The 57,671-nt window shown below is 53.5% G+C and carries 51 protein-coding genes and 1 riboswitch; of the genes, 25 read left to right on the top strand and 26 right to left on the bottom strand.

The window, feature by feature from the left end:
* The first annotated feature begins 141 nt into the window (after positions 1–141).
* A complete protein-coding gene (locus LZ463_RS27240; RefSeq protein WP_241459475.1) occupies positions 142–1,881 on the top strand; it encodes a DUF4214 domain-containing protein in 1,740 nt (579 codons plus the stop codon).
* 200 nt (positions 1,882–2,081) lie between these two features.
* Here LZ463_RS27240 and LZ463_RS27235 read toward each other — a convergent pair whose 3' ends face one another.
* Positions 2,082–2,660, bottom strand: a complete 579-nt coding sequence (locus LZ463_RS27235; protein WP_241459474.1) for an RDD family protein — start codon at positions 2,658–2,660, stop codon at positions 2,082–2,084.
* Between the two features lie 394 nt (positions 2,661–3,054).
* Here LZ463_RS27235 and LZ463_RS27230 point away from each other — a divergent pair, with 394 nt between their 5' ends.
* Entirely contained in the window at positions 3,055–5,007 is a 1,953-nt protein-coding gene (locus LZ463_RS27230) for a methyl-accepting chemotaxis protein (RefSeq protein ID WP_241459473.1), read from the top strand.
* 137 nt (positions 5,008–5,144) lie between these two features.
* On the opposite strand, the gene LZ463_RS27225 is transcribed toward LZ463_RS27230, so the two are convergent.
* Both LZ463_RS27225 and LZ463_RS27220 read right to left on the bottom strand, forming a co-directional pair.
* Positions 5,145–8,669, bottom strand: coding sequence for a patatin-like phospholipase family protein (locus LZ463_RS27225; RefSeq protein WP_241459472.1), 3,525 nt, complete (start codon positions 8,667–8,669; stop codon positions 5,145–5,147).
* Positions 8,670–9,011: 342 nt separating this feature from the next.
* Positions 9,012–9,821, bottom strand: coding sequence for an alpha/beta fold hydrolase (locus LZ463_RS27220; RefSeq protein ID WP_489686156.1), 810 nt, complete (start codon positions 9,819–9,821; stop codon positions 9,012–9,014).
* 143 nt (positions 9,822–9,964) lie between these two features.
* On the opposite strand from LZ463_RS27220, the gene LZ463_RS27215 reads away from it, so the two are divergent.
* Entirely contained in the window at positions 9,965–10,288 is a 324-nt protein-coding gene (locus LZ463_RS27215; protein WP_241459470.1) for a hypothetical protein, read from the top strand.
* Here LZ463_RS27215 and LZ463_RS27210 read toward each other — a convergent pair.
* From LZ463_RS27210 to LZ463_RS27175, 8 genes are all read right to left on the bottom strand, one after another.
* A complete protein-coding gene (locus tag LZ463_RS27210; RefSeq protein WP_241459469.1) occupies positions 10,272–10,724 on the bottom strand; it encodes a hypothetical protein in 453 nt (150 codons plus the stop codon). The two genes, LZ463_RS27215 and LZ463_RS27210, sit on opposite strands and share 17 nt — an antisense overlap.
* 149 nt (positions 10,725–10,873) lie before the next feature.
* Positions 10,874–11,191 (bottom strand): hypothetical protein, encoded by a 318-nt coding sequence (locus tag LZ463_RS27205; RefSeq protein ID WP_241459468.1) that lies wholly within the window; start codon positions 11,189–11,191, stop codon positions 10,874–10,876.
* Positions 11,178–11,573 (bottom strand): lysozyme inhibitor LprI family protein, encoded by a 396-nt coding sequence (locus LZ463_RS27200; RefSeq protein WP_241459467.1) that lies wholly within the window; start codon positions 11,571–11,573, stop codon positions 11,178–11,180. The genes LZ463_RS27205 and LZ463_RS27200 overlap by 14 nt, the downstream gene beginning before the upstream one ends.
* Positions 11,574–11,648: 75 nt before the next feature.
* Positions 11,649–12,134: an arsinothricin resistance N-acetyltransferase ArsN1 family B gene (locus LZ463_RS27195; RefSeq protein ID WP_241459466.1), complete on the bottom strand. Its 486-nt coding sequence runs from the start codon at positions 12,132–12,134 to the stop codon at positions 11,649–11,651.
* A gap of 18 nt (positions 12,135–12,152) precedes the next feature.
* Complete coding sequence (locus LZ463_RS27190; protein WP_241459465.1) at positions 12,153–13,367, bottom strand: MFS transporter; 1,215 nt, start codon at positions 13,365–13,367, stop codon at positions 12,153–12,155.
* Between the two features lie 36 nt (positions 13,368–13,403).
* Positions 13,404–14,285, bottom strand: a complete 882-nt coding sequence (locus tag LZ463_RS27185; protein ID WP_241459464.1) for a sterol desaturase family protein — start codon at positions 14,283–14,285, stop codon at positions 13,404–13,406.
* 48 nt (positions 14,286–14,333) lie between these two features.
* Positions 14,334–15,794: an FAD-dependent oxidoreductase gene (locus tag LZ463_RS27180; protein WP_241459463.1), complete on the bottom strand. Its 1,461-nt coding sequence runs from the start codon at positions 15,792–15,794 to the stop codon at positions 14,334–14,336.
* A 173-nt stretch (positions 15,795–15,967) separates the two neighbouring features.
* Positions 15,968–16,282 carry an ArsR/SmtB family transcription factor gene (locus LZ463_RS27175; protein ID WP_241459462.1) on the bottom strand — a complete coding sequence of 105 codons (315 nt, stop codon included), beginning with the start codon at positions 16,280–16,282 and terminating at the stop codon, positions 15,968–15,970.
* A gap of 516 nt (positions 16,283–16,798) precedes the next feature.
* Between LZ463_RS27175 and LZ463_RS27170 the strand changes: the two genes are divergently transcribed.
* From LZ463_RS27170 to LZ463_RS27145, 6 genes are all read left to right on the top strand, one after another.
* Entirely contained in the window at positions 16,799–18,775 is a 1,977-nt protein-coding gene (locus tag LZ463_RS27170) for a coiled-coil domain-containing protein (protein WP_241459461.1), read from the top strand.
* Positions 18,776–18,903: 128 nt separating this feature from the next.
* Positions 18,904–19,956, top strand: a complete 1,053-nt coding sequence (locus LZ463_RS27165; RefSeq protein WP_241459460.1) for a coiled-coil domain-containing protein — start codon at positions 18,904–18,906, stop codon at positions 19,954–19,956.
* A 186-nt stretch (positions 19,957–20,142) separates the two neighbouring features.
* Complete coding sequence (locus LZ463_RS27160) at positions 20,143–20,529, top strand: hypothetical protein (RefSeq protein ID WP_241459459.1); 387 nt, start codon at positions 20,143–20,145, stop codon at positions 20,527–20,529.
* A gap of 425 nt (positions 20,530–20,954) precedes the next feature.
* A complete protein-coding gene (locus tag LZ463_RS27155) occupies positions 20,955–21,305 on the top strand; it encodes an ArsR/SmtB family transcription factor (RefSeq protein WP_241459458.1) in 351 nt (116 codons plus the stop codon).
* 191 nt (positions 21,306–21,496) lie between these two features.
* Positions 21,497–21,973: an arsenate reductase ArsC gene (locus LZ463_RS27150; RefSeq protein ID WP_241459457.1), complete on the top strand. Its 477-nt coding sequence runs from the start codon at positions 21,497–21,499 to the stop codon at positions 21,971–21,973.
* Positions 21,970–22,647, top strand: a complete 678-nt coding sequence (locus LZ463_RS27145; RefSeq protein WP_241459456.1) for an MIP/aquaporin family protein — start codon at positions 21,970–21,972, stop codon at positions 22,645–22,647. Before LZ463_RS27150 ends, LZ463_RS27145 begins: the two co-directional genes overlap by 4 nt.
* A gap of 47 nt (positions 22,648–22,694) precedes the next feature.
* Here LZ463_RS27145 and LZ463_RS27140 read toward each other — a convergent pair whose 3' ends face one another.
* Both LZ463_RS27140 and LZ463_RS27135 read right to left on the bottom strand, forming a co-directional pair.
* Positions 22,695–23,213, bottom strand: a complete 519-nt coding sequence (locus LZ463_RS27140; RefSeq protein WP_241459455.1) for an O-acetyl-ADP-ribose deacetylase — start codon at positions 23,211–23,213, stop codon at positions 22,695–22,697.
* Positions 23,214–23,221: 8 nt separating this feature from the next.
* Positions 23,222–23,701 carry an HAD family hydrolase gene (locus LZ463_RS27135; protein ID WP_241459454.1) on the bottom strand — a complete coding sequence of 160 codons (480 nt, stop codon included), beginning with the start codon at positions 23,699–23,701 and terminating at the stop codon, positions 23,222–23,224.
* A gap of 128 nt (positions 23,702–23,829) precedes the next feature.
* Here LZ463_RS27135 and LZ463_RS27130 point away from each other — a divergent pair, with 128 nt between their 5' ends.
* From LZ463_RS27130 to LZ463_RS27115, 4 genes are all read left to right on the top strand, one after another.
* Complete coding sequence (locus tag LZ463_RS27130; RefSeq protein ID WP_241459453.1) at positions 23,830–24,816, top strand: chromate resistance protein ChrB domain-containing protein; 987 nt, start codon at positions 23,830–23,832, stop codon at positions 24,814–24,816.
* A 94-nt stretch (positions 24,817–24,910) separates the two neighbouring features.
* Positions 24,911–26,044 carry a chromate transporter gene (locus tag LZ463_RS27125; RefSeq protein WP_489686157.1) on the top strand — a complete coding sequence of 378 codons (1,134 nt, stop codon included), beginning with the start codon at positions 24,911–24,913 and terminating at the stop codon, positions 26,042–26,044.
* 10 nt (positions 26,045–26,054) lie between these two features.
* Positions 26,055–26,462, top strand: a complete 408-nt coding sequence (locus LZ463_RS27120) for a rhodanese-like domain-containing protein (RefSeq protein ID WP_241459451.1) — start codon at positions 26,055–26,057, stop codon at positions 26,460–26,462.
* A gap of 91 nt (positions 26,463–26,553) precedes the next feature.
* Entirely contained in the window at positions 26,554–27,045 is a 492-nt protein-coding gene (locus LZ463_RS27115) for a chromate resistance protein ChrB domain-containing protein (RefSeq protein WP_241459450.1), read from the top strand.
* Positions 27,046–27,163: 118 nt separating this feature from the next.
* Here the strand turns inward: LZ463_RS27115 and LZ463_RS27110 are convergent, their stop codons facing one another.
* A complete protein-coding gene (locus LZ463_RS27110) occupies positions 27,164–27,472 on the bottom strand; it encodes a YgdI/YgdR family lipoprotein (RefSeq protein ID WP_241459449.1) in 309 nt (102 codons plus the stop codon).
* Positions 27,473–27,919: 447 nt separating this feature from the next.
* Between LZ463_RS27110 and LZ463_RS27105 the strand changes: the two genes are divergently transcribed.
* On the top strand, positions 27,920–29,410 hold the full coding sequence (locus LZ463_RS27105; protein ID WP_241459448.1) for a DUF4214 domain-containing protein: 1,491 nt from the start codon (positions 27,920–27,922) through the stop codon (positions 29,408–29,410).
* Positions 29,411–29,572: 162 nt separating this feature from the next.
* On the opposite strand, the gene LZ463_RS27100 is transcribed toward LZ463_RS27105, so the two are convergent.
* Both LZ463_RS27100 and LZ463_RS27095 read right to left on the bottom strand, forming a co-directional pair.
* Positions 29,573–29,785, bottom strand: coding sequence for a DUF6434 domain-containing protein (locus LZ463_RS27100; protein WP_241459447.1), 213 nt, complete (start codon positions 29,783–29,785; stop codon positions 29,573–29,575).
* A 137-nt stretch (positions 29,786–29,922) separates the two neighbouring features.
* Positions 29,923–30,702, bottom strand: a complete 780-nt coding sequence (locus LZ463_RS27095) for a metallophosphoesterase (RefSeq protein ID WP_241459446.1) — start codon at positions 30,700–30,702, stop codon at positions 29,923–29,925.
* 356 nt (positions 30,703–31,058) lie between these two features.
* Here LZ463_RS27095 and LZ463_RS27090 point away from each other — a divergent pair, with 356 nt between their 5' ends.
* Positions 31,059–32,294: a hypothetical protein gene (locus LZ463_RS27090; RefSeq protein ID WP_241459445.1), complete on the top strand. Its 1,236-nt coding sequence runs from the start codon at positions 31,059–31,061 to the stop codon at positions 32,292–32,294.
* 437 nt (positions 32,295–32,731) lie between these two features.
* On the opposite strand, the gene LZ463_RS27085 is transcribed toward LZ463_RS27090, so the two are convergent.
* From LZ463_RS27085 to LZ463_RS27075, 3 genes are all read right to left on the bottom strand, one after another.
* The gene (locus tag LZ463_RS27085) at positions 32,732–35,098 is read right to left on the bottom strand and encodes an Ig-like domain-containing protein (RefSeq protein ID WP_241459444.1); all 2,367 of its coding nucleotides are present in this window, start codon (positions 35,096–35,098) and stop codon (positions 32,732–32,734) included.
* Between the two features lie 101 nt (positions 35,099–35,199).
* On the bottom strand, positions 35,200–36,609 hold the full coding sequence (locus tag LZ463_RS27080; RefSeq protein WP_241459443.1) for an RHS repeat domain-containing protein: 1,410 nt from the start codon (positions 36,607–36,609) through the stop codon (positions 35,200–35,202).
* Positions 36,610–36,617: 8 nt separating this feature from the next.
* Complete coding sequence (locus tag LZ463_RS27075; RefSeq protein WP_241459442.1) at positions 36,618–38,495, bottom strand: DUF6531 domain-containing protein; 1,878 nt, start codon at positions 38,493–38,495, stop codon at positions 36,618–36,620.
* A 664-nt stretch (positions 38,496–39,159) separates the two neighbouring features.
* Here LZ463_RS27075 and LZ463_RS27070 point away from each other — a divergent pair.
* Together LZ463_RS27070 and LZ463_RS27065 are read left to right on the top strand one after the other, a co-directional pair.
* Positions 39,160–39,747, top strand: coding sequence for a hypothetical protein (locus tag LZ463_RS27070; protein ID WP_241459441.1), 588 nt, complete (start codon positions 39,160–39,162; stop codon positions 39,745–39,747).
* Positions 39,748–40,295: 548 nt separating this feature from the next.
* Positions 40,296–41,015, top strand: a complete 720-nt coding sequence (locus LZ463_RS27065; protein WP_241459440.1) for a hypothetical protein — start codon at positions 40,296–40,298, stop codon at positions 41,013–41,015.
* Here LZ463_RS27065 and LZ463_RS27060 read toward each other — a convergent pair.
* Positions 41,012–41,233, bottom strand: coding sequence for a hypothetical protein (locus LZ463_RS27060; RefSeq protein WP_241459439.1), 222 nt, complete (start codon positions 41,231–41,233; stop codon positions 41,012–41,014). The two genes, LZ463_RS27065 and LZ463_RS27060, sit on opposite strands and share 4 nt — an antisense overlap.
* Positions 41,234–41,255: 22 nt before the next feature.
* Between LZ463_RS27060 and LZ463_RS27055 the strand changes: the two genes are divergently transcribed.
* From LZ463_RS27055 to LZ463_RS27035, 5 genes are all read left to right on the top strand, one after another.
* Positions 41,256–41,768 (top strand): hypothetical protein, encoded by a 513-nt coding sequence (locus LZ463_RS27055; protein ID WP_241459438.1) that lies wholly within the window; start codon positions 41,256–41,258, stop codon positions 41,766–41,768.
* A 12-nt stretch (positions 41,769–41,780) separates the two neighbouring features.
* Positions 41,781–43,118 (top strand): hypothetical protein, encoded by a 1,338-nt coding sequence (locus tag LZ463_RS27050; protein ID WP_241459437.1) that lies wholly within the window; start codon positions 41,781–41,783, stop codon positions 43,116–43,118.
* A gap of 465 nt (positions 43,119–43,583) precedes the next feature.
* Entirely contained in the window at positions 43,584–44,525 is a 942-nt protein-coding gene (locus LZ463_RS27045; protein ID WP_241459436.1) for a glycosyltransferase, read from the top strand.
* The gene (locus LZ463_RS27040) at positions 44,518–45,393 is read left to right on the top strand and encodes a hypothetical protein (RefSeq protein ID WP_241459435.1); all 876 of its coding nucleotides are present in this window, start codon (positions 44,518–44,520) and stop codon (positions 45,391–45,393) included. Before LZ463_RS27045 ends, LZ463_RS27040 begins: the two co-directional genes overlap by 8 nt.
* Positions 45,394–46,005: 612 nt before the next feature.
* Positions 46,006–48,729, top strand: a complete 2,724-nt coding sequence (locus LZ463_RS27035; RefSeq protein WP_241459434.1) for a sensor domain-containing diguanylate cyclase — start codon at positions 46,006–46,008, stop codon at positions 48,727–48,729.
* 60 nt (positions 48,730–48,789) lie between these two features.
* Here LZ463_RS27035 and mmsB read toward each other — a convergent pair whose 3' ends face one another.
* From mmsB to LZ463_RS27005, 6 genes are all read right to left on the bottom strand, one after another.
* Positions 48,790–49,689: a 3-hydroxyisobutyrate dehydrogenase gene (gene mmsB, locus LZ463_RS27030; protein WP_241459433.1), complete on the bottom strand. Its 900-nt coding sequence runs from the start codon at positions 49,687–49,689 to the stop codon at positions 48,790–48,792.
* A gap of 232 nt (positions 49,690–49,921) precedes the next feature.
* The gene (locus LZ463_RS27025) at positions 49,922–51,115 is read right to left on the bottom strand and encodes an enoyl-CoA hydratase/isomerase family protein (protein ID WP_241459432.1); all 1,194 of its coding nucleotides are present in this window, start codon (positions 51,113–51,115) and stop codon (positions 49,922–49,924) included.
* Complete coding sequence (locus LZ463_RS27020; RefSeq protein ID WP_241459431.1) at positions 51,112–51,903, bottom strand: enoyl-CoA hydratase; 792 nt, start codon at positions 51,901–51,903, stop codon at positions 51,112–51,114. The genes LZ463_RS27025 and LZ463_RS27020 overlap by 4 nt, the downstream gene beginning before the upstream one ends.
* On the bottom strand, positions 51,900–53,060 hold the full coding sequence (locus tag LZ463_RS27015; RefSeq protein WP_241459430.1) for an acyl-CoA dehydrogenase family protein: 1,161 nt from the start codon (positions 53,058–53,060) through the stop codon (positions 51,900–51,902). Before LZ463_RS27015 ends, LZ463_RS27020 begins: the two co-directional genes overlap by 4 nt.
* A 246-nt stretch (positions 53,061–53,306) precedes the next feature.
* A complete protein-coding gene (locus tag LZ463_RS27010) occupies positions 53,307–54,818 on the bottom strand; it encodes a CoA-acylating methylmalonate-semialdehyde dehydrogenase (RefSeq protein ID WP_241459429.1) in 1,512 nt (503 codons plus the stop codon).
* Positions 54,815–55,072 carry a hypothetical protein gene (locus LZ463_RS27005; protein WP_241459428.1) on the bottom strand — a complete coding sequence of 86 codons (258 nt, stop codon included), beginning with the start codon at positions 55,070–55,072 and terminating at the stop codon, positions 54,815–54,817. The genes LZ463_RS27010 and LZ463_RS27005 overlap by 4 nt, the downstream gene beginning before the upstream one ends.
* 31 nt (positions 55,073–55,103) lie before the next feature.
* A riboswitch (cobalamin riboswitch) is annotated at positions 55,104–55,343 on the bottom strand.
* Positions 55,344–55,570: 227 nt separating this feature from the next.
* On the opposite strand from LZ463_RS27005, the gene LZ463_RS27000 reads away from it, so the two are divergent.
* The 3 genes from LZ463_RS27000 to LZ463_RS26990 all read left to right on the top strand — a co-directional run bounded on the left by LZ463_RS27000 (position 55,571) and on the right by LZ463_RS26990 (position 57,553).
* The gene (locus LZ463_RS27000) at positions 55,571–55,840 is read left to right on the top strand and encodes a helix-turn-helix domain-containing protein (protein WP_241459427.1); all 270 of its coding nucleotides are present in this window, start codon (positions 55,571–55,573) and stop codon (positions 55,838–55,840) included.
* Positions 55,841–55,842: 2 nt separating this feature from the next.
* Complete coding sequence (locus LZ463_RS26995) at positions 55,843–57,180, top strand: type II toxin-antitoxin system HipA family toxin (RefSeq protein ID WP_241459426.1); 1,338 nt, start codon at positions 55,843–55,845, stop codon at positions 57,178–57,180.
* Positions 57,181–57,241: 61 nt separating this feature from the next.
* Positions 57,242–57,553: a DUF6086 family protein gene (locus tag LZ463_RS26990; RefSeq protein ID WP_277624187.1), complete on the top strand. Its 312-nt coding sequence runs from the start codon at positions 57,242–57,244 to the stop codon at positions 57,551–57,553.
* Positions 57,554–57,671: the final 118 nt, after the last annotated feature.

Below are 57,671 nucleotides of genomic sequence, written 5' to 3'. Positions count from 1 at the left end.
GCTTATCAAGGCATATTGGCAGCTAATTGGTCGCCGTGAGACTGAAACTTTGAGAAAATTTGCCGTAAACCAAGGCAGGCTTGATGTTTCCTCTATGAACATTTGCTGCAATGTGTGCCGCAAACCAGCGCAGGTGTAATAATGGCTAAAACGAACAAGGAATTTGTCACTGGCCTGTTCCAGATATTATGGGACAGGCAACCCGACCAGCAGTTGGTGGACCAGTATGCGTCCCGCATCGACTCTGGTCTGCTGACACGCGCTGGTGTCGAATACAGTTTTCTGATTGCCCCTGAATACAGCCCGGTGGCAGAGCAGATTGTGCGCCTCTACTTGGCTGCCTTTAACCGCATCCCCGACACCGACGGCTTCACCTTCTGGATGGGCGTGCACAGGAACGGTGGCAGCAACAGCCAGATTGCCCAGGTGTTTGCCCAGTCGGAGGAATTTGTCTCCAAGTATGGGGCCAATCTCAGCAATACCCAGTTTCTGGACCTGATCTATAAAAACGTGCTTGGCCGTGCTGCTGACACAGCGGGCCGTGATTACTGGGTAGAGCAGATGAACAACGGCATGGCGCGCGGCGAGATCGTCAACCAGTTTGCCCAGTCGCCGGAATTCAAGATATCTGCTTCCACCAAGGTCTATGCCAGCGTGGTCTATACCACGCTGCTGGGGCGCATGCCCACCGCCGCCGAAGCAGCGGCAGCGCCCACCAATGTCGAGCAACTGGTGCTCAAGGTGGCGGCAGCGTCAGAAGTGACCCAGACCTTTGGCAACATTTCTTATTCAGCGCCGTCCTTCAATGAAAAGCAGTTGAACGACGGCACCATCGCCAACAACATCGTGCTGACCCTGACTGGCGACACCTTCAAGGGCAATGTCGGTGCGACCCTGGGCAAGATCACCAATACCCCCACCGGTCTGACCGCCAGCCTGACCAAGACTACCGATACGACGGCGACGCTGACACTGATCGGCACCGCCACGGCCCATGCCAGCGCCAACAATGTCAGCAACCTGACGGTGACGCTGGACAACACGGCCTTTACCGGCGGCAAGGCGGCCAATATTCTCAATGCCACCAAATCAGACTTGCAGATCAACTATATTGACATCCCCCTCAATGAAACCGGCCATGTGCTGGGCGGCAAGGGCGCACTGACCACACCGCTGCTGGTGGACCTGAACAGTGATTTGCTGACCCTGGACAGCAAGCCGCTGGCCCTGCTCAGTGGCGACATCAAGCAGGTGGACCATGTGGACCTGAGCTCGGTCGCACCGGCGACGACATCGACCACCACAACCGGCGGCAGCAAGGTGACGGTGACGACCACCATCAAGGGCGATGCGGCCAACAATATGCTGATCGGTTCGTCCTACCCGAATTTTTTTGATGGCGGTGGCGGCAACGATACCATGCAGGGCGGCAGCGCCGTCGATACCTTTGTCTTTGGCATGACGCCGGTAGCCAACGGCCTCGACACCATCTATGGCTACACCATAGGCAAGGGCGGCGACGTGCTGAATTTTTCTGCCTTTCTGAACAAGACCGGCACGACCCATATCGCCGCCGTCAATGCCGCTGCCACGACGCCCAAGGCCTGGACCAATGGCGACGTGCTGACCGTGCAGGGCAATAACCTGGACACGACCAAGATCGCGGCGCTGTTTGGCGCGGGCAAGGCGTTTGCTGCGCCCACGGTGGCCAGCAAGATGGTGGTGATCACGGCGGACATCATCGGTGACGCCAGCATCTGGTATGTCATCAATCAGTTGGACGTGACCAACATCACGCCCGATGAAGTGGTGCTGGTGGGGACACTCAAAAACGTCAACAACCTGAGCCTCGTTGGCTTTGATGCGACCAATTTCCTGTAACAGTGGCGGCGGGCAGGCCCCGGTAATACCCATGCAGGAGCGGCTTTAGCCGCGAAGGCTTGCGCAATAAGGATTCAATCGTACAATGATGTGGATGCGCCTGCGCCTGCGCCTGGGGTTGGGCTGATAAAGCTTTAGCCCAAGCTACGAGATGATAATGAACGGGGTGATGATGAATGGCGGTGGGATTGCGCTTAACCTTACATCACCCGCACGACCTTGGTCTTGGCCAGCATGTCGCCCATGCGCAGCTGGCTGCGACCGAGGAGGAAGATCCAGTCTATCATCGTCAGCACCATCAGATTGCGCAACAGTGATTGCGGCAGGTTGCATGGCTGTTCGGTCTGGGCGTCCACCACGCGGATATGCATGATGTGCTTGCCCAGGCTCTGGCCGCTAAAGCCATCCTTGAGCAGGAGGTAAGTGAAGAGCAGGATGACCAGCACGCGATTGGTCTGCTTGAACAGAGTGGGCATGAACACCGTGATCACCAGGGCCGACACCGCCAGGATGACGGCAATGCCGATGGTGTCAATCAGCGCCGCCATGGCGCGGCGGTACAGGCCGGCCCTGGCCTTGTCGACGCCATGAGCAAGCAGCTTCGCATACTGCTCACGTTGCGCCCGCAAGGCGGTCAGGTCGACGCCGCGTCGGGACAGGATGTCCTCGATCTCGGCATAGTCCTCATCACCCAGGGTTGGCTGTATGCCTATACGGAGCAGTTCCGCTGTCTCTTTGGCGAGATAGCTTTGCGGCATGGGGGCAGTCAGTGCATTCATGGTTCGATGATTTAATGGTTCGAGGGTTCGGTGGTTCGACGGTTCAAGTCATTGATAGATAAGGATAATTTTAATCATAGTGCACGAGCGAACCAAATTCTTGTAAGGATGTTTCAACATTTTACAAATGCCCGCACTTGCCTGGTGGCATCATGGCGCAGGGGTAGATTTTTTTGGGTGACAGCACAGTCATCAGGCAGAATGGTGCAAGCGTAATCGCCAAACAACGAAAATGCGCGCAGTAACGCAAAAGGGAAGGGGAAATTGTGGCTAATTTGCAACTCCTGGCCTGATTTCTCGCCCGTATAATGATTTTGCCGTTGTTTGCTGTCGTCCGCCGTTCCAGACTTTACTGCTACATTTTCCACCTTTGACCAAGCATGGGAGAACTGGTATGTTTTTTTCGTCGCTACGCAGGAAGCTGATCAGTATTTGTGTCTCCATCGTCGTGATCGCCATGCTGGCCATGGTGGTGGCGAACTTCTTTACTACCCGCTCGCGCACCATGGAGGCGCTCAACAGCCAGTTGTTCCAGCTGTCTGAAAGCCATGCCAGCGCGATTACCGAGTGGGTCAAGTCCAAGCAGGCGGCGGTGGCTTCGTTAAAGCTGGCGGCAGAATTGCCAGAGCCGCTGGGCGCCATCAAGGCCGGTGAAGTGGCTGGCAGCTTTGACATGGCCTATATCGGGTTTGCCGACAAGCATGCAGTCTTTTCACAAGACCGCAAACGGGCGGCAGACTATGACCCGACCGCCAGGCCCTGGTATATCAAGGCCAGCGAAGCGGGCGGCCCCATCATCACCGCACCGTATATCGGCGCCAGCACCGGCAAGCTGGTGGTCACCTTTGCTGACCCCATCGGCGCCAAGGGCAGCATCAGCGCCGTAGCGGCGGCCGACGTCATGCTTGATGCGGTTACCAGCAATGTCGCCTCGATCAAGCCGACCCCGGCCAGTTATGCCTTTTTGCTCGATGGCAGCGGCAAGATCATCGCCCACCCTGACCAAAAGTTGACTCTGAAACCCCTGAGTGACCTCGACGCCAGCCTGACCACGCAGTTGCTGAGTAGCACAGAAGCATCCAAGCAAAGCAGCACCGTGCACCTGGGCGGGCGCGAAGGCATGCTGTTCGTCACCAAAATCAGCGGCACTGACTGGCTGCTCGCCACCGTGCTTGACAGGGCAGAAGCCACCCAGGCGCTGACGGCCATGCTGACCGCATCCGCCGTCACCGCCATCCTGGTGGTGGCCCTGGCCGCTGTTGTACTGACCGCACTGGTGTCGCAGGCACTCAAGCGGCTGCAACTGGTGCGCGACGCCATGGCCGATATCGCCACCGGCGAAGGCGACCTGACGCGCCGCCTGGCCGGTGACGGCAGTGACGAACTGGCGCAGATCAGCGCCGCCTTCAACCGCTTTGTCGACAAGATCGCCTCGGTGCTGGTCGATATACGCGCCACCAGCGGTTCTGTCAGGCTGGCATCAGGCGAGATTGCCGCCGGCAATGCCGACCTCTCTGCTCGCACCGAGAGCCAGGCCAGCTCACTGGAAGAAACCGCCAGCTCGATGGAAGAACTGACCTCTACCGTCAGGCAAAATGCTGACAATGCACGCCAGGCCAACCAGCTTGCGGCCTCTGCCGCCACCGTGGCGGGCAAGGGTGGCGAAGTGGTGTCGCAGGTCGTCACCACCATGGATTCGATCAAGGATAGTTCACGCAAGATCGTCGACATCATCAGCGTCATCGACGGTATCGCCTTCCAGACCAATATCCTGGCCCTGAATGCCGCCGTCGAAGCTGCCAGGGCTGGTGAGCAGGGGCGCGGCTTTGCCGTCGTCGCCAGCGAAGTACGCAACCTGGCGCAACGCTCGGCCACGGCCGCCAAAGAAATCAAGGCGCTGATTGATGATTCCGTCGTCAAGGTCGATTCCGGCGCCAGACTGGTTGACGATGCCGGGCAGACCATGGACCAGATCGTCACCTCGGTCAAACAGGTGGCCGACATCATGAGCGAAATCACCGCCGCCAGCCAGGAACAAAGCTCAGGCATAGAAGAAGTCAATCACGCCGTCACCCAGATGGACGAAATGACCCAGCAAAACGCCGCCCTGGTCGAACAGGCCGCCGCTGCTGCCGAAAGCCTGCAGGAACAGGCAGAACACCTGTCGCAGATCATCAGCATGTTCAAGCTTGATGATGCCCAGGCTGCCGCCAGCAAACCCCAGCCAAGCACAACACGGATTGCACCAGCCCCTAAACCTGTTCCCAAGCCTGTATCAAAACCAGCTCCGCGAGTAGCGGCACCCAAGGCGGCCAGCAAGGCGGATGATGAGTGGGATGAGTTTTAACATCCGCCGATGATCTTTTTTTAGGAGGCTGGCCTATTTTCCTGATGACGCAGTTAGTGCGGAGTCCGCTTTGGGGCGGCGGACTCCGCGTGTTTTTCTGGCCGTCACATCTGTTCAGTACGTGACGTCAGTTCAATCTACTTCTTTTTTTCTCTATACACCATAATCCAGGTGATCAGACCCAGGGAGAGCAGTATGGCTGCATTTACTCCAGCGACCTGGAACTTGAGTGCGGCAAACGGGTGCGCCAGCATGATGTGGTAGCTGATCTTTTCAACAGGATTATCCACGGCGATCATCAATATGAAATTTTCAGCATAGTCAATCGCTGCACCCGCGAGAGGGACTAAGCACATTACAGGCGTGAACCAAGCCCTGAGCTGGCTTTGGTCTGCAATCAGTATATTCCGTATCAGCAGAAAACCTGAAATGAACAAACCCGTGTAAGCGATAATGAAGAGATTGTCGGCAATGAGGTAGGCCAATACGAAGGTTTTTGCGTTTTTTTCTTGTGGCTCCATTACCTGTGAGGGGGTGGGGCCATCGCATACAGGTTGAAGTGTTTTGGCATAAAGTAATGTGATACAGGTTGATGTATCTCCACCCTTGAATGGCAGTTCAGGAAGCGCCCAGGATTTGAACAGAGCCAGGGATAACATCAAAGCCAGCGTGGCGCTCGCAAACCGCCAAAACCAAGTCCAGGAAGAATTTTCGGTTTTGGTTTTGATTTTGATTTGGCTTTTGATTTTGCTTTTGATTTCGCGCCAGAACGAGGTCCATGAAAACTTTGTGGTGCTATTTTGGGCTGCTTTGTCGGTCTTATTTTCCTCCGTGTATGCCTTGAGGGCGACATCAGGGAGTGTGTTGCCAAATGCAGAGATACAGTTTGTACCTATATGCAAACCCAGCCTGCGGTAACTTTCAAACTGGCTTTCACCAAAGAACTGGTCCACCGTTGTTTCTTGCGGAAAGCTTGGATTACGTTGTTTATAATCGAGAATGTCGACGGGCTCGGTTTGCTGGTGGCAAACCGTGGGTTTGATGTAAATGATCTGACCATTTTCCCAACCCCCTCCATAGATGATATCTCCTTTGCAGAAAGCTGTTTCAGGCAGGTTTTTATCTGTGCCTCTGAGTGTGGTCAGATTGAGAGAAATCTCGACACCGAAGTCTATCCTGCATTGACGAATTGCCTTGGCAAGGACTTCGAATCCGCGGTCAGGATCTGCTGCTGCATCTACAATCCAGATAACGGCGCATCGTCTTCGCACCAGTTCGTAGATGCCGGTATTGTCAAAATGTCCGCCGTCGGAAAGACAGACGAAGCTCGATTCTTCGTTCGAGTAGCCAAACAATTCTTGTAACAGAGAGAACAAGCCAAAGCGTGGGCCAGGGTGTTTCCATTTGTTTTTTGCCGGATTGGGGCTCCATCTTCCCAAGCGGATATTGAGCAAAGTCATGACAAACGCCAGTACCGGGCTTGAGGCTTTACCCATGTTGGGGCTTGCAGCTGCTCCTGAAGTTGCCATCGCCATGCCCAGGCTGAAGCCATGTTCTTCCAAGTCGGCTTTGGCATAACCATTTGTTGTCCTGAAGCCGGGATGAGGCTGGCTTGTGCTGTTACTGGGATGCGTCGTTTCGCCCTGGGTTTTCCCCAGTTCATATCCGCAATAGGCTGGGGTCAGGAAAAAAGAGGCAGCTTTTCTCTCTTGCCAGGCCATGTTGTCACCCTGCGTGAGATTCAGTGTGGTATTGATAATGTGAATTGGGCGCTGGATGACCTCTTTTTGTTGGTCGCCCTCTTTTTTTATCATCGCTGTCAATGCTATGTCGTCCTTGTCATCCAGTCCGGTAAATGGGTGCGCATGGCGACTTGGGTTGCTGGCGCCCAGATAACAACGTATCAGGCGGTTTTTATACATGTTATGCAGGGAAAACTTGTTAACATCGACACGCCAGCCAAACAGGAGCAGTACAAGAAGTGAGAATAATGCTGCTATGGGCAGATAATTTGTCGGGCCCAGTTTCAATTCCAGAAGTTGTTTCAACTCATCAAAGTGAGCATTCACGAAAACCGTGGGAGACGTATTTTTTTCCTCATTTGCTTTTATCTGACTGTTGATAGTAATGTGCTGGCCAGACAAGTCGACATTGATCTTGCTGGTCCCGTGTGAGGTAGGGACGTGTGATTTTTCTATGCCTGCGGATTTTGTGAGTGCAAGCTCAGTCAGGAACGCGATGGCGATGACCAGACCTACTGAAAAAATGACGCCAGCCACGCTGCTCAGTAGTTTGACCCGCATGCGATCAGACTCCGAACCTGGTTCTTTCTTGGGACTGAAGAAGACGCCATATAAACTTGCCAGCCATCCTGCACTGAGAGCAGTTTTACCCCATATCCCAATTTCAAGAACAAGCCACTCTGCCAGCGCTGCAACATAGAAAGAGCATGATGTCAGCACAAACCATACCAGCCCTATCGTTATCAGCCACGCATTCATCCTGCTCCACCATTCACGTGTTCGCTCAAAATAGACCCGCCCTACCAGTCCGACAAAGATAGAACCGGTGAAACCGAATGTCACCAGAAAAGCGGTTGGTCCAAAAGTGATCAGGGCAGCGTACAGATGTGTGTCGTCAGCGAAGATAAAGAGATCTTTTGCATAAGCCAGAACACCAGCGGCAACGGCCAGTGATATGCCACCAGCCATGACGAAGATGAAAGCTTCAAAAACATATTGCCGGATTTCCTTCCAACTGGGGCACTTAGGAAAAAATTTATAGATGACAATAAGCAGCCAGATCGCCCACATCAGCAAGAAAAAAGTAGCAAGCAAACAGATGAATAACCTGGTTTCCGGTGGCGAACCTGCGGTACCAAAAAGCCATATACTTCCGGCTAGTCCTGCAAAGGTAGCAGGCAGCAAAACGGTTAACGCCACTCCATTTGTCGTGGTAAACCAGGATTTCTTTTCACCTGAAGTATTTTCTGCATACTGGAAATTAAGCATCATGACAGTCGGCATGAAAAAAATCCCACCCCATGCAGCGGCAATGCCCAGCGCCGGGCGGTAGTCCTTCACCAGTGCCTCAACGACAGGCATCATCAACTTGGGCAACAAAAAAAGAAAAGAAAAAAAAGCCAGAATGATGATGAGGTTGAGAGTGACATTGCGCAACCAGATGCTGATCATGGTCAATGAATCTGCTGACAAGAGGCCGACTTGCGGCGTCAGGTAATTGCTGTAACGCCTTAACCAGTTGACTTGGGGAGGTTCCTGATTTGAAAGTGATTTCTCATGACTGCTTCCCACTTTCGTCAGCTCTGCCTGTACATTTGCCAGACTGGAGCGATGTATCCACGCCGTCAGCCACGAACCGATATAGCCGCCCCCAGATACCGTCGACAGATAGTCAAACGAAGCTAGCTTGCCTTTGGAGGCCAGTGCCTGAAGAATGCCGAGGTTAAATGTGGCGCTGCGAATCCCGCCGCCTGATAGGGCCAAGCCAACAGATTGTGGTTTTTTTCCCAGGAAGAATGTGGATTCGTCCAAGCCCAGAGATGTTTGTTCGGACGACTGCACCGTTGCAAAATAAACCGCATCTTGTGCGTTTTCTCCTGAACCCTGTTTGTCGTCTGTTGATGCATTGTCGCTGGTCATGGGAACCTCTTTATTTTTTGATTGTCAAGATCAAACCTCATGCTGCTTTTTTGGTGCGGTCGCCGCAATTCCTGTTATTTCAGATGCGCTTATCCAATATGAATGATAAAAAATTGATAACAGTATTTGCGATACTACCGCGTTGCCCCTTTTGGGTGGTTGTTAATATGACTAGCTTTTTCAATATTTAAAGAAGTGTTGTAAAAACAGGCGGATTTCTTGTCGGATGACAAGATTGGGGACGCGACCAGATGGCGAGCTGCGTACTGGCGGCCATCAGGATTAGTGGCATGCGATGCTTGCACCGCACCAGCGCTGTTGGTCAACGCTGCTGACTTGCTTTCAAGAATTGCTGTCGAGGAACCGGCCGACCCTGCTGACTACCCAGTCTTCTTGTTCCTTGTGCGGCACATGCTGTGCGCCGGCGATGATGTCCAGCTGCGCGGGGCCGCTGGTGAGGGTGGCTATCTGTTGCGGGTGCAGGCTTGATCCGTACTCGTCATGTTCACCATGCAGCACCAGGGCCGGGCAGGTCACCAGCGGCAGCACTTCACGCAATGACCAGTTGGCAAAGGCGGGCGATAGCCAGGTAGTGATCCAGGCGTGGAGCACCCATTCCGCCTTGTCGCCATGGTAGCGGCGCAGACGGTCCAGTGCGCCCGGTTCCCGGAATTGCTGCTGCGCCTCGATGATGCCGGCGCGCGTTTTGTCCTCGACAAAAGCCTGGGCTGATTCGGTGATCAATGCGTCACAGGTGTTGGCATGGCGGGCGGCAACATGCACGGCCATGCCGCCGCCGACGCTGTGGCCCATCACCACGAAGCGTTCAAAGCCAAAATGCGCCTGCAATGCCGGGAAATTGCCGGTCGCCTCTTGCGCGATAAAATCCATGCCCAGCACATCGCTGCGTGCATCAGACTGACCAAAACCCAGCCTGTCATAGGCAATCACCTGCCTGCCGGTCTGCGCGGCCAGCAGGGCAGGAAAAGTGCGCCACAGGGCAACGCAGCCCAGCGAGTCATGCAGTAGCAGAATGGGCGACTTGCAATGACCCTGCCTGTCTGCGGCTTGCCAGTTGCGGGCGTACAGGCGGCCTGCATCGGTTGTTATCCAGTGTTCTGTCATTGGGGATGTGTCATTGCTCATGATCATTTATGCATCCTGAGATGATATCAGCAAGTTATCTTTGCTGGATGTGGACATGCATTGGCTTCCGCAAAAGCTGGGCTGTCAGACTGGCATCAGCGTACAATAAAGAATTCTCATGAACGTGCTGCGCACCGCATTGATATACCATGCTGATGCATACTGTTTTCAAGCGCCATCTTTGTCCGCAATGCCTCGCCGACTTGCGGTTGACACCACCAGTACCAACCAGGCATCGCTGGTATAAACTGGTCAGACGGGTGTGCGTCGACTGCCCGTCTTGCAGGACACGGCTGGAGCGCCGTTTCCTCGATATTGACCTGGGCTTTGCAACAGCCTTTACTGTAGGCATGGCTGGCGCGATGTGGGGACCGGGCAAGCCGTTATTGCTGGCAGTGATGCTGATGTTCGGTCTGAGGTTGCTCGCGGGGCGTTTTTGTTCTGTGTATGTACTGGCTAAAAAGCAGGATTAGTGCAATCTGTTTTTATCAAATCAGGCTTGCCCTTGTTGTCAGGACCATTTGCAAGCTGTGGTTCTGTAATTCCACATAACTCCTTGCGTATCTTGAGAGCCAGTACTCCCATACCTACACCGATGCCGCGATTATGTTCGCAGGTGTTTATCTGCGCAGTGACGTCAAGCCAGGCCTCTATGGTGACAGCTGTCTGACCTTGCTTGTCAGTTTCTATTTCAAAATCGATGAATTTTTCTTCCTGCGTCAGCAATGTGCCAAGCAGCATGTCCGGCATCCATGGCAAGTCCATGTCGAGATCTATGATGATACTTTTGTCCCAGTCTACGCCATGTGACATTCCCACTTCATACAGTGCTGGTGGCAGCAGACGGCTGCGCCAGTAGCTGGCCTCAACCCTGATGCCATGTTCGGTCAGGGCATTTTGTTCCTGCACATTTTTCTGCCTTTTGTTTTTGATGCGTTCAATGTCAGAGAATTTTTTTGTCACAATCATCAACTCAATTGCCTGTTACAAAAGAAATTTCTACTCGCAGGTCTGGTTTGATGTGGACCCGGATTCTCAAAAAATTGTCTGGCATTTTGCTATGTGCATTCTTCATTCAATATCTTCCCTGTGAATTCGAGATATTGGCCGCGTTTGTCATTCACGGGAACGATGTCTTTGCAATCGAGTATCTCCGTATGGAATAACGGTGCAAGCTGGCCGGGCACAGTGACGCTTACGGTGACATCGGCATCATTGATATCATCAATCAGTGTAATGGTGGCCACCGGCGAATGAAAGACATAGGTCATGCAATGAAATTCATCTTCTGACAGTTCAGACGCCAGTGTCAGGATGTCGACGTAGTTTGAACGGTTTTTACCTGCCGCTATATATTCCGCCTCAGTTCTTCTCATACTCCTCCAGATCCTTGATACGTCGTTCAGTATGGGTTTGCATGCAACCTATGTACATCACGCCGCGTATGGTGCCGCTGATGTGGTACTGGTAGACGGCGTTGCAGTCGGCTTCGCGGAACTTGAGCCAGGCGCGCTGGGCTTCGATCAGGGTGGTCTTGGATGCCTTGTCGAGGTCACCGGCGGCGATCTCTTTGTCGAGCATCTTCATCACGCGCTGGTAGACGGCGTTGAGTTTTGCTTCTACCTTCTTTTGCTCGATGGAGGCGCACTCATTGATTTCGATGGTGTTGGACGCCTTGCTGCAATCAAGGGCAAGGGCGAACTGGCTGGCGCAGGCCAGGGTGATGAAGCTGGTGATTTTGTACAGGAGATTGCGCATGGGGAGCCTGTTGGTGAAGGTAAGCGAAGGTAGTATTGTAGTGCAGTTGGCCCGGTTACCCTGATTCGATTCAATTCAAGGTAGCAGCAGCTCCCAGTAGGCCACATCCACCCATTGCTCAAACTTGCGACCAACCTGTTTAAAGTGTGCGACCTTTTCAAAGCCGAAGTGTTCATGCAGGGCGACGCTGGCTGTATTGGGCTGGGCGATGCCGCCTATCACGACATGGATGCTGCGCTGGCGCAAATCGTCCAGCAGGGCCTGGTACAGGCGTTTGCCGATTCCCTTGCGTGGATGTTGCGGCGATACATAGACCGTGCTTTCAACGGAAAACCGGTAGGCGCTGCGTGCACGCCATGGTGTGGCATAGGCATAGCCGACTACTTCGCCATCGAGTTCTTCGACGTACCAGGCCAGGCTGGCGCTGACTTCGCTGATGCGCCTGGCCATTTCTTCTTCTGTCACCGGGATTTCTTCAAACGTGATGGTGGTATTGGTGATGTAGTGGTTGTAGATGGCGATGATGGCTGCGGCATCGCTGGGGGTGGCGGGTCGTATCATGCAGGTTCTTTCTTCAATTTAACTGGGTTTGGCCTGTGCTGCGGTTTGGTCATGGTTGACGGCGGCCAGGTAAAAACACAGGGACAGCACGGCAAATGCAAGAAGCAGGCCAAGTACCGGGCCGGGCGTGGGGGAAAACTGGACCAGGGCAGCGATCACCAGTGGCCCGGCAGCTTTGGACAGCAGGGCGGGGCCGGCGAGTGCACCCGAGATGGCGCCGTAGTTCTGACTGCCAAACAGGGCTTGCGGAATGGTGCCGCGCACGATGGTCACAATGCCATTGCTGAGCCCGTACATCAGGCAAAACAGGGCCACCATCGCGCTATATGATCCCAGCAGCATCAGGGCCAGCATGGCCAGCGGCAAGAGAGTAAAGCAAAACAGGCCTGTCGTTTGTGGTGAGGCGCGTTTGGCGAATGTCATTTCACCGATGCGGCCCAGCACTTGCGCAGGGCCTATCAGCGCGGCCATCATGACGGCAAAATCCAGTTTGTGGCCAAGCTGTTTGAGCAGCGGAATCAGGTGTACTGACATCGCCGAAAAAACAAAGCTGTTGGCAGAAAATGCCAGGGCCAGCTTCCAGAAGGCCGGGTGGCTGACCGCTTCGCGCAGGCTGTAGTGCTGTACCGCCTTTGCATGGGGCGATACCGGGTTATCATGCTTGCTCCTGGGGGAGGGGAGCAGCAGGTGCAAGGGCAGGCAGACCAGCAGTTGCGCCAGGCCATACACCAGGTAAGTCGTGCGCCAGCCCCAGTGTGCATTGAATAGCTGGGTCAGTGGCCAGAAGACGGTGCTGGCAAAGCCGCCAAACAGGGTCAGGGTGGAAATTGCCTTGCGGCCAGCAAGACCAAACTCTTTGTTGATCGTTGCAAAGGCGGCTTCGTACAAAGTCAGGGCCATGGCCAGGCCCAGCAGGGTCCAGGCCAGGACATAGGTGAGCAAGCCATGGCTCTGGCTGAGCAGTATCAAGCCGACGCCACAGGTCAGGGAGCCTGTACCCATGACCAGCCTGCCGCCGTAGCGGTCAAGCAGGATACCTGTGGGCGTCGAAGCGAAACCTGCCACCAGCAGGCTCCACGAAAATGCACCAAATACTGATTCTGCACGCCAGCCGAGTTCACTGCGGATTTCTGGCGCGAGAATGGCAAAGGCATAGTAAAGCGATCCCCAGGACATGACTTGCGTCGTCGCCAGTATGCCTATGGTGCGCCAGCCTGATGGTGTTGTCTGCATCTTGAAGAGCGATATATTCTTGTACCTTGGGTTTGTTCATTTGCAGCAGTGTGGCGCAAACATCGACGCGATCTGCCTGGCATAAGAGTATGAACCAGGATAGCGGCTGCTGGCAAACAAGCCTATCTGCCGGGGTCCAGCCTGCCTTGTCGGGAAATAAAAGGTGCCAAACACCCAGTCCCAGATCAGGAAGGCGCGGCCATAGTTATGATTGGCTTCTGTAGTCTGGCTGGAATGGTGCCAGCGATGCACTTCATTGGTGCTGAAGACATAATTCCATATCCCGTTCTGGAGCGGCAGATTGGCGTGTTGCAGCATCAGCACCGGTTGGCTCAAGGCGACATAGGCGAGCAACACCTCCGCAGGTGTGCCGATCAGCATCAGGGGGAAGACGGCCAGAAGGTAGTTCACCAGGTGGTTCAGCGGATGAAAGCGGAAATTATTGATCGTATACAGACGTTCGCTGCTGTGGTGCATGGCATGCAGCCACCACAAGCGCCGCGCCGTATGATGCCAGCGATGCGACCAGTAACTGCCCAGTTCCACCGCGAGGCCTGCCAGTATGACCTGTACCGTAAAAGGCAGTGAGACCGGGAATAAATGCAGTCCTGCGGGCAGTTGCAGCCAGCCGTACAGGGACAGAACGAGTACTGGCCCGGCCCACTTCAGCAAGGGTTCAATAATGCCGACCAGGATGCCTGTGCTGGCAATGTCTGTTGCCAGGTCGCCCTGGGCAAGATTCCAGCTTGCCTTGTAGGGCATCCAACGTTCCAGTAATGAACTCAAGGCCACGATGATGACGCCAGACAGCAGTATCGCCAGCTCGGCATTGCCCCCTTGTGCCCGCACATGTAGGAACAGTAAAAAACTGCCGAGCACGGCGGCAGGGAAAAAAGTTCTCGATATCAGGTAGCGCATGTCAGCCCTCATGGGTAGTCAGAAGTTTCGTCGTTGAAAACAAGATACTCAGCCGCAGCAGCCTGTCGCCTCCTTCGGCTTTGCCATTGCTGGAGTCACAGTCGCAGTCGGTTTTGCACAGCCACAACCGCTGTTACCTTTGTCTTTTTCCTGCTCGTCAAGCAGGCAGCAGGCGCTGGCGTCTTTTTGCGCAGCACCGCCACAGCAGCCGGTCGTTGCTGGCGCCGTGCCCAGTACCGATGACACACTGCAGATGCCGGTTTCAGGCAGCGCCAGTTCCACTTTGTCTGCCGCGGCCATATCATTGGCCAGAGCTGCAACCACTGAGCGCACCTGTTCATAACCTGTCGCCATCAAAAAATTAGGAGCGCGACCATAACTCTTTGCCCCCACGGTGTAATAGCCGGGTTCAGGGTGCGCCAGTTCACGATGCCCATGCGGGCGCACCGTGCCACAGCTATGCAGGTTGGGATCGATCAGGGGGCCGATGGCGGCGGCGCTTTCCAGCCAGGGGTCCAGTTGCAGACGCAATTCGCGCGTCATGGATAAATCGGGGCGGGCGCCGGTTGCTACGATGATTTCATCAAGCTGGTCGATGGCGGTATGCGCATCTCTGCCGTTGTTGTCGGTAACGCGGATTTTGCCTGGCGCCACAGCGGATGTCTGCAAGCTGTGCACATGAAAACCCGGATGGACTTCCAGGCGGCCATCTTGCTGCAGGGCGCGCAAGCGCTTGCCAAGCTGCCCGCGTGCAGGCAATTGATCGGCATCGCCGCCGCCAAAGACCTTGCTCAAGTCATTGCCTCGCAGCGCCCAGGCGATCGACGTCGCAGGTTCTTGCGCCGTCAGTTCACCAAGCGCAATCAGATTGCCAACTGCGGAATGCCCGGCACCGACCACCAGTACCCGCTTGCCGGCATAGCGCACACGTTCTGCACCCAGTATGTCGGGCATGCCATAAGCAATGTGGGCTGCCATCGCGGCCTCACCGAGGGCGGGCAGGCCATTGGCCCCCAGGGGATTGGGCTGGGACCAGGTGCCGGCGGCATCAATGACCGCCTGGGCCAGCATGTCGCATTCACCATCTGGTGTGCGTACGCGCAAGACAAACGATGCGCTTTCGCGTCCCTTGGTTTTCAGCTTGTCCATGCCTTGCCGGGTGATGCTCACTACGCGGTGATCAAGATGCAGGTGGGGCGCAATAGACGGTAACTCTGCCAAGGGTTGCAGGTAAGCGGTGATGATTTCCCCGGCGGTTGGCAAGGCTTCCGGCTCGGGCGATTGCCAGCCGGATTCTTCCAGTAGCTTGCGTGCCGCATGCGCCATGTTGTAGCGCCAGGGGGAGAACAAGCGCACATGGTGATAACTGAGCAGATTGGCTGCAATGCTGTGGTCCGCTTCCAGTATCAGCGGTGTAAAACCACGTTGCACCAGCTCTGCTGCTGCGGCCAGCCCGACCGGCCCGGCACCGATGATGGCGACGGGTAAGCCCCTTGTTTGTGTATTCATCTTACTCTCCTGTAATTCGTCGAATAACGAATAAAAAATTAAAAAAAGTAGAGCTTCTGCAAAATTGTCCCGGCAAGGCGCAATGACGAAGGCAGTACTTTAGTACGACTATTGTTACAGTCCACCAGGAATTACAACGCAGCTGGGGCGGCTTTGCGTAAGTCTGATAAAAATCAAAGGCCTGCGACAAGCTGCTTCAACTGCCTGATACGCTCAGGGTTCACGCAATAGCAAACCCGCTGCTCATCTGACGAACCCAGTATCAGGCCAGCTTCCTTCAAGATCGTTACATGCTGGGAGATAGTGCTCGGCGCCAGCGGCAATATATCCGTCAAATTACCAAAGAAGCACGCACCATAATCGGCCAGATGCTTTAACAGACGCACCCGCGCCGGATGCCCAAGCGCCTTGCACAGGGCGGCAATATCTTCTGCATCCACTTCACCGGCAGCTCCGCCATTTCCGGGCGTGCAACAGGTTTTGCTCATTTTGCTGGGTTTGTTCAATTGGTTTGGCTGGCGCAAGGCTTAATTCGTCATTTAACGAATTAAGGATAAGCAACTGAAGGTGAGGTGTCAAGTAGAACTTGAAGTGACAAACAGTGAGAGGACTGACTTGCCCTGTTTTTCTGGTCGAAGTCATGGTCCACCGGAGGCGCTGCATACAGAGTATTGGTAGCTTGCCATGGCCTGCAGGCCAAATTTCACTTCTCAAATTGAGCTGGTTCAACGCAGCTCCCCAGATAGTTCTGCTGCTATTCAAGATGTTTTTGATGGTGTATTGCCGAGCCGTCAGTTCTTGTTTCAGTAAGCCGGATTGTCCTCGTGTACCCGGACACTGCAATCCTCATGCGCCTGTATGCCTGACAGTTTGTCTGACGGTTCTATTTGCTCAAATCGACAATCTTGGCTTCTCTTACGTTGTTCTTACGACAACATGAAATAATGTCATTTTATATATTTCTGCGGGCTTATAGACGCAGCTATCTGATTTTGGAGATTCTTATGTCAGCAATTGTATTGCACTACGGTCCTGGTGAAACTTACTCACTTGAGGAGATGCCGGCCATAGAGAGTGAAATCGTAAAAGACAGCATCAGTAAAATTCTGGGACATTTGAATCTGGATGAATTGAGCACCAATCTTGAGTTGGTCGGGGCGTTGCTGAAGCTTGCTTATAACGGTGTTGCAGGTTTTGAAGAACTGGAAAAACCCATGCTGGTTCTACATGAACAATTTGGTCATGCGTGCATGGAATCGCATGTCGGCATGACGAAGTTTTCGAATGTAGCAACCAGTGTCCAGAGTTGCCTGCTGCGTCTGGTTGGACATCTTTATGCAAATAAAATTAACCTGGCGCTTGTGCAGGTAAACAACATCAAAAAATTCGCCAACATGCTGCATAAGACCGCAGTGGAGTTAACGAAAGAATTCCAGGCTTTGGCTCACAAATCAAGAGATCTGGCAGGCGATGTTGGTGTCACGGACGCACAACAGCGCAAATTGCTGAAGAAGATTGAAAGTGACATGAACGAATTGAATAGCGTCATGGCGGGAGCAGAATCTCTGTCAAAAAGCTATGAAGAAATGCTAAAAGATAAGCAAAAGGCGCGTGCGGAAATCGTCGCCAAACTTGATCGTGTGGAAAATCAAGCCATCAGAATGTCGATGATTTCCGCAATAATGGGGCCAATCAGCGAGGGCGTAGGGGCATTTTGCGCAGTCTACAGTGGCGGTGCATTGACTTCATCAATCAAGGCGATTGGTTCTGTCGGGAAGGTCGATGATCAAGGTGGCGGCACACCGAAACCGGGCGAATCTGCCACCGAATTGCAAACGGCCATCAATACTGCAAAGGCCGAACAGGCGAAGCTGGAAGCACAAAAGAAAAAACTGTCGACGGATATCAGCAAATTGGAAGAGCAGCTTGAAGACTTCAAATCCAGGCAGCCGGGTGATGGCAAGGAAAAGGATAAGAAGATCGCGGAAAAAGAATCCGGAAAAGCGGGGCGTAAAGAGGAGGATGAAGACGAGGGCGATGAGGATGGCGAAGAAAGCGGTTCTGCGTCAAAATCAATAAAAAAGACCAAGTCTGCTCATGACAATGATGACAGCGATGATGACGGTGATGGCGATAGTGATGACCGTGACGACCGTGACGATGATAGCGACGACGGTGACGGCAAGGAAATTACTGATCAGCTTGAGACCAAACGTCAGGAACTGGAAGACGTCAAGAAAAAACTCGATCAGATAGAAGCAGATATTAAAAAGACAGCTGCAGCACACGCCATCGCCGCCGCGGCGGAAGCCGCAAAACGCAGCGCTGAGAATGTCAAGAAAGACCTGTTTTCTCTGGTAGAACAATACAACCAAAGAGTCAGTGACTACGACAAGAAGATTGATGAACTTCAAGAAAACAAGGCACAGCAGATAGCGATCCTCAAGCGATCAGCCGCAAGCATGCAGAACTACAACATAGCAGTTGATGACATTGGTTTTGCTCGCTCTGCACTTTTGGTTGCGCAGTTTGCTTTAAAGAATATCACGGTCTGTTTGAGAGAAATGGAAAAATTTTGGCGCGTCATGGAAGCGCAATGTGAAAAATTGTCTGCCTCTGAAACATTAAGCATTGTCAACGATGAATATGTAACGTACACAAACGAAAACGTGCGTGCTGCGATGGAAGACGACCATGGCTTTCAAAAAGGTGTGGTCAACCTGTATTGCAATTGGGTGGCAGTGCAGAAGATCTGCTTTGATCTCGGTGAAAAATCCGCCAGGACTGAAAAGCAGGTCCACCGTGATTTCAAGACAGTCCTTTCCATAGAAAAACGTCGTGCACTCGCCATTGCAGATAGCAAGAAAATAGGCGGTAAGCTTGATAATCTGCTCGAGAACAATAAAGACTACGCATCCAAATTGAAAAATGAAAACGAGAGCGATGCGATTTCAGAAAAAGAAATTGGTCTCGTCAATTAATGCAGTATTAGCCTAATCAACATGGCGTCAACAGATACTTTCTGACAAACATGTCTGACTTTGCTGATGTCATATCTCGCGTGGTTGAAATGTATCCCTGATGCCATGTGTAATTGCGGAAAATTCCAATGTCTTTGATGAAACAACTGAAGTGGGTAAGCATCTTTGTATTTTTCTCGACCTGGTCACTGGCAAGTGCACAAGAACGTATCGTTGTATTGGTGCAGAAAATGCATCCTGAAATCTTTAAATTAACAGAGGAAGAAATTGACCAACTGACTGTTCGTGTAGATGCCCTGAAAGTATGCATGCAGCAGTCGCCCACTTATGTGGATTTTTCTAACTGTTCAATTGAACAGACCGGTGTTGAGAGTCGCTTGTGGAGTTTGCAGACAACGCTCAATGCCATTAACAAGGTGAATGTTTTTCGGCAAAAAAGGCTGCTCGATGCAATCGCTCATACAAACAATGTTGAGCTTAAAAAGTACAAGTCCAGAAAATCATCCGAGGGAGCCATCAAGGATCTGGAAGCTGAAATTGAAGTGGCTATTGATAAGTTGCGGCAGATTGACCTTGATGCTCAAACCAATCGAGCCTCTATTAATAGTCGCAAAGAACGTATAGGGCGTATTAACACCAGTCTACTGGGGCAGTTGAATCTGCTAAGCCAGGCAGAAATATCCCTGCGTAATCAACTGGCGGCAGAAATCGATGATTTGGCTAAACGACTCAATGATCTTGAATTCAAGCGCATTGAGCAGGAAGAGAATCTACGTGTTTTACATGCAAGTAAATCGCAAAGGCAAATCACGATTGAACGCATCTATGGATTGATGAATTTACTCGACGAGGTTCGTCAGGGCCTGTTTGACTCCAATCAGTCGTTTAACGATCTGATGACTAGTCTGAAATTTTTTGTTAGCAGTGCAGACTTTAAGCTGGATTTGAAATCTGAGCTGGAATTCAGGTATGAGGCCTATCTGAAAATGAAGGCGAAGAACAGGAATCAAATGTTGGAAGGCGACGTCGTTGACAGTCGTTTTTTGGAGACCTATTTTTCCAGCATGAATGATGAGTTAAAAAAGCTAAAGGAGGAAATTTCATTATTTAAAGTAAAGGATAGTATGCAATGCGATCAACTTAAAGAGGCTGGCCCAGTGTTTGGAATCAGTTGTCTGTAGAGATCATCAGTACCTGCTGATCGACACCTCTCTTTGGTGATGAATGATGTCGTTTCCTTGCGAGGGAATATCAATTCTGTAGCAGGCAGGACATTGATCGTGAATGATTTTTATGTAATTGGAATTGACAGAGATATGGGGCTTTATCCATCACAGACCCCAGTCACTTTTTTTGTGGAGAAGTAAATGAAAAAATCGAACCTTATATGGAGTCTTGCTGCTGTGGTCGCCATGATGCTGGCACCTGGATTGGCGTCAGCCGCTTGCTCAGGAAATACAACCACCTGGAAAAAAGAAGGCGGCATAGACAGCGTATGGGAGGAGCGAATTAAATACACTGACCATGCCGGTTTGGCAAAAGCTTACAGCGAGGGAGAGTGTAAATATAAGAAAGGTGTGCATAGAGGTGACGATGGAACGGGCTCACAAATTTCGATTAACAGCGACCATGTGACAATTTGGTATGCGAAATCAAAAAAAGCGAGCTATACATGTCATGTTTATCAACACCCTGGTACTGCTGCTCCGGGACCTAATGTTAAATCTCCTACGACCTGCTACCCGAATCAATAATGTCAGTTTTGAGGCCAGCCAAACCCATCTTGATGGATAACTACAGGTGGTGGTTGTAAAAGTACAATCGGACCAAGTGAGCTTTATTGGAAGCGTGTAGCGGTCGCGGCCTGATCTGGCAGCGACCCGGTTTGCAGACGGCGTTTGCCAGGTCAGATTCAGTTATTCCATGCGGTGATTGTATTGCGCCGCAGTTTCTTTCCGTTAGTCGGATCGCATCTCTGTCACCCTTCAGTGCCTTGGAGTGACAGTGCACGTCTGGACGAACGATGACAACTGAATGAGTATGAAGTCGCGCGTTCAAATAACAACAGAAGAATTGACTTTGAGTATGACGGGTTCTCAGATGCAACTTTCTTAAAAATACCTTTACTTCTATATTTCAATAATTATAGAATTATTGAAATTAATCGGGGATTCAAGACATGGAAACCAAACAAGCCATTGCCGCTCTGGCGGCGCTTGCGCAGGAATCGCGACTGGCGATTTTTCGTCTGCTGGTCAGGGCCGGGCCGGCGGGGATGGTTGCCAGCAAGATCAGTGAAGAACTGGGGATTGCGCCTTCGTCCCTGTCTTTTCATCTCAAGGAGCTGAGTCATGCCGGACTGGTCAGTGGCAGGCAGGCGGGGCGGTTTGTGATTTATGCAGCGCATTTTGAGACCATGAATGGTCTGCTGGTTTTTTTGACTGACAGTTGCTGTGGCGGCAATCCCTGCTCGCCTGTTTCCCTGTCATGTGTGGCTGCGCCGCTCAAGCCTGCGGCTGCCGATGTCTGAGCGCCTGTTGACGATCTTGCTGTGCCTGCGCAATCGGAAGTCATGCGGGGCGCATGCGCTGCTCAACATGCTCATGTACTCAAGTACATTCCGCTTTTTGCACTGCGCTTTTATTACACCGACCCCGCTGACGCACGCTCGCTACAGATCGTCAGCAGGTTCTGAGCAATTCATTTCATCACCTTATCATCATGAACATACTTTTTCTGTGCACGGGCAATTCTTGCCGTTCCATTCTGGCTGAGGCCACCTTCAATCATCTTGCGCCTGCCGGCTGGCGGGCCATGAGTGCGGGCAGCCAGCCCACCGGGCAGGTGCATCCACGTTCGCTGGCTTTGCTGGACAGGGAAGGGATCGCGACAGACGGTTATTTCAGCAAGTCCTGGGATCACTTGCCGGTGACGCCGGATATTGTCATTACGGTGTGCGCCAGCGCTGCCGGTGAAACCTGCCCGGCCTATCTGGGGCCTGTCTTGCGCACGCACTGGGGTGTGGAAGACCCTGCCCATGCCACGGGTACCGATACAGAAATTGATGCTGCCTTCATGAAAGCCTACCTGGTCTTGCGCACGCGCATCGAAGCCATGCTGGCCTTGCCACTGGCGACGCTGGCGCAGGACCGCCAGCAGTTCAAGCAGGCGCTGGACCAGATAGGCAAACTCAAATGACGGGCTTGGCGCGACGCCTGGTGGCCGAAGGGCTGGGTACGGCCATGCTGCTGGCTGTGGTGGTGGGCTCTGGCATCATGGCAGAGCGCCTGGCTGGTGGCAATGTCGCCATTGCGCTGCTGGCCAATGCGATTGCCACTGGTGCCGGCCTGATCGCCCTGATTTTGATGTTTGGTCCGGTATCGGGGGCGCATTTCAACCCTGTGGTCACCTTGTCAGAAGCGGTTCAAAAGAATTTGCCCGGCAGGGATGTATTGCCGTATCTGCTGGTGCAGGTGCTGGGCGCTTTTGCCGGTGTCGCTGCGGCGCATGGCATGTTTGACTTGCCCTTGTTCGCTGCGTCTGAACACGTGCGTACGGGGCTGTCGCAATGGTGGAGTGAATTTGTCGCCAGCTTTGGCCTGATTGCCGTCATCATCAGCTGTTCACGCAGCCGCCCGACAGTGACGCCGTTTGCGGTGGCGGCCTATATCACGGCGGCTTACTGGTTTACGTCTTCGACCTCATTTGCCAACCCGGCAGTGACACTGGCGAGGGCGGCGACGAATACTTTTGCCGGCATACGCCCGGCAGATGCGCCGGGTTTTATCGTTGCCCAGTTACTGGGGGCGGCTGTGGCGACGCTGGTGTTTGGCTGGCTGTATCCTGCACCGGGCAGAGCACATCAGTCCTGAAGGACTGGCAACCTGGTCCGTCAAGGCGGACCGGGAATCAGTTCTGTTCAAGCCTCTTTGTTGTTGTCCAGCACAGCCAGATAGATATTGAGGTCATCCTCTGAAAAGCAGCAGAAAATCACTTCTTCAATCTCCGGGTAATCTTTTAATGCCGCTCGCACGCTGCTGACGGCGACTTCGGCTGCCTGGGTGATGGGGTAGCCATAAATGCCGGTGCTGATGCTGGGAAAGGCGATGCTGGTCACTTGCCTGTCGGCGGCGATGCGCAGGGCGTTGGTGTAGCACGATGCCAGCAGGTCTGGTTCACCGGTTGTGCCGCCGCGCCATACCGGGCCGACGGTGTGGATGATGAAGCGGGCGGGCAGCTTATATCCCTTGCTCAGCTTGGCTTCGCCTGTCTTGCAACCACCCAGTAGACGACATTCATATACCAGGTCTGGGCCGGCTGCACGATGTATCGCCCCATCGACGCCACCACCACCGAGCAGTGATGAATTGGCGGCGTTGACGATGGCGTCAACTTGCAGTCTGGTGATGTCGGCGCGCTGGGCGTGTATCAGTGGCATGGTGCAGATCAATAGGGTTTAAAGGAGTGCAGTCTTTGGGGGAGTGCAAGTAGCACATTATCATCTGCCTGGCCCAGATAGGGGCTAATGTGCAAGTGATTACGTGGCTGTCGGGCGATTTTTTCTGGTGAATCGTCGACCATGATGATGTGTTCCAGGGTATAGCCCCGGATTTTTCTCAGGTCCTTGATATAGACATAACTATTGGTTCTGACATCAACTCGCTGTATGCAACGTTTGACTGACCAGGCAAATTTGAGTGGATGTCTGAAAATCCGGCTCACGATGGCATCGACATAGACTTGTGACGATGAAGACCAGACGGCCAGATCAAAATCCGTGGCGAGTTCCGCCAGCATGTCGGCGACAAATGGTCGCTGGTAGATGAGGTAGGGTGTTATCTCAAACTCAGCTGGTCGCGACAGGGCGTGTTCAGTGGCGTGAACCAATGTTTCATCAAGATCAAAAACCACAAGCCGGCGCTGCATCAGAGAAACTTTCTATTTGTACATGAACAGATGTTAGCAAATTGCAAGGCATGCAGGCATGTGATTTAATTTATGTATATATCTCTACAAAATTTGTAGTAAACGTTTATTTCGTATATATTGACCCCATGAAAACCGAATCCAACACTTTAGATACCTCCGCCCACTGGTTGCTGCTGGTCATCAGCCTGCCGACCAATAGTGCGACCGGGCGCATGCGTATCTGGCGTAACCTGAAATCGCTGGGTTGCGGTTCTTTGCGGGACGGGGTTTACCTGTTGCCATCCGGCGGGGCACAGCAGCAGGCTCTGCAGGATTTGTCGGAAGAAACCCGGCGCGAAGGCGGCAGTGCCTGGCTTTTGCAGGTGGGCACGCAGACAGCGGACGAGGCCCGGGCTTTTAAGGCGCTGTTTGACCGCAGTGATGAACATGCTGTGTGGCTGGGCAACCTGGCGGATGTGCGCGCCGGTCTGGTAGTCATGAAAGCGCCTGAGATTGGCAAGCTCTTGCGCAAGTTGCGGCGTGACTATGAGGGCTTGCGGGCGATAGATTATTTCCCCGGTGAGAGCAGCAAGACGGCAGAAGCAGCCTGGATGGATTTTGTGCAGGTGGCAGAAAGCCTGTTGTCACCCGGTGAGCCGCAGGCAGTCAGTGCGCAGATCCCGTTGCTCGATATAGCCCAATACCAGGGGTGCACCTGGGCCACACGCCAGAAGTTGTGGGTGGACAGGGTGGCCTGCGCCTGGCTGATACGGCGTTTCATCGACAGGCAGGCGCGTTTTTTGTGGCTGGCTTCGCCCGCAGATTGCCCGCCTGATGCGCTGGGCTTTGATTTTGACGGGGCACGTTTTACCCATGTGGGTGAGCGCGTCAGTTTTGAAGTCTTGCTCGCCAGCTTTGATCTGGAAGCCGATCGCGGCCTGCAAAGACTGGGGGCGATGGTGCATGTGCTGGATGTGGGCAGCGGCTTTGTGCCCGAGGCCAGCGGCTTTGAAGCCATGCTGACCGGCGCCAGGCAAAGTGCGCGTGACGATGATGAATTGCTGGACAAAATGAGCATGGTGCTCGATGCGTTTTACCAGCATTTTTCTGTGGAACAGGGGGCTGCAAAATGAGGGATACATCATGAGCGGGGATGGACAAAATCAGCAGTTGCCACAAGCAGCAGCGCCGGCCTTGCCAGCGCAGCCAGCCTATAGCCTGTGGCAGATGATCATGTACATGCTGCGTCTTGGTGCGCTGGGTTTTGGCGGGCCGGTGGCCCTGGTCGGTTATATGCATCGCGACCTGGTGGAGCAGCGTGGCTGGATCAGCGAGGCTGACTACAAGGAAGGGCTGGCGCTGGCGCAACTGGCGCCGGGGCCGCTGGCGGCGCAGCTTGGCATCTACCTGGGCTATGTCCATTACCGTATTGCCGGGGCTACGCTGGCTGGTATTGCCTTTGTGCTGCCGTCATTTTTTATGGTGGTATTGCTGGGCTGGGCCTATGTCAGTTATGGCGGACTGGTCTGGATGCAATCGGTGTTTTATGGCGTCGGTGCGGCAGTGGTCGGCATCATCGTCATGAGCACAAAAAAGCTCACGCAAAAAAGCATAGGCAAGGACAAATTGCTGTGGGCGATTTACCTGCTGCTGGCCGCGCTGACCTTTGTGACAGAGACAGAAATCGCCTGGCTGTTCATCGCCGCCGGTGTGCTGGTCTGGTTGTTGCGGGCACCGCCAACATGGCTGCGTGGTGGCCGGGGCAATGCGCCCAGCCTGGCGCTGGCGCAAATCCCTGTGCTGGGTAGCCTGCTGGGTGCGCAGGATGCATCGCTGCTGATGCAGATCGGCATTTTCTTTGCCAAGGCCGGGGCGTTTGTGTTTGGTTCTGGCCTGGCGATTGTGCCCTTTCTGTATGGCGGCGTGGTGACCGAGCATCACTGGTTGAACGACAAGCAGTTTGTCGATGCCGTTGCGGTGGCGATGATCACGCCGGGGCCGGTGGTGATTACGGTCGGTTTCATCGGTTACCTGGTGGCGGGTTTGCCGGGCGCCTGTGTGGCGGCGCTGGCGACGTTTTTGCCCTGCTATCTGTTCACGGTCATCCCGGCGCCGTATTTCAAGAAGTACGGCAAGCTGCCCGGCGTGGTGGCCTTTGTTGATGGCATTACCGCAGCGGCGATAGGGGCCATTGCCGGTTCCGTGCTGGTCATCGCCAGGCGTTCGATACTCGACGTGCCGACGGCTGTCATTGCCATCGTCAGCATCGCCCTCTTATGGAAATTCAAGAAATTGCAGGAACCCTTGCTTGTTGCGGCCGCAGCGATTCTGGGATTGTTGATTTACCCCTTATTACATTGAAGGAAGTGTCATGAATACAAATACAGCTTTGTCCGCAGGTGCGTCCCTGGATTCGTCCATCGTCAGCGTTGACCAGCTCATGCGTGAACTGAGTTCGGCCTGCCCGCCGGCACTCATTGATGTGCGCAAGCGCCCGGCCTTTGAGGCTGATACGCATCAGATCGTCGGTGCAGTCTGGCTCGACCCTGAACAGGTCAGTGGCTGGGCCAGTGCCTTGACGGGGCAGCAGAATGTGGTCGTGTATTGCATCAAGGGTGCTGAGGTGGGCGTCAATTGCGCCAGGGCACTCGCCGAGGCCGGGGTTGCCGCCCGTTATCTGGAAGGGGGCATTGAGGCCTACAAACGGGCTGGCGGCATGCTGGCCAAACGTGGCGCTGCTTATGATGGTGGATATGGCGGACATGGTGCGCCAAACTGAAATCTGATTGACTTGATGACGAACGATTGATTGAGGCCTTGTCTGGTGATACCGGTGCAAGGCCGTGATGTGCCGACAGGAGGAACTGATCATGCAATGGATTACCCGTGAACGACCCAAGATAGACCGTATTGCCTGCCCCTGGCTGATACGCCATTTCATAGATGCCGATGCAGAGTTTTTGTATGTACCGCATGCCGACATCATGCGCATTGCCGCCGAGACGGGCGCCGTGCCCTATGACATCCCCGGTGTGGAATTGAGCCATGTCGGTGACTTATGCAGCTTTGATGCTTTCCTGGAGAAATATGCACTGACCGACCCTGCACTGGCCATGCTGGCCAACATCGTGCGCGGTGCTGACACCAGCCGCCTGGACCTGACGCCGCAGTCCGCCGGCCTGTATGCCCTGTCGCTGGGCCTGTCGCGTAATTTTGCCGATGACCATGAGATGCTCAGCCATGGCATGGTGATGTATGACGCCCTGTATGCCTGGTGTCAGCATGGTCAGGCAGAGGCGCATAACTGGCCGCCGGTGTTAGAACCTGTTTACGATCTTACTGCGCGGATGTCAGCGGGGTAGGTGTAACAAAAGCGCAGCGCAAAAAGCGGAATGTACTTGAGTACATGAGCATGTTGAGCAGCGCATGAACCTCGATCACGCCCGCGCAGTAAGATCGTGAACAGGTTCTTAAATTGATTTATTGCTTCTGGGTCGTGGCGGGGCTTTTTTCAAACTGCGCATTGCCCAGATACTTCAGGTATTTGCTGTTGCCGTCGGCGTCTGCCATCTGGTAATACTCGCCCACATGCAGGGTGGGCAGGCCGTCATTGAGGGCTTGCATTTTTTCAGCGGTGACATAGTGCACCGTGCCCGATTGCGAGTCGATTCTATAGACCTTGCCGTCCGACGCCGTCACTAGTTGATAACGCGGACTGGACCAGCTCCCTTCACAGGCCGACAGGGTGAATAACACCAGTATGGTCAACAGGATACGCAGTTCTTTCATGCCTACTCCAGGAAATTGTCAGCCGAGACCTCAAGGCTCAGGGGAAAATGAAAATATATTTGCTAGATTGTTATTCTAAAAATATAAATGATCATTATTGAAATTGCAACTAAATTTGTTATTAATCTGCTTTTAATGCTAACAAGCAAGCATTGTGCCTTCTACGATAGCCAGAGTGGCATCCAACAGCTGTATTTCTGTAATTGTTAAATAAGTTGACAAACCAGTGTTGTCATAAATGGCATGAAACAGTCTGTTACAATCGCCGCGTAAATATTTTTGCGTTTATTTGCGTTTAATTAACCCATTACTGAATGCATCCGGCAGGGTATTCCGTTATTAAAAGCAGTCAATACCGGCAGACCGGGGCGCAGTGTCGGTAGCCTGGTCACCAAAACAGTAATCGCCTTATTACCACCCCAGTCAGCACACAAATATATCTTCCTTATGGCAACCATCAATATCAAACAGTCACAAAACGTCATCAACACCAATTACCAGAGCGCACAAAAAAATCCCCCCACTAATGGTTCACTGGGCAGCTTGTTTGATGCCTTTGCCAAGCTCGGTGCGGCCTGGTCCAAAGATCACCAGTATTATTCCTCGTTTGACTTCAGCGGCAGCCGGGTGCAGTTCGGCTTTCCTGATGGCGCCACGATGATCTATAACGGCGTGGTGCTGGATAACCCGAACGCCACGCAAGGTTCTGCCACCGCGACCAGCGTGCAGATGTACAAGAACGGCTTCATGTCCATCACCGAGACAGGCCGTTTCAGCTTTGACTACAGCATCAGCGGCAACAACACCTTGTCCATCAACAGTACCGGTGTACAGGCATCGAGCTTTTTTGTCTCTACTCTGTTGCCGACCAACAGCCCGTCCTATGACCCGGTTGTCGGTAACGTGGCGATCACCGTGCAGGGGTCCATCAAGGGGGATACCAGCGGCAACAGCAGCGGCACCGTCACCCGTATTTCGACGACGGCAGACAAGTTCATGACTTCCAGCAGCATAGATGGTAACTTCAGCTTGTCTGGCAACACTCTGTCGATAGGCCAGGGCCTGTCCAAGTCAGTCGTGACCGGCACGATGACAGCCACCTCCACCGAATACCGCGATGGCAGCTATATGCGCATCAGCGGTGTATCTGCACCGATAGCCGCCAACCAGGTCATCGATGAAAAGCTGCTGGCCAATGAATCACTGTTTGGCGACGCCGATGTCATCAATGTCGATTTGCCGTCGACCTTGTATTCAGACTACCTGATCGCCTCTGGCGCCGGGGCAGACCTGATCACCATCAACGGCGGCGGTGGCCGCCTGCACGTCAACGCCGGCAGCGGTAATGACGCGATCAATGTTGGCACGGGCAACCACAATATTGACGGCGGCACCGGCATGGATACCGCCATTTTCAACGGCGTTGCAGCCGGGTTTAACGTCAGCAAGACAGGTGGCGGCTATCAGGTGCGCGTCAACGCCAGCGGCGACGTCGACAGCCTGGTCAATGTAGAGCGCCTGCAATTTGCCGACAAGAGCGTCGCCCTGGATATCAATGGCACCGCTGGCCAGGCCTACCGCCTGTACCAGGCAGCCTTTGGCCGCAAGCCTGATCTCGAAGGTCTTGGTTACTGGATCAAGGACATGGATAAAGGCTCCAGCCTGACCACCGTGGCGGCCGGTTTCTTCCAGTCACCAGAATTCCAGAAGCTGTATGGCGCCAATCCATCGACCACGACCCTGATCACCAACTTCTATCAAAACGTATTGCACCGCGCACCTGACCAGGCCGGTTTTGATTACTGGAACAATCAATTAAGCACAGGCAAAATCACCGCAGCGGGCGCACTGGCCAGCTTCTGTGAAAGTACCGAAAACCAGGCACAGGTGATCGGCACGATACAGAACGGCATAGAATTCAAGCTGTGGCAGGGGTGAGAGCGACAAGATAGCCTTGCCTGTCATTCAGGCATAGCTGAATGATCTCAGGGAAACCCGGTTTTTTAGCCGGGTTTTTTGCTGCTTGCTCGGGAGGGCGTTGCGTTTCATGTCCGGGTGACGGCGTCACGGCATCACCCGTGTCAGAAGACGGGCGGGGGATCAGTCTTCAGCCTGCCGCCTCAGCCATTCATCGGCAACGTCACCCATGGTCTTATAGCTGTCGTCACGTATCCAGGCCATGAACTCCTGGTCAAACTTGAAGTCTTCACCGCAATGCTCAAGCAGGAAGCGCCGCACGTTTTGCGTGTTCCTGTAATTGAGGTCGACTTCTGTTTCTCTTGTGATGGGATCGCTATGCCAGTCGAAGTCCATGTACGCCACCTAGTGATAAAAAAGCCCTGCACGTTTATTATCGCATCAGTCTGCAGGCTTTGCTTTGGATATGCGCGGGCATGTTGCAAATGGGTTTTACGGGCTTGTTTTCCCTACTTGTTGTCCTACATAGGTTACTACAGCGTCACCACCAGATTGGGATCAAAGCTGGCGTTTTCCATCCTGCCATTGCGCAGGGGATAACCGCAAGGGTTGCAGATCACGCGGCATGTGCCGAGCCGGTAATCAAAACTGTCATGCATGTGGCCGTGTATCCACAGGTCAGCCCTGGCGGCCAGCTGTTCCAGGTTGGAGGCAAAGGCGGCGGAACTCAAATCCTCGGCATAACGCAGTGCAACAGACTGCATGGACGGGGCCATGTGCGTGATGACCACAGTCTTGCCATGGAATGGGCTGTCGAGTTGCTTGCACAGCCAGGACTTTTGCCGGGCGTGCATCAGCGCCGTGTCCGCCGGTTGCAATTTGCGATAGCCATCACTGGCCAGGCAGATGCGTTCATAGTCGGCCATCACCTCTGCCGCTTCCTGCATGGCAAGGTAGCGTTGCTCTTCGCCGAACAGGCAAAAATCTGTCCACAGCGTTGCGCCGACAAAGCGTATGTCACCAAGCTTGAATTCACCGCTATCGAGAAAATGCACATTGCTGCTGGCCTTGCAGGCACGTGCAATGTCTGCCTGCATGTCTTCCAGGTTTTTGCCATAGGCTTCATGATTGCCATGCACATACAGCACAGGGATGCCGGCAAACTGCCGCTCCGCCCAGGCCACCGCCTTGTCACCCTTGTGGATATCACCGGCCAGCACCACGGCATCGGGTTTGCTGATGGAGGTGTCATAAATAGGGACGCTGTCACCCCAGATATCAAGATGCAGGTCAGACAGGATTTGCAGGCGCATGGTGTACAGGCTCGTGGCGGGTTTTATAGTATAGCGGCCGCAGCAGCACAGGGTGCATCGCCACTACATGTAAAAATATTATGGTGGTAATGGCTATTTTGCCATTATAAGTATGGTATAAATACCAAGTGTCCTGCGACGCATAACGTCGTCACGAACACAGCAGGCGTACTAACCAGACATCCCAGGCAGGTTAGCTTGTTTTCCACATCCTTCCTTTTACAGATCAACATCGACGTATTGCTATTGAAGTACCTGCACTGAAGCATCTGCACGGCAGGGCAAATATTATCCGCTCTTTGCCGCCCTCGCCGCATCACCAGGTTTTTTCATTTGATCATTTGCCGGAGAAAAGTATGAGAGTCAATGCGAGACTGAATTTGAAATTACATCCAGAACTGAAACAATACAAAAGCACCCTGACAGGCTGGCTGACCTGTCTGCTGGCAATGCTGGCGCTGATGATGTCCATGCCGGCCAGATCAGACACCTATGTAGACGGGCAAATCGTGTTTCCCGGCACCAATGTCTATGGCGCCACCATACTGGTCGATGGCAAATACAAAATGTGGCACAGCGCCTGGCAAGACAGTAGCACCAATATGGAAGATACGATTTATTATCGCGAATCAACCGACAACGTCAACTGGAGCGCCCCCATCCCCGTGCTGACTCCGAACAGGCTGGCGATGATGCTGCACCCCGGCCCCAATACATTCTCTGGACAGTTCATCCAGGGCCAGCGCTACACCATCGTCACCCCAGGCAGCCCCGGTGCTTTTTCTTTTGTCTACCTGGGTGCACCCAACAATAATGTCGGGACCACCTTCACGGCCAACCAGAGCGGCTTTGTGACCGACGGCAACGCCTTCAGGAATGTGTACATCAACCACGTCACCGACCCGTCCGTGACCAGGCATCTTAACGCCGCCAACGGGCTGGTCCAGTACACCATGTTTTTTACCATGTGCAGCCCCAATCTTTGTGACGTACAAACTGGCAATGAAATATGGTCCATGGTGTCGGCCGACGGCATCAACTGGTTTTATCCGCAAGCCCTGATCTCTGGCCCGACCGTCGCCGCATCCGAACCTTCCGCCATCTTCGACCCGCAGCCTGACGGCACGTACTGGAAGGTCTATTTTGACGACAGGAACGAGCCAGAAAAAGGCAAGGTCAAAATGGTGAGCGTCACTGGCGAGAGGCGGGCAGCATCGACAAACTACAAGACAGTTCTCAACGTCCCCGGTGCGACAGTCGCCAACCCTGAAGTACGCTACTTCAATAACCAGTGGCACCTGTTTGCCAATGTGTATAACGCCGGCCATTACCCCAGTGGCGAAGCCTACACAACGACCGCCAACATCTACAAGGTCACTTCGCAGAACAACACTGACTTTACCCAGTCAGTCCCGCAAGCCATCATCCTGAACGCTGGCGCACCGTACTGCGGCACCGTCGCCCCCGGTGTACAGGCAGTAGGCGGCAACCAGTACGACATCTACTTCGGCCTGATCCCCAACAGCGTCGCCGGCCAACCCTGCGACATGGCGGCGAATCGGTATATGGTCAGGTACAGGTTTGCGGAGTAGCAGGTAACAACAAACACGGGTGGTGTTGACGACGCTGTATCTGATACTGCTCGTGTGTGAGGTGTCGGGATCAACTGGCATGACGCACAATAAAAAGCCACTCGTATCCGACAGGGTACGAGTGGCTTAAATTGAAAGCATTTCAGTACAAAGCTATTTGACGCTTTCCAAAATTAAAACAACAACAAAGCTCAATGCTTTTACAGCAATCGGACTTTAGTTGGAGTCATCTTTATCCGTGTCATTGCGACGCTTGTGTGATCGCATCTCAGCTATTGAATCAACGACTGATACTACTCCACCAGCTATTGCTCCGAGTACAAACAAACAGAGAAAAATCTGTCGAGTGTCGTAGTCACTGAAAATGTCATTATCTGACACTATGTTGTATCCTAATAAGCAAATCAAAATTAAAATTGTACCGCGCCAATGTGCTTTCATTCTTTGCATTCCTGGCAAACTGGAAATGAATAACAAAAATCTACGCCAATATTAACACCGTACCCGCCGCCGCCCTTTCCTTTGGCGCCACCTGCCGAGCTTACACTCCAATCTTTATTGAATCCAACAGTAGCTTGCCCACCTACAGATACACCAAATCCTATGTCTGCTCCTACTCCAATACTTAGTCCACCCAAAGAGTCGGTATCGCCCATTACTGCTCCGGCACCCACACTACCACCGGCACCAGCGTACATTCCAGGTCCAATCCTGACACAAATGGTTTTGATTTTGCAAATTTGACCACTTGTACTAATTGCTGCACTATAACTTGCGCTTGCACCTGCCATAACGAAATGACCAGATGCACCAACTCCGCCCTGTGCGTACCCGCCGAATTCTGGTTTTTTACACTTACATTGCTTACCCTGCTTACTCTGTTCTATCTCTTTTTCCTCTTGTCGCAGCATATCAGGTCTTAAGTAAGTGCGAATTCCTGGGCCATCTTGTAGTCCTCTCGGGTCGACTTTAGTGACAGGATCTCCGCTAACGTATGCATAGGTATTTATTCCACCCCTCAACCCAATGGGGTCACTTTGGACATACCTGCCTGCCTGCGGATCGTAATCTCTAAAGTAGTTATAGTGCAGATTGGTCTCTTGATCAAAATATTGCCCCGGAAAACGCATGTTAAAGTTGAACCTGGTTTGCTGACTCGCAGGTTGCTCATTCGCAAGTGTTTCCCCAAACGGGGCTGAATCCCAGCGCCATACTTCAGTTCCTGTGCTATCAGTGACGACACGTGGTGTACCCAATTGGTCGTTACTAACGTCATACACTTTGGGTTGGTATGCTGCCACTATCACCGGCACAACTGCTGAGGTCGTGGTTGCCCCCAGGTTGTCTGTGGCCTTGGCCGTCAGGCTGTAATTGCCCTGTGTCACATTCGCCCAGTTGCTGGTATACGGTGCCTGTGTAACTGTTGCAATACTGTTCGTGCCATTCAAAAATTCTACCTGCGTGATCGTGCCATCGCTGTCTGCCGCAGTGGCATTCAAGATGATGGTTGCCGGTGCGGTAGCGTTGGCAGGATTGGCTGTCAGGCTTACTGTTGGCGGCGTGTTGTTGATGACGTTGACCGTGACTGGCGCGGTGGTGGCCGTGGCGTTTTTGTTGTCGGTTGCCTTGGCAGTGATGCTGTAGCTGTTGGCAGTGACATTGTTCCAGTTGACGCTGTAGTTGTTGCCGTTCGCTATCGTTGGTGCGGTGGCGGTGCCGATCAGCGTTGCACCCTGGTAAAACTCCACCTTGCTAATCGTACTGCCGGATGCCGGCGTGGCTGTCGCTGTCAGGCTGATGCCTGCCGGGGCAACGAAACTGCCATTGGCTGGTGCAGTCTGTGTGCCTTGTTTGACTGCGGGTGTTAGGTTGACGGTGGGCGGTGTCGTTGCTGCCGCCTTGACCTGCACACTGACAGCCGTACTGGTCTGCGTCAGGCTCTGGCTGTCAGTCACTTTGGCGGTAAGGCTATAAGTGCCCACTGCTGCATTGGTCCAGTTGTAGCTGTAGGGGCTGGCGGTTGCACTGCCCAGTAAGGTGGTGCCATTGTAGAACTCAACCTTTGAGATGCTGCCCTTGCTGTCTGCCGCTGTCGCTGTGATGGCAATCGGTGTGCCCACTGTCACACTGGCATTATTGGCCGGTGCAGTCAGGTTGACCGTGATCGGGTTAGTGACCGTGACGCTGACCGGGCTGCTGGTCGTTGTGCCGCTGAGGTTGTCAGTCGCCTTGGCGGTGATGCTGTACGTGCCTGGTGCGACATTGGTCCAGCTATAGCTGTACGGTGCAGTGGTGTCGCTGCCCAGCAGGGTGGCGCCATTGTAGAACTCGACTTTGCTGATGCTGCCGTCGGCATCGCTGGCATTGGCGGTGATGGTGATGCTGGCTTTGCCAGCCACACTGGTATTGGCAGCCGGGGCGGTGAGGCTGACTGTCGGGGCATTGTTGACGACAACGGCAACAGCAGCCGAAGTCTTGCTTTCATTATGGCTGTTGGTGGCTTTGGCGGTGAGGCTGTAGCTACCTGTCGCGACATTGCTCCAGTTGTAGGTATACGGTGCGCTGGTGACGGTACCAATCAGGGTCGCGCCCTGGTAGAACTCGACCTTGCTGATGGTGTCGCCGCTGTTAACGGCGCTGGCTGTCAGGGTAATGGCTGCCGGTGCGCCATAGCGGGCATTGGCTGCCGGTGCGGTCAAACTGACTGTGGGTGCGACGGCGAAGGCCGGGCTGCTGATGGCGAGGCCAGTCAGGCAGATCAGGGCGACGCTGGTCGCGATGATGTTTGATCTTGGTTGAAACAAATTTCTCTCCCTTGCCATCAGACCTGCTCTCGTGGGTGATCTGATGGCGGTTTTCGTAATGGGTTTAATCCGTGTTTTGTCTGTGTGCTTTGAATGCAGACTTACTTGATCACGGCGACCAGCAGGTTATCGAGGTAGATATAATCCACGCCATTTTGTCCGCTGCGCTCACTGATGATTTTCCCATTCAGGTCGTAGTGGTAGATGGTACTGGTCGCCGGGTTGCCGCCATTGGCGGGCACGCTCTTTTGTACGCGCTGGCCCAGGGCGTTAATCAGGTACTGCACCGTGCCTATGCTGGTTACGACGGAAACCATGCGGCCACGGGCGTCATAGTTGAATTGCGCCTTGCCGTTATTGGTCGTGCTGCCGTTGGCGTCCATGGCGATAGCCGTGCTCTGGCTGTCGCTGACCTGGGTCAGGCGGTTGCTGTTGGCGGCATAGGTATAGCTGGTGTTGGCCGCGCCATTGGTTTTGGTATTGCGGTTGCCGACAGCGTCATACGTGAAGCTCTGGCTGGTTTGCGGTGTCGTGTAGCTGGTCAGACGGTCCAGGTTGTCATAGCCATAGCCTGCCTGACGGGCAGGGTTATTGGTTTCATTAATCGCTGTGATACGGCTGGCAGCATCATAGGTGACGGCTTGCACCTTGTCATTGAGCGTGAAGCTGGCGATACGTTCTTCATTGTCGAAGCCACGACTATTGGTTTGGCCGGCACTATTGCGATAGCTTTGTATGCTGCCAAACGGGCGATAGGTAGCCTGGCTCAGGATGGTCGTTGTAATACCGTCTTTGCTGGTGTCGATCTGGGTAATGCGGCCCAAGGCATCGCGGGTGTAGCTGATCTGGCGGCCATTGGGGTAGGTGAGCTTGCTCAGGCGGCCTGCATTGTCATACTGGTAGGCTGTCACGTTGTTTGTGCCAGCGATGGTGCGCGTCTCTGTCAGGATGCGGCCACGTTCATCATAGGTGTAAGCGATGCTGCCATTGTTGTCGCTGATCTGTGTCAGCCGGCCTTTGGCGTTGGCACCCTGGTCATAGGTGTAAGTGGCGACATTGCCATCGCTATAGCTGATACGGATGATGCGGTCAATCACATCATAGGCATAGCTGGTGGTCTGGCCTTTGGCATCGGTTTTAGTCAATACATTGCCAGCGGCGTCTACCGTTGTTGTGGTCACACCGGTGTCGGGACTATTCAAACCGAGCTGATTGCCAAGACCGTCCACTGTGTAAAGAGTGCTCAGGTTGCGTGCATCCGTCACTTTGGTGAGGTGGTTTTGGCCATCGTACTCAAAACTGGTGACCTGGTTATTGGCGTCTGTCTGTGTTTGCAGGCGGTTTAGCGCATCGTACTTTTGGCGCGTGACGGCATTATTGCCGTTGGTGATTTTGGTGAGATTTCCACCCGCATCATATTCATATTGGTACACAGTCGATTGTGCTTGTGCCTGGGCAAACAGGGCAGTGATGGCCACGGCCAGCAGGGTGTTGCGGAATGTCTGTTTCATAGAATAGTTCATTGTGCTGCCCCTGTGACTTGTTGCAGACGGTTCAGCGCGTCATAGATACGGGTGACCTGGCGTTTCAGATTGCCGCCACCATCTGTCACGGTTTCGTTAATGCGGTTGCCGATGTTGTCGAGGGTGTAGTTGATACTGTTGCCCAGGCTGTCACTGACTTTTGTGAGCCTGTGGGCGTCGTCATAGGTGTAATTAATGCTGCTGTTGTCTGGCAGTGTCACCTTGGTCATCTGGCCTACACCGTCATAATCATAGGTTGTGGTTTCAGATATACCGCCCGCGGTGACGACGCGTTGTTTTAACCAGCCGCGCTCTGTGTAAGTGTATGTGGTGACGACACCATTCGGGTCGGTGGTCTGGCCTGGTCTGCCATTGGCATCATAATTTGTCAGCGTTGTCACGTGACCAGCGCCATTACTCGTACTGATCAGGTTGCCCTGTGCATCGTAAGTGTTGGTCATTTTATTGACCACGTCAGTACGTGGGCCTGTAAAAGTCAGCACTTGCCCCAGATTATTGTAGGTATAAGTCCAGACACGGGGGCTGCCAACAGGGCTGGCATTGGCACCCTGGCTACCATCTGCATCGCTGGTTGCCTGCAAGGTTTTTGTCAGGATATTGCCGTTGGTGTCATGAGTATACGTAGTTCGCAACAAAGGTTCATTGACCTGAGTTGGTATATTCAGTGTCGGATGCCAGATGGTCGACACGGTTTGCGCCTGGGCAGTGCCATTGGCGATAACACGTTTGGTCTCCAGGTTGCGTGTCAGGTCATAGGTATAGTTCGTTGCATTGCCGTTGAAATCAGTCCCGCTTTTTATATTGCCGTTGCCATCATAAGTGAGCCCGCTGAATGAAGCATTGCAGCCAGAACCACCGGGCTGATTGATGTAAAGAATTTTAACCGTATCGAGCAGTGGTGAAAGTGTATAAGACCTCGTTGCACCAAGCGGATCAGTGACGTTTCTGCCATAGGCGCCAACACTGTAGTCGATGGTGTACTTATCAATGCCAGCGGCATGTTCGCTTGAGAAACCCCGACCTTGTGTATCGTACTTCCAGGTGGCAAAGCGGGCGCCGTTTTCGTCAATGATCCCTGTCAATGCATGGGGGAAGCTGGCGTTTTCATAGACATAGCTACGGGTCTTGGTGTCAGGGTAGGTTACCGACGCCAGGTTGCCATTGGTGTCGTAGGCATAGGTGTAAGTTCTGCTATCTGGCGTGGTCAATTGCTTGAGGCGTGACTGGTCGTCATAAGCAAACTGCAACTGTCGGCCAAATGAATCAACTACACGCGTCAGCAATTTGGTTGTGTCGTCATAGGTCAATGTTTGCAGGGCGCCGGCGCGGGTTTTTACTGACGTCAGACGGCCATCGGCGTCATAGGTCTCGGTATAGTTCATGGATGAGGTATAGACCCAGCCAGTCAGTTTGCCGTCAGCATCAGTCAGTTGCTGTAATCTGGCATTGTCGTCAGCGTCCCCCGTCCAGACGCCATTGGACAAGGTAAACGCATAGACTGTGCCGTTATGACGGGATATCGTTACGACCGGGGCTGCCGTATGCAAGACCAGAGCCCGATGGAAATTATGCTGCCAGCCAAAACCGGGAGCTGGTACTGTGACAGTTGTATTGCCGACGTTTTGCGTTACGCTGTCACTGCGGTAGTAGCGTACAAATTCCAGTTCGCCATCAACACTTTTATAATCAGTCTCTGCCTGTTCTTTTGTTCCTGTCGAAAAGTCAATTGGATTACCTGCGTTTGTTTTTGGGCACTGCTCTTTCTTGGGTGGAAGAACACATTGATTGCCGGCCAGGGTATAAGGGCTTGAGCAGCGCCATTCATAAATTGCTTCCGTAGAGATGAATGCCACTTCAGCTGTATGACCGTCAGTATAGGTATATTTGTAATAACAATCATAGACCTCAGCATCTGGACGGCTGCCTGCATTTGGTATTACTCGAGAGAGACGCCAACCCCAAATGGGTGACGCCGCAGTGTTTATTGCTTGATATTGGGCACAAGTTTCTCCCGGAGAGCTAGTTCTTCCAGTCACTCCAGTCCAGGCAACGATCTTATGTGTAGCAGGAATGGGCGATTTGGCCTGAGTATCTGCCATTGCAGATTGTTGAAACGAAGCAAACGCCAGGAAAAAATAGGGTATTTTGCGTAACAGTCTCTTGGGGGGGACGCGTTTATTTAAAATCATAAAGAGTGGCTTGAACAGGGGTTGGGGTATTTTTTTTGCAAGAAAAAGACTGCATCGCGTGATGTCACACGATTTGTAATATGCAAAAAAAGGGGGAAGGGTGGAGATTAAAAATGTTGCTGCATTATATTGCAAGAAAACACTTTTTGTAAATTAGTGCAAAAAACTTGATATAAAACAATTGTTATTATTTTAATGCTATTGTCGAATTAAGTATCACCATTGGGTATTCACTTGCAATATCACCTTGCTTTTGGCTACTTGATGACGAACGGTGCTGGTGTGCAATGCAGGCGGCAGTTTTTGAAAATCAACAAAGAATGAAAAAATGACTTTTACCGACTACGTCAATTTTGAAAAGCAACTCAATGCAGCCTTCCCTTTGGAGCGACCCCAATTTGCCTGGCCGCGCGACAGGATAGGGATCGAGGCGCAGGAAATTTTTGCTGAATATAACTGGCGAGAAATGCCCGGGTTCAGCCTGCGTCGCCTGGATTGCAGCCTGTCGCATAACCTGCAATTGTTCCCCATGATTGCATCGGTGTATTACCTGCCTGCGTTTTTAAAGCTGGGTGCACTCTCTCTGTATTATGGTGGCGAAAGTCATGATTATCCTTACGAAGTGGCCGCTGCCTTGTTTTTGCCGCTTGATCCTGATGTGGCTGATTTTGACGAAATCGATAGTGAATTGACTTACGATGGTTCATGGTCTGTTTTTCCGCATGGCCGGGTGGATTTATACAATGCGCTGAATCAGGCGCAGCGTGCCTGCGCAGCGCGCTATCTGGAAATTTATCGCGCAGATTATGGCAAGAAGGGTGAAGGGCTGTATCTGAGTGAGCGTGGCAAATTGATATTCCAGTGCATGATTGATACCTGGAATAGCGCTGGTTTGCTTCAGCACATAGAATATTGACCAGGGCTTCAGGGCCTGGTTTTCTGTGCTTTCGCAAAACTGCTGAGTGCTACTGCGGGCGTGATCAGACCTTGACTGCACTGACTGGAACAACAATCTGCATCTGCATGGTCTGAAATGCGGTGCCGTACGGTTTGATAGCAACTTTTGCTCAGGGCCGTTGTATCCTTGCGGATTCTATCCCCATCGTGAAGAAATGAAATAGTGCGCGCTTAGATAAACACTATAAACACGACTACGATAACCCCCCACTGAAATCACGCCAGATGAGCGGATTGGGAACATCTCGACAAATGACGCCTGCGGTATGATGCAGGCTCAGGAGTTCATTGAAGTATACAACAATAATAGTATAATATTAATTTGACTTACTGTGGAATAACTGCGCAATCGGGACAATCGGCCTCGTGCCGGGATGATGGCACGGTGTAAAACCGGGTGGTATCTTTGGCCGCTGTCACTGACATCGTCACTTAAGCAGCACGATGAACGGCTGCTACGTTTTGGGGCAATTTACCTTAGCCCCAGACTTTTGAAAGGATCTGGTAGTGCCATCAAAAAAAATTGCCGCATCATCTCCCACTTTCCCAAACGCAGGGCCGCTCAGGCGTCGCAATAGCAGTGCTATCCGTATGGTCTTGTCGTCGCTGCTATTGACGGTACTGACGACTGCCTGCGCGCAAAGCCATGATTTACCGGCGCAGCACCCTTCGGATACGGCCTCATCTTCTACCTCTCATGCCAACAAGCTGCTTATGGAAACCACTCAGAACAACACAACGCGCGTTATACCGCACATGAGTGCTGAGGAAGCCAGCCATCGCATCCTCGATCTGATTGGCAAACTCAAAACACCTGACGATATTTCTTTCAAAAACCTGGAAGCCGCCTTCGGCCTCAAGGTTTACCGGGATGAAAAAAATGCCAATGAATATGGGACAGGTGCAAAAATTACCGATACCTGGTTCTTTAACGTTACGGTTATCTTGGGTGTTAAAGAAGGCGAACGAAGCCGCCTGCTATTCTCGTTCGATGACCAGACTCATAGTTCCGCCAGTATGACGGAAATCTGCCAAGTCGATTTTGACGCCTATGCGAAACGGCTGACGGAACTCGGCTTTGAATCCAAACCTGGCTATGGCGAACATGGCCGCCAAATTTACTGGAGATTTTCGCGAGATAAGGTTAATTTCCTCATGTACATTCGCGGTGAAAACAGCGAAAAGGCGACTCACAAGTGCGTCTCTTCGATAGACCTCAGTATTTAAGAGGAAAACTCTATGCCTTTACCAGACAACAAACGCAAGACTGCATCATCTTCCACTTTCTCAAACGTGGAGCCGCTCAGTCGCTGCATCAAGCGTCGCAGTAGCAACGCTATCCGCATGGTCTTGTCGTCGCTGCTATTGACGGTATTGACGACTGCCTGCGCGCAAAGCCATGATGTACCGGCGCAGCACTCTTCGGATACGGCCTCTTCTTCCACTTCTCATGCCAACAAGCCGCTTATGGAAACCACACAGAACAACACAACGCCTGCCGCTCCCCGGATGACTGCCGAAGAAATCAGCCACCGCATGCTTGATCTGATCGGCAATCTCAAAACACCTGACGATATTTCAGCAAAAAATTTGGAAATTGCAACAGGTCTGAAGGTGTATGTGGACTCGAAAAATCCAAACGAATATGCAGCGGGTGCAAAAATTACCGATACCTGGTCCGTTAGAATCATGGTGACTGCGGGCGTCAAAGAAGGCGAACCCAGCAATCTTATATTTTCGTTCGACGATCAGACCCACAGTTCCGCCAGTATGACGCCGATTTGCCAAGTCGATTTTGATGCCTATTCAAAACGGTTGACGGAACTAGGTTTTCAGGCCAGACCTTACTATGGCGAACACAACCGGCTCATTTACTGGTATTTCACGCGTGGCAAAGTCTCGCTCCAGATTTCCATTCGTGGTGAAAACAGAGACAAGGTGAACCACGATTGCGTCTCCATGATAGTCATCGACATCTAAGAGAGGCGATTTATGCCATTACCAGACAACAAAGCCAAGGCCGTACCGCCGACTCCTGAAGAAAAGCTCGATAAAATCCTCAAGAAATTTGGTGATACCAATAAGACTGCGGATAATAATCCTGGCGAGGATTTGCGTAAAATCCTGGACGACTCGCCCGATTTGAAGAAGCGCATCCTCGACTCGGTCGATAAAGGTTTTTTGACCAATTTCAAGGCACTGCCGCCCAATTCCGGCATGGGTGGTTCGTATGAATCTGGCGCAAAAGCCATCAATTTACCGATGGACGTGCTCAAGGAAGCCAACACGAAAGCACAGAAAAAGGGCGAGCTGGTTTTTGTGATGGGACATGAAATCCAGCATTCCTTCAATGCTGCGGAGACCAAGAAAACGACAAAGGATTTCCTTGACGGCGTCGAGACTGTGGCAAAGAACAAGGCGGGGCCGCACGACTATACCAAGCTGACTGGGGATTTTATCGAGGCGTCACGTAAAGACGAGGCGTCCGCCCATATCGGCGGCTTCAATGCGATAGTCTCGCAAGCCAAAAAAGCGAACCCCGACGCGACACTCAAGGACATCTACAAAACCGCCCCAGGACGCATGGATGATTTCATCACCGTAACCGGCGACGCCGCGAATTATACCTATACGATGAAACCGGGCCTGACGCTCAATGCCGACATGACCATGCCTTACTCGAAGGACAATGTCGCCGCGATGGGTGAATATTACTTTAACAAGGCTCCAGACGTCTCCAGGCTTGGAGCACATGGCAATCTCGATTACACCAACTACTACGGTAGCTGGGCGATGAATGTCGCAGGCGACCGCGAGAAAGCGTATCAGGATTTTTATCAAAAAACCGACAAAAAATACGCTGCACCTGAAGTCCATTTTGACATGAAACAGATCGGTTTGAAGGAGGACCTGATCAAGCAGAATGTCAAGTTTGCCGACCATAAAGCCTTCTCTTATGTCGACACCAGTGACGGCAACAACACGCCCAAGCTGTTGAATCCGGTGGCGAATGCGAAAATCGATCATCCAGATAAGCCGGTCGCTTACCGTGCCGAACTCATGGCGATGAAACCGGATGCGATGAATCTGGAGAGGCTCGAATCATCCCAGCGCAGCACATCCGTGTCAAAACAGTCTTTCGAGGACATGGCAGGCGGCGGTCTCAAGTTGAAGCAGGCAACAACATCAGACGCGAAGCCTGACGACCCCGCATCGCCGTCGCCAAAACGCCTGCTGATGGGCGATGACCTGCCATCGAGCCGTATGCTGGTCAGCGTTTCCGAATCCTTGCGAAACAGTTCTCCCAAACCGGGCGAGTACAAGAATTGATGCGGAAAAGTGTAATAAGAGGCTGTTGCGAAATTAACCTGGCGTTGTTGCGCCTCCCGAACGTAGAACCCGGTACTAAAGTACTGCCTGCGTCGGCGACGGTGTAGTCGGGGGGCAGACAATATATTGTCTGCCGACGTAACGGGCACCCCTTGCAAGGGGGCTTCCATAGCGTTAGCCTAGCGGTCTTAATGTAGCAACAGCCTCTAATCCGACACACTGCGGACAAACTTCAGAGGGACGTGTCGTCAGGCGGCTGAGGGGTATTCCTGCCTGACGATATGGGTAGTGTTGACGGTGATGGCGGCAGCTTGTCCTTAAGACCATTCAAGTGTTGCCTGAAACAGGTGCATCTTCAAAGAAATGACTTCAAAGAAATGAAATACTGAGTTTAAATCAAGACGACGGCACCCGCAAAGCTTGCTATGATCGCGGTTTGTTCAACTAGCCGTCTGACTTGTTTCCATGTCTGAACTCGTCGTCCTCACCACTTACTTCAACCCCTGCCGCTATGCCACGCGGCGGCAGAATTATGATGTCTTCATGCGGGGGATGCGTTTGGCCGGGGTGAACTGCATCACGGTGGAGTGTGCGTTTGGTGATGCGGCGTTTGAGTTGCCAGCGGCGCTTGATGTCTTGCAGGTGCGTTCTGATACGCTGCTGTGGCAGAAAGAGCGGCTGCTGAACCTGGCGGCGTCGTGGTTGCCGGGGGATTGCAAGTATGTGGCCTGGCTCGATTGCGATATCGTCTTTGATAACCGCAATTGGGCGAGGGAGCTGGTGGCGGTATTGCAGCAGTACCCGATAGCGCAGGTGTGGCAAAGCTGCCTGCGCCTGCAGCAGGATGGCGGTGTGGGGGCGCAGCCTGACCGGGTGACGTCGTTTGCGGCCACCATGCAGGCGCAGCCGCAGTCGCTTGACAGCGGGCGTTACGATACGCATGGTCATACCGGTTATGGTTGGGCCATGCGGCGCAGCCTGTTTGACAGTGTGGGCCTGTATGAGGCGGCGATCTCTGGCAGTGCTGATCATTTCATGGCGCATGCGATTTATGGCGACTATAACTTTTGCATACAGAACGCCTTGAAGCATGACCGCGCACAGATACGGCATCTGCAAGCCTGGGGCCAGCGTTTTTATCAGCAGGTGCAGGGCAGGCTGGGTGTGGTGCGCGGTGAAATCCGTCACCTCTGGCATGGCGAGGCGCAGCACCGTCGCTATTTCTTGCGCATGCATGAGATCACCGATCTGGGCTTTAACCCATGGACTGATCTGCACAGTCAACCAGGCCAGCCGCTGGCATGGCATGCCGATATGCGCAAGCCGGGCCTGCGTCAGTATTTTATCGATTATTTCCAATCCCGCCGTGAAGATGGTGACCAGACAGAGAAAGTCAGCTATGCCTGAAAACTACGATTATGCCGCCTTGCTAGACCCCAACCTGTCAGACCTTGAGGTGGCCATTGCAGGCCTGAAGCTGTCAATACAGGCAATGAAGGAGAGTCTTGCCGCACGCAATGCAATGCTGGAACCGCGCCAGGCCCAGCGCAGGCAGCTGGTGGACAGCCAGGTGCAGAGTCTGCTGCCGGACTTTTCATCGACGACGCTGATGGCGCTGGAACAGCAATGCCCTGGTTTTGTTGATGATCTGGTGCGTGAAACCTTCAGGGAAAACCGCAAGATACTGGGCCTGTTCACCCGTTCTGGCAGCGGCCATGCGCTGGTGGTGCTGAAGACGCGCCTCGCTTATTACCTGGAGCGGCACCAGGGCAAGGGATTTGAAGTGCTTGATGAAGAGATTGCCGCTATCCGTAAGCTGGTAGAAGCAACGGAGCAACTGCGCTTTGCCAACCAGAACCTGTTGCAGTCGCTGGAAAGATTGCGTGACAGCGGAGCGGTGATACCGCCAGACCTGCAAGAAGACATCACCCGACTGGCGGCAAGGACGCGCGAACTGGCCAGGCGCTATCTGAAAGGCGGCGCAACAACGGCGGAACCGGACTATTCTTCAAACAGTGTCAGTACCAACGATTATTACTCGTACAGGTATGACGACCATCGCGCCTGGGTATATCTGGGTAGCATCAATGACCTGGATGCTGTCGCGGATACCGCAGCCAATGTGACAGACGACAGCACATATTGTGACGATGTACCACGCACCAGGGATACCGCTGCAGACTGCGCGTCTGATCAGGTACAGTCTCTGCGGGAGCAGGGTACGGATGCGGCGGCAACGATATTGACGGATGACAGCCTGGGCAGTTTTTCCTGAATTGTTGAGATGTGCTCACTCCTGTTGCCTGGAATAGTGATCTGCCGTAATCTGTTCCTGCTGCTAGGGTGCGCCATGCGCACCAGCACTCACGGATACATCAACAGGACTTACGCAATACGGCCCCCAAAGCTTGGGCTTGCCGTACTTCCCAATTCGTCATACCCGCGCAGGCGGGTATCCATGTTTGATCAACCGTGCCCGCCTTGCTGTCTGTGCGACTGATCAAACATGGATTCCCGCTAAAAGCACGCGGGAATGACGGTTTTGGGTGCATCTGGTTCATTGATATGCAGGCTTGGTCGATGCAAAAAATCCCGGCTGGCCGACACCGACGGGATCGTTTTGACGTAACGGCTTGCTGGTGAACTGTACAGTGGCCGGTATCCTGTCCGCGCAAATCATGCTTTGAGAACCTCCAATGACATCCTGCCACAGCGCCATTGTCGCGTTTTTGCATCGCTTTCCACTGGGCAATTTTTAACTGTCGCTGGGACAAGGCCGGGTGACACCTTGATTTGCAATTCACTGGCCGGTAATTCCTGAAAATATGTTGCTCTGGTATACACGGATGCTAAGATCATTGTGAAGCTATTCACCTTGACGAATGATATGTCCTCAGCACCGCTGTTCCGTATCCGTAATGTCACCTTGAAAACCCGCCTGACCGTGGCGGTGGCGATCTTTTTTGTGCTGTCCCTGGCCTTGCTGTATGGGCTGGCGACATCGGTGTTTGAGCGCGCCCTGGAAAGAATGGTCGTCGCACGCCAGTCCAGCCTGATTACCAATACCGCCAATGAGATAGACCAGAAAATCGAGCTCAGGAAAAACGCCATGATCAGGCTGGCCAGCGACCTGGGGTCTGGCGATACCGGGGCTCTGCAGGTGCAGAGCTTTCTCTCGCAGCATCACAGCCTCGAAGGTTTGTTCGACAATCTGGCCGTGTTTGATCTCAACGGCGACATCATCGCCAATATGGATGACCCGGCCACACGCGGCCAGCTCAATATCGGCAAGCGCGACTATTTCAAGAAGACCGTAGAAGAGAAAAAGATCGTGATTTCTGCCCCCTTGAAGAGCGGAATCTCAGGCCGTCCATTGATTGTGGTCAGCGTACCGGTGTTTGATACGCGCGGCAATATCCTGCTGGTACTGGTCGGTACCATGGAGCTGACGCAGGACAGCTTTCTGGCCGACCTGGCGACGGCGCGGATAGGTGAACATGGATATTTTTATGTGCAGACCAGTGACGGCATATTCGTGACGCATCCTGATCACCAGCGCATCATGAAAAACAGCCGCGATTTCCCCGATAAAAACCAGATACCGGCCACTGCTGCACTGGAGGGCAATATCACCACCAGCGACGGCAGTCGCGATGGAGCCATCCTGTCTTACCGCCGCCTGAAGTCGGTTGGCTGGATCGTGGCCGGTGTGTATCCGGCCCGCGAGGCCTTCAGCATCGTCGCTGAAGTGCGCAGGGACGCTGTGCTGCTCAGCATTGCCCTGCTGCTGGTGCTGCTGTTGCTGGTCTGGTGGTTCATGTACTGGCAGCTGGCGCCTTTGCAAAAACTGCGTGACAAGGTGAATAATGCCGACGTCAATATGTATGTGGTCAGGACCGACCATGACTACCCCAGGGATGAAATCGGCGACCTGGCCAAAGCCTTTGATGACGCGATGAAGAAACGGCGTAACGCCGAGCAGGCCCTGACCGCCAGCGATAAGCAATTGCGCCTGATTGCCGACAATATGTCCGCCTTCATCGCCTATATCGACTACCAGGAGAGATACACCTTCGTCAACAAGCGCATAGAGCACCTGTTTGGCATGTCAGCCCAGCAGGCCATCGGCAAGACCATCAAGCAGATATCACCGCCGGAGTTTTATCAGCAGACCAAACCTTACGTCACCCAGGTGTTGAACGGGGAGTGGACGCGCTTTGAGCGGCGTGTGCAGCGCTATGGTCATTGGGAGTGGGACAGGGTGACCTATGTGCCGGACTTCAGCAAATCTGGCATGGTGGACGGTTTTTTTGTACTGGTGGAAGACATCACCGAGTTCAAACGTGTGCAGGATGAATTGCGCCTCAGTGAGAAACGCATACGCACCATCACCGACAACGTGCCGGCCATGATCGCCTATGTCGATGCTGACCAGCGTTTTCGCTTCTGTAACCGCAATTACGGGCAGATACCGGGCGTCGACCCGGCGGAGATCATCGGCAAGCAGGTGCGCGACATCTTTGATGAGGAGTCGTACAACGACGTGCAGGAAAAAATCAGCCGTGCCCTGCGTGGCGAGCGGATGTCGTTTGAACGCTATACGTCAGAACGCGGCCTCAACAGTCATCTGCAGTATGACTACGTGCCCGACATCAACCGCGAGGGCCGGGTGGTCGGTTATTACTCGCTGGTCATCGACATCTCTGACCGTAAAGAGGCTGAACTGAAATTGCAGGCCAGCGAGGGCTTGTTGCGCACCATTGCCGACAATATCCCCGCTTTTGTCAGCTTCATCGATGCGCAGAATCGTTACCAGTTCGTCAATCGCCCGTATGAATCGTGGTTCAACCGGCCGCTGGCAGACATACGCTGCCAGCCTGTACAGTCTTTATTGAAAGACGAACTGCAAGCCCTGCATGAAGAGCACTACAAACTGGCCATGGCGGGCGAAAAAACCGAATTCGAAACCGAGATCAGTATCGCCGGCAAGATTGGCCACTACCATGCCACCTATGTGCCGCAATATGATGACCATGGCCAGGTGGTCGGTGTCAATTCACTGATCAACGATATCAGCGACGCCAAGGCGGTAGAAAAACAATTGACGGCCCTGGCCAGGTTTGACAGCCTGACCGGCCTGCCCAACCGCAACCAGATCAATGAACGGCTGGAACAGGCCAGCGCCCGCTCGCAACGCAGCGGCCGCCTGATGGCAGTGATGTTCCTGGACGTGGACAAGTTCAAGTCCATCAACGATACCCTGGGCCACCATGCCGGTGATGAAGTGCTCAAGGAATTCGCCAGCCGCCTGCGCCATTGCATACGCCAGACTGACATGGCAGGCCGACTGGCCGGGGATGAATTCGTGATCGTGCTGGAAGGGCTCAACATGCAGAGCGAGGCCCAGACGGTCGCCGCCAAGATCGTGCAGGCCATGACCACGCCGTTTGACATCGAAGGCAGCCCGCTGATGGTGACCACCAGCATAGGCGTATCTATTTCATCCGAACACCAGGCCAGCGCCGAACAATTGCTCAAAAAAGCTGACGAAGCCCTGTACCTGGCCAAGAAGGCGGGGCGGAATAACTATCAGGTGTTGCAGCTGGGGTGAACCGTTGCCTGTCCATTCTGTGCAGTCAAGCTCTCCCCATGCCGCTTGCTTTTCGTTTGACTATGCCGCTGGTTTGAGCAAATTCAAAATACTGGAAAAATCCAGCCCGCCCGCGCCCGCCTTGCTATGTATAGCATACAGATTGCGTACTGCTTCACCCAGCGGGATGCTGGCATTGCTGCCCAGTGCGGCCCCTGTCGCCAGACCCAGGTCTTTTAACATCAGGTCGGTGCCAAAGCCACCGGTGTAACCGCGTGAAGCGGGTACATTGTCCATCACGCCGGGGTAGGGGTTGTAGAGTTCCAGCGCCCAGTTGCGGCCTGAGCTTTTGCTCATGATGTCGGACAATACTTTGGGATCAAGCCCGTTTGCCACGCCCAGCGCCAGGGCCTCTGCCGTGCCTGCCATCAATATGCCGAGCAGCATGTTGTTGCAGATTTTGGCGGTCTGGCCTGCGCCATTGTCGCCAGCGTGGAAGATGTTCTTGCCCATGGCCGCCAGCAGCGGGCGGGCGCGTTCCAGATTGGCGGCGCTGCCGCCGACGATGAAGCTCAGCGTGCCTGCGGCTGCACCGGCGGTGCCGCCTGACACCGGCGCATCGATCATCGCCAGACCGCGTGCGGCAGCGGCCTGGGCGACTTTTTGCGCCGATTGCGGGGCGATGGTGCTGCAATCGATGATCAGTGCGCCATCAGCGATATGCGGCAGAATGCCTGTGTCACCGAGGTAGAGGCTTTCTACATGGCGGCTGGCGGGTAGCATGCTGATGACGATGTTGGCACTTTGCACGGCTGCCTGCGCATCGCTGGCGGCTTTTGCACCTGCATCTGTCAGGGTTTTAAGGGCACTGGCTGAGAGGTCGAAAACGGTCAGTTGGTAATCAGCCTTGAGCAGGTTGAGTGCCATGGGCGCGCCCATATTGCCGAGGCCGATGAAGGCGATTTTGGGTTGGTGTGACATGATGTGATCTCCTTGGTTTTAGCTCCTTCCCCTTGAAGGGGAGGGGATTTAAAAAATCGTAGCTCGTAGGTTGGGCCGGGCCTCGCTAGGCTACGGGGTATCAGCCTAGCGAGGCCCGGCCCAACACTCGGTCTCTAAATAACTTATACGTTTGTTGAGACTCAGTGTTGGGCTGGTAAAACCTAGCCCAACCTACGACGCAACCCGACCCGTAGGGGGCTTCGTTTTATATTTATGCGGCTCTTTTTTGCACATTCTCAACCGCACCCAAATCCCGCAAAGGATGCTGCCCCACCGCCCATGGCTGGCTGAAGTAGGCAGCACCATCCTGTACCCCAAATTCCGCCAGGCTGCCCGGCAACCATTGCGGCTTCTGGTCCTTGTCGATAATCAGCGCCCGTATGCCTTCCGCAAAATCATGCCCTTGCGCGCAGGCCAGCGCTGCCACCAGTTCCATACGGAATACTTCTGCCAGCGACAAATGCTTGCCGCGTTCTTGCAAAGCATGCGCCAGCCAGGCAGATGTCGGGCTACCTTTTTGCAGGCTGGTGACGGCTTTTTGCAACCATGCATCATCGTTCACGACGCTTGCATCGAGCTGGCAGATATTGCTGACTATCGTACCGAGGTCAGCAGCGCTGCACAGTTGGTTGATCAGGTCAAAATGCTGGCGTAATGGCCCGGCGCTGCCGACTACGTTGGCACTGCGTTGCTGCTCATGCAGGATATGGCTCAGGCGCAGATGATTGTTGTCTGACTGCTTGCTCCATGCACAGGCTTGCAGGCGTGCCAGCAGTTCTGCCTTGCTCTCGTGCGGCAATTGCAGGTCGGCCAGCTTCACAAATACGGCATCACTGGCATTGATGTTCGCGCCCGTCAATGCCAGAAACAAACCCAGCTTGCCCGGCATGCGATTCAGGAACCAGGTGCCGCCTACGTCGGGGAAGAGGCCAATCGCAATCTCAGGCATGGCCAGGCGGGATTTTTCTGTGACGACGCGGTGGCTGGCGCCTGCCATCAAGCCTATGCCACCTCCCATGACGATGCCGTGGCCCCAGCACAGTATGGGTTTGCGGTAAGTGTGGATCTGGTAATCGAGGCGGTATTCCTGCTCAAAAAAATCGAGGGCATAGGCATTGCCGAGCAGATCATCTTTTTTGTCCGACGCATGATGCTCGCGCATGCTGGCATACAGGTTTTGCAGGTCGCCACCGGCGCAGAATGCTTTTTCACCGGCCGCCTGCAAGACGACCAGGGCGATGCTGTCGTCTTGATCCCATACCTGCAATTGCGCAGCCAGCAATTGCACCATGTCTTTGGAGAGGGCGTTCAGGGTTTTTTCTGCATTGAGGGTGGCGATGCCTAGCTGCATGCCGCCTGCAGTGGGCCGGGTCTCGAACAGGAAAGAGGGAGTAGGTGCGTTCATGAATTACTCCACACGGGTGAACGTTTTTCCAGGAAGGCGGATACACCTTCTTTTTGATCTGCTGTATCAAACAGCGCCAGAAAGGCTTCGCGTTCTTGTGGCAAGACGGTATTCAGCGGCTGATGGCGTGCGCCCTGTATCAGTTGCTTGCAAGCCTTGACGCTGGTCGGGCTTTGTTTGCCGACCTGTTTGGCCAGGGCCAGTGCATGATCGAGTGCACCGCCGGTGGCAACGACTTCTTCGACCAGGCCTATGCGCAATGCCGTGGCGGCATCGATGCGTTCACCACACAAAATCAGGCGCTTAGCCCAGCCTTCGCCGACCAGCCAGGCAAGGTTTTGTGTGCCGCCAGCGCAGGGCAGCAAGCCAACGGCGGCTTCTGGCAGGGCCAGTTGCGCCTGGGTTTCGGCAATGCGCAGGTCGCAGGCCAGTGCGCATTCCAGACCGCCGCCCATGGCATAGCCATTAATGGCAGCGATGGAGACACCACGGAAGCGGCTCAGGGTTTCAAAGGCTTCACCAAAGCGGCGCGCCATGTCGAGCGCCACGGCCTTGTCGCCATCGGCAAACAGCTTCAAATCTGCGCCTGCTGAAAAGAATTTCTGGCTTGAACCTGTGATGACCAGGCTGTAGATATTGGCATCGGCATTGAGATCATTGACCAGTTGCGTCAGCGATTGTAAACCCGCCGAGGTCCAGGTGTTGGCAGGCGGGTTGGCAATGGTGACCAGGGCGGTGTGGCCTATGATTTCGCATTGCAGGTTGGTGTAGTTGGCGTACTTGCTCATAAAAACTCCTCGGTAGTGTCTTGGCTTAACATGTGGCGGGCGACGATGACGCGCATGATTTCATTCGTGCCTTCGAGTATCTGGTGCACCCTGACATCGCGCAGGAAGCGCTCCAGCGGGTATTCGCGTATATAGCCGTAACCGCCGTGGATTTGCAGCGCTTCATTGCAGACGGCAAAGCCGGTGTCGGTGGCCAGGCGCTTGGCCATGGCGCAATACACGGATGCATTGGCAGCCTTGCTGTCTAGCTTGCTGGCGGCCAGGCGCACCATCTGGCGGGCGGCGACCAGCTCGGTCTGCATGTCGGCCAGTTTGAATTGCAGCACCTGGAAGTCAGCCAGTTTTTTCTGGAACTGCATGCGCTCGTTCATGTAATTGTGCGCGCTGTTCAGGGCAGATTGCGCCGCGCCGATGGAGCAGGTGGCGATGTTGATGCGGCCCCCATCGAGACCCCGCATGGCAATGCGAAAGCCCATGCCTTCTTCACCGAGCAAGTGGCTGCGCGGCACCCGCACCTGGTCAAAGTTGACGGTGCGGGTGGGCTGGCTGTTCCAGCCCATCTTGTCTTCTTTCTTGCCATAGCTGATGCCGGGCAGGTCGGCAGGTACGGCAAAGGCCGATATGCCGCCCGCGCCGTCGCCGCCACTGCGCGCCATTACGACCAGCATATTGGTCGCGCCTGCGCCAGAGATAAAGGCTTTGCTGCCATTGAGGACATAGCTGTCGCCATCCAATATGGCGGTAGTGCGCAGCGAGGCTGCGTCAGAACCTGCGCCAGCCTCAGTCAAGCAGTAAGACGCCAGTTTTTTGCCTGCTGCCAGCCTGGGCACCCATTCCTGCTGCACTTCTGGTGTGGCCCAGTGGGCGATCATCCAGCTCGCCATATTGTGGATGGTGATGTAAGCCGTGGTGGAAGGGCAGGCGCGTGCCAGCTCTTCAAACACGATTGCTGCATCCAGTCGCGTCAAACCCAGCCCGCCCAGTTCTTCTGGCACATACAGGCCGCAAAAGCCCAATTCCCCGGCGTGAGCAATCACGTCCAGTGGGAAGTGGGCATTGGCATCCCAATGCGCTGCCTGTGCCGCCATTTCATGGGCGGCAAAGCTGCGGGCAGATTGTTGGTAGGCGCGCTGGTCTTCGTTCAATTCGAAGTCCATATCATCCTAGCCCCGGTAGTTGACCGCTTTGGCAGTCAATAGTTGAAGTAGTGTATTTACCATCGTTCGCTTTCAATAAGGTATGACCGTGCGGAGAGCGCTACAAGTGCAATTGCACACTTTCCCAGCTCCCTGCCGTCGTTGTTCCTCCTAGCAGACGCTAGTCTGCGTCGTCGTCACGCCTAGCCAGGAAACTGGAAAAATGCACACTTGCACTTGTCCAACCACCGTGGCTAGGATGTTCCCTTACTTTAACGAGATGGTCGTATTCACCTTACCCACCGTCACGCTGTCATCAAACCAGCGCGCCGTGATGGTCTTGGTCTGGGTATAGAACTGTATGACCTGCTTGCCATATGGCCCCAGATCACCGAGTTTGGATGCGCGTGAACCCGTAAATGAGAACAGTGGCACAGGCACAGGGATAGGTACGTTGATGCCGATCTGGCCTACGTCAATATCTTCTTCAAAGGTACGTGCAGCCGCGCCAGACTGGGTGAACAGGGCAGTGCCATTGCCGTTAGGGTTGGCGTTGATGATGGCGATGGCATCTGCCAGCGTATCTGCCTGCATGATGCACAGTACGGGGCCAAAGATTTCTTCTTCATACACACGCATGCCGGGCTTGACGCGGGTGAAGACAGTAGGGCCGACGAAGTTGCCGTGTTCATAGCCAGGTACTGCAGGTTTACGGCCATCCAGCACCAGGTTTGCACCTTCTGCAATGCCTTGCGCAATCAGGCTTTCTACCCTTTCTTTGGCTGTGCAAGAGATGACCGGGCCGATATCTGTGCCAGCTTCTGCACCGGCATTGATCTTGAGGCTGCGCGCCTTGTCCAGCAATTCTGGCACCCACTGATTGGCTTCACCCACGAGGATGACGACAGACAGCGCCATGCAACGCTGGCCAGCCGCACCAAAGGCCGCACCAGCGAGGTTGTTCAGGGTTTGTTCTTTATGCGCGTCAGGCAGCACAATCGCGTGGTTCTTCGCACCCATCATGCACTGTGCACGCTTGCCCGCCAGCGTCGCACGGTTATACACATGCGTGCCGACGCGGGTGGAGCCGACGAAGGACACGGCCTTGATATCGGGGTGATCGCAAATCGCATTGACAACTTCTTCACCGCCATGCACGACATTCAATACACCAGGCGGAATACCGGCTTGCATCGCCAGTTCGACCAGACGCATGGTCACCATAGGGTCTTGCTCAGATGGTTTCAGGATGAAGGTATTGCCGCAGGCAATCGCCATGGGGAACATCCACAGCGGTATCATCGCCGGGAAGTTGAAAGGGGTAATGCCAGCGCACACACCGAGTGGCTGGTTCAGGGTATAGGTATCGACGCCGCTGGCAACATTGTTGGCGATCTCGCCCATTTGCAGGTTACCGATATTGGCGGCGTGCTCGACCACTTCCAGGCCACGGAAGATGTCGCCCTCGGCGTCAGCCAGGGTCTTGCCCTGTTCGGCGGTCAGCAGTGCGGCCAGCTCGGCCATGTTTTCACGTATCAGTTGCTGGTACTTCAAAAAGATGCGGGCGCGTGTGCCTATCGCGGTCTTGCGCCAGGTTTTGAAGGCATGCTTGGCGGCCGCCACGGCGGCCTCCATCTCGCTGGACGTGGCAAACGGCACATGGGCCAGCACCTGCTGGGTGGCCGGGTTGATCACATTGCGCCATTGCGTGGTCTGCGATTCGACCAATTCGCCATTGACGAGCAGTTTAACCTTGGGGGCTTGTGTAAGAGATGTCATGATGTCTTGCCTGGACTTTCCTGATTGCGCGCGGACAGACGGCGGGCCACGCCCGCAACAAAGCCGCACTGATGCCTGAAAAACAGGGTAACCACCGCAACAATCAAGCCGCAGCAATGGCCCTGACCATGGGCATGCGCCGTGTGAACGCACACCCGCCACGCACCTTCCGTACGTGACCAGACCTTGGGAAAACAAAAAGAATCCATGTTGAAGACCGGCACCCGCCCACCCGAAAAGAACAGACGCACCATGCCACATCCCGAACACAGCCTTCCGCAGTGTTTTCTCAGCGATCAACAGGCCGGTATCCGGGCTTGCAAGACTTGTTACATCGCCTTCCCAGTCAGGCCTGACCAGTGGCGTGGATGATGTAACCGCACTCGCTTACCGTTGCGGAGGCAGCAGGGGCTTAGCGCCCTGAACCCAGACTGCCACCTGCTGGCGACATGGTTCAGGACAACCACTTTCCCGTTTAACACAGCCCAAGAAATTGGGGTGTGCACCTGTTATTTTTAGAATAGCACAGGAATTGACGTTTACGTAAACGTTAATTGGTGAAAAAAATTCAGGATGCTTGTCAGGAACTGACCCGTAGTCGTGGGCTCTAGTACTGAATATCAGTTTATATCTTATTAGTGATAATACTGAAATATCACTTAAAGATAATATATTGATTTTATTTCTTTTGAGTGATAAATTGAAATTGTCACTTTGAGGTGATCATACCTGACTTAAGGAAGGCAGAACATATGGATTATAGAATCAGTCTGGCAATGCAGCTTGGTAGCCATCTCAAATCCTTGCGCCGTGAACAGGGACTGTCTCAGGCTGACTTAGGCAAACTGCTTGGTGTGGGGCAGGTCAGGGTCGCCAATATAGAAAATAACCCTGGCGCAGTGAGCCTGGACCAGATGCTGAGCATCCTGCATTTGCTTGGCTGTGGTTTGTCTATCTACAAGCGCGAGGGTAGGCAGGCTGCTGCTGGCAAAACTGATAACGACACTCAACCTGACTGGTGATCATGAACAAATCTCGTATTCATCGCTCACTCAATGTCTGGATGAACGGCTTACTGGTTGGTATCTGGAGTTGGGATCGCGCAGACACACATCAATTTGAGTATGCAGAAAGCTGGATCAAATCGACTGCTGCTCGTCCTCTGTCACTCTCTTTACCTGTTACCGCAGGCCTGAATGTCTTGCGCGGTATGGCCGTAAAAAACTACTTTGACAATCTTTTACCTGACAATAAAAAGATCAGGCAGCGCATCAGTCATCGCTATCAACGCTCTTCCACAACTGTGCCGGATTTACTCGAAGCAGTAGGGCGTGATTGCATAGGCGCTGTACAAATTTTACCGCCGGATGTAAAGCCAGAAGGCTTCGATAAAATTACCGCAACCAGGCTGACAGACAGCGAAATCGAAAAATTATTGTTGAATGTAACCAGCGATGAAGATGACAGCAATATCATCAGCGACTTTCGCATTTCACTGGCGGGTGCCCAAGAAAAAACCGCCTTGCTATGGCATCAGGGGCATTGGCATGTACCGCATGGGACAACACCAACGACACATATCCTGAAATTGCCTTTGGGCCTGATTGGCGGCATGCGCGCCGATATGTCTGGTTCAATCGAAAACGAATGGCTGTGCATGCGTATCATGGCAGCATTGGGATTTGAAGTGGCCAAGGCTGACATCGCGCAATTTGGTACGCAAAAAGTATTGGTGGTGGAGCGATTTGACAGAAAATGGATGGGGCAGGAATGGATAGCCAGATTGCCACAAGAAGATTTGTGCCAGGCCAGCGGCGTTGCGCCTGACAATAAATATGAAACTGATGGCGGGCCCGGCATGGCGCAATGCTTGCACATACTGGAAGGTAGCGCCAACGCAAGCAAAGACAAGCTGAATTTTGTATTGATGAATCTGGCATTCTGGTTGCTGGCAGCAACGGATGGTCATGCCAAGAATTTTTCAATTGCTCTGCTGGCCGGTGGTGATTACCGCCTGACACCCATGTACGACATTCTGTCGGCATGGCCCGTGATTGGACGTGGTGCCAATCAATTGCAGGAAAAGAAAATCAAGATGGCGATGGGCCTGAGGTCAAAGAACGTGCACTTTAAAATGAGTGAGATGCAGGTGCGGCATTGGCAGGTCCTGGCAGCGCAGACAGGTGTTGTGGATTGTTTTGCGCAGATGCAGCGACTGGTTCAACACGTACCAGATGCTTTGGCGCAGGTTGAGCGTCAATTGCCAATGGGTTTTCCTGGGCAGATCTGGAGCAGTATCCGGGACGGTATGCTCAGACAGCAGGTGAGATTTTTGTCTGAGATGACAAGTCAGTCTGAATGACGAGGGGAATATGTTGGGGTACTGGATCGGTATTAATGAAAAACCAATTTGGTAGCCAAGTTTGACGATAGGAAAACTGTTTATTGCCCAAATCAGAGTAATGGAAAATGTGCTGAAACTGGAGAGTAGGTTTGTAGAGCTAGCCTCGGGCATGTTTGACATAAACGAAGATTTATTGAATGTATTTATTGCGAAGTTATGTAAGTTTCAGGCAGAGAGTCTCCATGCTGCTCTTAAAACTCAGCTTTTAGCAACGGTGGCGATTGCTAATGAGCTGTTCGAGAGAGTAAATTCTGGCAACTTGGAAAAGCTCTCCGTCTCAGAGGGAATACTGACAAATTCTGCCTGGGTGAACAGGGCAATGCCAATTTGAACGTGCCGTTTCAAGATGGAGACTCGGGGGGGCTTGATCTTGTTATCGCTTTTTTATGTGGCTGTTTATCAGGTTATATAAGATGAAAAAAAATCATAATCAATTCCGTTGCCTCATG

The organism is Undibacterium paludis (assembly GCF_022568815.1).
In the GTDB taxonomy this organism is placed as follows: domain Bacteria; phylum Pseudomonadota; class Gammaproteobacteria; order Burkholderiales; family Burkholderiaceae_D; genus Undibacterium.
Note: the sequence above shows the minus strand (reverse complement) of the source record. Positions and strands in the feature narration are given on the sequence as shown.

Bases quoted from the DNA above. Each gene is read 5' to 3' on its own strand.
- LZ463_RS27125 (WP_489686157.1), top strand. From the start codon at position 24,911: ATGATCATGTACATGCTGCGTCTTGGTGCGCTGGGTTTTGGCGGGCCG.
- LZ463_RS27095 (WP_241459446.1), bottom strand. From the start codon at position 30,702: ATGCGCCTGCAAATCCTGTCTGACCTGCATCTTGATATCTGGGGTGAC.
- LZ463_RS27205 (WP_241459468.1), bottom strand. From the start codon at position 11,191: ATGAGAAGAACTGAGGCGGAATATATAGCGGCAGGTAAAAACCGTTCA.
- LZ463_RS27025 (WP_241459432.1), bottom strand. From the start codon at position 51,115: ATGAACGCACCTACTCCCTCTTTCCTGTTCGAGACCCGGCCCACTGCA.
- LZ463_RS27185 (WP_241459464.1), bottom strand. From the start codon at position 14,285: ATGCGCTACCTGATATCGAGAACTTTTTTCCCTGCCGCCGTGCTCGGC.
- LZ463_RS27160 (WP_241459459.1), top strand. From the start codon at position 20,143: ATGAAAAAATCGAACCTTATATGGAGTCTTGCTGCTGTGGTCGCCATG.
- LZ463_RS27090 (WP_241459445.1), top strand. From the start codon at position 31,059: ATGAGAGTCAATGCGAGACTGAATTTGAAATTACATCCAGAACTGAAA.
- LZ463_RS27105 (WP_241459448.1), top strand. From the start codon at position 27,920: ATGGCAACCATCAATATCAAACAGTCACAAAACGTCATCAACACCAAT.
- LZ463_RS27020 (WP_241459431.1), bottom strand. From the start codon at position 51,903: ATGAGCAAGTACGCCAACTACACCAACCTGCAATGCGAAATCATAGGC.
- LZ463_RS27215 (WP_241459470.1), top strand. From the start codon at position 9,965: ATGCTGATGCATACTGTTTTCAAGCGCCATCTTTGTCCGCAATGCCTC.
- LZ463_RS27055 (WP_241459438.1), top strand. From the start codon at position 41,256: ATGGAAACCACACAGAACAACACAACGCCTGCCGCTCCCCGGATGACT.
- LZ463_RS27165 (WP_241459460.1), top strand. From the start codon at position 18,904: ATGTCTTTGATGAAACAACTGAAGTGGGTAAGCATCTTTGTATTTTTC.
- LZ463_RS27145 (WP_241459456.1), top strand. From the start codon at position 21,970: ATGACGGGCTTGGCGCGACGCCTGGTGGCCGAAGGGCTGGGTACGGCC.
- LZ463_RS27225 (WP_241459472.1), bottom strand. From the start codon at position 8,669: ATGACCAGCGACAATGCATCAACAGACGACAAACAGGGTTCAGGAGAA.
- LZ463_RS26995 (WP_241459426.1), top strand. From the start codon at position 55,843: ATGAACAAATCTCGTATTCATCGCTCACTCAATGTCTGGATGAACGGC.
- LZ463_RS27155 (WP_241459458.1), top strand. From the start codon at position 20,955: ATGGAAACCAAACAAGCCATTGCCGCTCTGGCGGCGCTTGCGCAGGAA.
- LZ463_RS27140 (WP_241459455.1), bottom strand. From the start codon at position 23,213: ATGCCACTGATACACGCCCAGCGCGCCGACATCACCAGACTGCAAGTT.
- LZ463_RS27120 (WP_241459451.1), top strand. From the start codon at position 26,055: ATGAATACAAATACAGCTTTGTCCGCAGGTGCGTCCCTGGATTCGTCC.
- LZ463_RS27110 (WP_241459449.1), bottom strand. From the start codon at position 27,472: ATGAAAGAACTGCGTATCCTGTTGACCATACTGGTGTTATTCACCCTG.
- LZ463_RS27115 (WP_241459450.1), top strand. From the start codon at position 26,554: ATGCAATGGATTACCCGTGAACGACCCAAGATAGACCGTATTGCCTGC.
- LZ463_RS27045 (WP_241459436.1), top strand. From the start codon at position 43,584: ATGTCTGAACTCGTCGTCCTCACCACTTACTTCAACCCCTGCCGCTAT.
- LZ463_RS27130 (WP_241459453.1), top strand. From the start codon at position 23,830: ATGAAAACCGAATCCAACACTTTAGATACCTCCGCCCACTGGTTGCTG.
- LZ463_RS27035 (WP_241459434.1), top strand. From the start codon at position 46,006: ATGTCCTCAGCACCGCTGTTCCGTATCCGTAATGTCACCTTGAAAACC.
- LZ463_RS27000 (WP_241459427.1), top strand. From the start codon at position 55,571: ATGGATTATAGAATCAGTCTGGCAATGCAGCTTGGTAGCCATCTCAAA.
- LZ463_RS27170 (WP_241459461.1), top strand. From the start codon at position 16,799: ATGTCAGCAATTGTATTGCACTACGGTCCTGGTGAAACTTACTCACTT.
- LZ463_RS27005 (WP_241459428.1), bottom strand. From the start codon at position 55,072: ATGGTGCGTCTGTTCTTTTCGGGTGGGCGGGTGCCGGTCTTCAACATG.
- LZ463_RS27080 (WP_241459443.1), bottom strand. From the start codon at position 36,609: ATGAAACAGACATTCCGCAACACCCTGCTGGCCGTGGCCATCACTGCC.
- LZ463_RS27050 (WP_241459437.1), top strand. From the start codon at position 41,781: ATGCCATTACCAGACAACAAAGCCAAGGCCGTACCGCCGACTCCTGAA.
- mmsB (WP_241459433.1), bottom strand. From the start codon at position 49,689: ATGTCACACCAACCCAAAATCGCCTTCATCGGCCTCGGCAATATGGGC.
- LZ463_RS27100 (WP_241459447.1), bottom strand. From the start codon at position 29,785: ATGGACTTCGACTGGCATAGCGATCCCATCACAAGAGAAACAGAAGTC.
- LZ463_RS27220 (WP_489686156.1), bottom strand. From the start codon at position 9,821: ATGATCATGAGCAATGACACATCCCCAATGACAGAACACTGGATAACA.
- LZ463_RS27070 (WP_241459441.1), top strand. From the start codon at position 39,160: ATGACTTTTACCGACTACGTCAATTTTGAAAAGCAACTCAATGCAGCC.
- LZ463_RS27200 (WP_241459467.1), bottom strand. From the start codon at position 11,573: ATGCGCAATCTCCTGTACAAAATCACCAGCTTCATCACCCTGGCCTGC.
- LZ463_RS27230 (WP_241459473.1), top strand. From the start codon at position 3,055: ATGTTTTTTTCGTCGCTACGCAGGAAGCTGATCAGTATTTGTGTCTCC.
- LZ463_RS27240 (WP_241459475.1), top strand. From the start codon at position 142: ATGGCTAAAACGAACAAGGAATTTGTCACTGGCCTGTTCCAGATATTA.
- LZ463_RS27015 (WP_241459430.1), bottom strand. From the start codon at position 53,060: ATGGACTTCGAATTGAACGAAGACCAGCGCGCCTACCAACAATCTGCC.
- LZ463_RS27235 (WP_241459474.1), bottom strand. From the start codon at position 2,660: ATGAATGCACTGACTGCCCCCATGCCGCAAAGCTATCTCGCCAAAGAG.
- LZ463_RS27040 (WP_241459435.1), top strand. From the start codon at position 44,518: ATGCCTGAAAACTACGATTATGCCGCCTTGCTAGACCCCAACCTGTCA.
- LZ463_RS27135 (WP_241459454.1), bottom strand. From the start codon at position 23,701: ATGCAGCGCCGGCTTGTGGTTTTTGATCTTGATGAAACATTGGTTCAC.
- LZ463_RS27010 (WP_241459429.1), bottom strand. From the start codon at position 54,818: ATGACATCTCTTACACAAGCCCCCAAGGTTAAACTGCTCGTCAATGGC.
- LZ463_RS27195 (WP_241459466.1), bottom strand. From the start codon at position 12,134: ATGATACGACCCGCCACCCCCAGCGATGCCGCAGCCATCATCGCCATC.
- LZ463_RS27175 (WP_241459462.1), bottom strand. From the start codon at position 16,282: ATGAGCAAAACCTGTTGCACGCCCGGAAATGGCGGAGCTGCCGGTGAA.
- LZ463_RS27180 (WP_241459463.1), bottom strand. From the start codon at position 15,794: ATGAATACACAAACAAGGGGCTTACCCGTCGCCATCATCGGTGCCGGG.
- LZ463_RS27150 (WP_241459457.1), top strand. From the start codon at position 21,497: ATGAACATACTTTTTCTGTGCACGGGCAATTCTTGCCGTTCCATTCTG.
- LZ463_RS27190 (WP_241459465.1), bottom strand. From the start codon at position 13,367: ATGCAGACAACACCATCAGGCTGGCGCACCATAGGCATACTGGCGACG.